Annotated in this window: 48 protein-coding genes; 23 read left to right on the top strand and 25 right to left on the bottom strand. The window is 52.9% G+C overall.

The features are described 5' to 3' along the window. Positions 1-147 precede the first annotated feature (147 nt). Both leuC and leuD read left to right on the top strand, forming a co-directional pair. Positions 148-1554 carry a 3-isopropylmalate dehydratase large subunit gene (gene leuC, locus ED901_RS02745; protein ID WP_122094673.1) on the top strand — a complete coding sequence of 469 codons (1407 nt, stop codon included), beginning with the start codon at positions 148-150 and terminating at the stop codon, positions 1552-1554. Between the two features lie 9 nt (positions 1555-1563). Then, on the top strand, positions 1564-2172 hold the full coding sequence (gene leuD, locus ED901_RS02740; RefSeq protein WP_122094671.1) for a 3-isopropylmalate dehydratase small subunit: 609 nt from the start codon (positions 1564-1566) through the stop codon (positions 2170-2172). A gap of 20 nt (positions 2173-2192) precedes the next feature. Here the strand turns inward: leuD and ED901_RS02735 are convergent, their stop codons facing one another. The 5 genes from ED901_RS02735 to ED901_RS02715 form a co-directional block, all read right to left on the bottom strand. Then, on the bottom strand, positions 2193-3107 hold the full coding sequence (locus tag ED901_RS02735) for a LysR substrate-binding domain-containing protein (protein WP_122094669.1): 915 nt from the start codon (positions 3105-3107) through the stop codon (positions 2193-2195). A 2-nt stretch (positions 3108-3109) separates the two neighbouring features. Beyond that, entirely contained in the window at positions 3110-4222 is a 1113-nt protein-coding gene (locus tag ED901_RS02730) for an endonuclease/exonuclease/phosphatase family protein (RefSeq protein ID WP_122094667.1), read from the bottom strand. A 145-nt stretch (positions 4223-4367) separates the two neighbouring features. Further along, positions 4368-6044: a kdo(2)-lipid A phosphoethanolamine 7''-transferase gene (gene eptB / locus ED901_RS02725; protein WP_122094665.1), complete on the bottom strand. Its 1677-nt coding sequence runs from the start codon at positions 6042-6044 to the stop codon at positions 4368-4370. 233 nt (positions 6045-6277) lie between these two features. Beyond that, entirely contained in the window at positions 6278-7714 is a 1437-nt protein-coding gene (locus tag ED901_RS02720; RefSeq protein ID WP_240993865.1) for a heavy metal sensor histidine kinase, read from the bottom strand. Further along, positions 7707-8381, bottom strand: a complete 675-nt coding sequence (locus tag ED901_RS02715) for a heavy metal response regulator transcription factor (protein ID WP_122094663.1) — start codon at positions 8379-8381, stop codon at positions 7707-7709. Before ED901_RS02715 ends, ED901_RS02720 begins: the two co-directional genes overlap by 8 nt. 212 nt (positions 8382-8593) lie before the next feature. Between ED901_RS02715 and ED901_RS02710 the strand changes: the two genes are divergently transcribed. From ED901_RS02710 to ED901_RS02700, 3 genes are all read left to right on the top strand, one after another. Next, positions 8594-9217 carry a hypothetical protein gene (locus tag ED901_RS02710; protein ID WP_056769125.1) on the top strand — a complete coding sequence of 208 codons (624 nt, stop codon included), beginning with the start codon at positions 8594-8596 and terminating at the stop codon, positions 9215-9217. Between the two features lie 188 nt (positions 9218-9405). After that, entirely contained in the window at positions 9406-10029 is a 624-nt protein-coding gene (locus ED901_RS02705) for a cytochrome b/b6 domain-containing protein (RefSeq protein WP_122095600.1), read from the top strand. Beyond that, on the top strand, positions 10022-10786 hold the full coding sequence (locus ED901_RS02700; protein WP_122094661.1) for a molybdopterin-dependent oxidoreductase: 765 nt from the start codon (positions 10022-10024) through the stop codon (positions 10784-10786). The genes ED901_RS02705 and ED901_RS02700 overlap by 8 nt, the downstream gene beginning before the upstream one ends. Positions 10787-10898: 112 nt before the next feature. Here the strand turns inward: ED901_RS02700 and ompX are convergent, their stop codons facing one another. Next, the gene (gene ompX / locus ED901_RS02695; RefSeq protein ID WP_056769121.1) at positions 10899-11432 is read right to left on the bottom strand and encodes an outer membrane protein OmpX; all 534 of its coding nucleotides are present in this window, start codon (positions 11430-11432) and stop codon (positions 10899-10901) included. Positions 11433-11918: 486 nt separating this feature from the next. Between ompX and rhtA the strand changes: the two genes are divergently transcribed. From rhtA to ED901_RS02655, 8 genes are all read left to right on the top strand, one after another. Next, positions 11919-12827, top strand: coding sequence for a threonine/homoserine exporter RhtA (gene rhtA / locus ED901_RS02690; RefSeq protein ID WP_205965079.1), 909 nt, complete (start codon positions 11919-11921; stop codon positions 12825-12827). Between the two features lie 188 nt (positions 12828-13015). Further along, positions 13016-13579, top strand: a complete 564-nt coding sequence (locus ED901_RS02685) for a fasciclin domain-containing protein (protein ID WP_056769118.1) — start codon at positions 13016-13018, stop codon at positions 13577-13579. 154 nt (positions 13580-13733) lie between these two features. Then, positions 13734-14315 carry an RNA polymerase sigma factor gene (locus tag ED901_RS02680; protein ID WP_056769116.1) on the top strand — a complete coding sequence of 194 codons (582 nt, stop codon included), beginning with the start codon at positions 13734-13736 and terminating at the stop codon, positions 14313-14315. Next, positions 14312-14989: an anti-sigma factor domain-containing protein gene (locus tag ED901_RS02675; RefSeq protein ID WP_122094657.1), complete on the top strand. Its 678-nt coding sequence runs from the start codon at positions 14312-14314 to the stop codon at positions 14987-14989. The genes ED901_RS02680 and ED901_RS02675 overlap by 4 nt, the downstream gene beginning before the upstream one ends. A gap of 412 nt (positions 14990-15401) precedes the next feature. After that, entirely contained in the window at positions 15402-15905 is a 504-nt protein-coding gene (gene dps, locus ED901_RS02670) for a DNA starvation/stationary phase protection protein Dps (RefSeq protein WP_056769114.1), read from the top strand. A 642-nt stretch (positions 15906-16547) separates the two neighbouring features. After that, the gene (locus ED901_RS02665) at positions 16548-17324 is read left to right on the top strand and encodes an ABC transporter permease (protein WP_122094655.1); all 777 of its coding nucleotides are present in this window, start codon (positions 16548-16550) and stop codon (positions 17322-17324) included. Continuing rightward, positions 17321-17986, top strand: coding sequence for an ABC transporter ATP-binding protein (locus tag ED901_RS02660; RefSeq protein ID WP_122094653.1), 666 nt, complete (start codon positions 17321-17323; stop codon positions 17984-17986). Before ED901_RS02665 ends, ED901_RS02660 begins: the two co-directional genes overlap by 4 nt. A 36-nt stretch (positions 17987-18022) precedes the next feature. After that, on the top strand, positions 18023-20221 hold the full coding sequence (locus tag ED901_RS02655) for a galactosyltransferase-related protein (RefSeq protein ID WP_122094651.1): 2199 nt from the start codon (positions 18023-18025) through the stop codon (positions 20219-20221). Between the two features lie 92 nt (positions 20222-20313). Here ED901_RS02655 and ED901_RS02650 read toward each other — a convergent pair whose 3' ends face one another. From ED901_RS02650 to ED901_RS02620, 7 genes are all read right to left on the bottom strand, one after another. Continuing rightward, a complete protein-coding gene (locus tag ED901_RS02650; protein WP_122095599.1) occupies positions 20314-21612 on the bottom strand; it encodes an antibiotic acetyltransferase in 1299 nt (432 codons plus the stop codon). Positions 21613-21620: 8 nt separating this feature from the next. Then, on the bottom strand, positions 21621-22586 hold the full coding sequence (locus ED901_RS02645) for a right-handed parallel beta-helix repeat-containing protein (RefSeq protein ID WP_240993864.1): 966 nt from the start codon (positions 22584-22586) through the stop codon (positions 21621-21623). A gap of 37 nt (positions 22587-22623) precedes the next feature. Beyond that, entirely contained in the window at positions 22624-23895 is a 1272-nt protein-coding gene (locus tag ED901_RS02640) for a capsule biosynthesis protein (protein WP_122094647.1), read from the bottom strand. A 37-nt stretch (positions 23896-23932) separates the two neighbouring features. After that, positions 23933-25972: a capsular polysaccharide biosynthesis protein gene (locus ED901_RS02635; protein ID WP_122094646.1), complete on the bottom strand. Its 2040-nt coding sequence runs from the start codon at positions 25970-25972 to the stop codon at positions 23933-23935. After that, the gene (locus ED901_RS02630) at positions 25972-27648 is read right to left on the bottom strand and encodes a polysaccharide biosynthesis/export family protein (protein WP_056782355.1); all 1677 of its coding nucleotides are present in this window, start codon (positions 27646-27648) and stop codon (positions 25972-25974) included. Before ED901_RS02630 ends, ED901_RS02635 begins: the two co-directional genes overlap by 1 nt. Positions 27649-27702: 54 nt before the next feature. Continuing rightward, positions 27703-28866, bottom strand: a complete 1164-nt coding sequence (locus ED901_RS02625) for a capsule biosynthesis protein (protein WP_122094644.1) — start codon at positions 28864-28866, stop codon at positions 27703-27705. Between the two features lie 106 nt (positions 28867-28972). Next, a complete protein-coding gene (locus tag ED901_RS02620) occupies positions 28973-29959 on the bottom strand; it encodes a KpsF/GutQ family sugar-phosphate isomerase (RefSeq protein WP_240993888.1) in 987 nt (328 codons plus the stop codon). Positions 29960-30448: 489 nt separating this feature from the next. Here ED901_RS02620 and ED901_RS02615 point away from each other — a divergent pair, with 489 nt between their 5' ends. The 5 genes from ED901_RS02615 (at position 30449) to ybiO (ending at position 35886) form a co-directional block, all read left to right on the top strand. Then, a complete protein-coding gene (locus ED901_RS02615; protein WP_056782354.1) occupies positions 30449-30715 on the top strand; it encodes a DksA/TraR family C4-type zinc finger protein in 267 nt (88 codons plus the stop codon). A gap of 419 nt (positions 30716-31134) precedes the next feature. Next, the gene (gene glnH, locus ED901_RS02605) at positions 31135-31878 is read left to right on the top strand and encodes a glutamine ABC transporter substrate-binding protein GlnH (RefSeq protein WP_056782352.1); all 744 of its coding nucleotides are present in this window, start codon (positions 31135-31137) and stop codon (positions 31876-31878) included. A 110-nt stretch (positions 31879-31988) separates the two neighbouring features. After that, positions 31989-32648: a glutamine ABC transporter permease GlnP gene (gene glnP, locus ED901_RS02600; RefSeq protein ID WP_013574682.1), complete on the top strand. Its 660-nt coding sequence runs from the start codon at positions 31989-31991 to the stop codon at positions 32646-32648. Continuing rightward, positions 32645-33367 (top strand): glutamine ABC transporter ATP-binding protein GlnQ, encoded by a 723-nt coding sequence (gene glnQ, locus ED901_RS02595; RefSeq protein ID WP_056782351.1) that lies wholly within the window; start codon positions 32645-32647, stop codon positions 33365-33367. Before glnP ends, glnQ begins: the two co-directional genes overlap by 4 nt. Before the next feature lie 320 nt (positions 33368-33687). Next, positions 33688-35886, top strand: coding sequence for a mechanosensitive channel protein (ybiO, locus tag ED901_RS02590; protein ID WP_240993863.1), 2199 nt, complete (start codon positions 33688-33690; stop codon positions 35884-35886). Positions 35887-36026: 140 nt separating this feature from the next. On the opposite strand, the gene ED901_RS25575 is transcribed toward ybiO, so the two are convergent. Beyond that, a complete protein-coding gene (locus ED901_RS25575; protein WP_122094638.1) occupies positions 36027-37331 on the bottom strand; it encodes a PAS domain-containing methyl-accepting chemotaxis protein in 1305 nt (434 codons plus the stop codon). 336 nt (positions 37332-37667) lie between these two features. Further along, positions 37668-38633 (bottom strand): 23S rRNA (adenine(1618)-N(6))-methyltransferase RlmF, encoded by a 966-nt coding sequence (gene rlmF / locus ED901_RS02580; RefSeq protein ID WP_122094636.1) that lies wholly within the window; start codon positions 38631-38633, stop codon positions 37668-37670. Between the two features lie 205 nt (positions 38634-38838). On the opposite strand from rlmF, the gene ED901_RS02575 reads away from it, so the two are divergent. Beyond that, positions 38839-39468: a flavin reductase family protein gene (locus tag ED901_RS02575; RefSeq protein ID WP_122094634.1), complete on the top strand. Its 630-nt coding sequence runs from the start codon at positions 38839-38841 to the stop codon at positions 39466-39468. A 73-nt stretch (positions 39469-39541) separates the two neighbouring features. Here ED901_RS02575 and ED901_RS02570 read toward each other — a convergent pair whose 3' ends face one another. From ED901_RS02570 to dinG, 4 genes are all read right to left on the bottom strand, one after another. Then, a complete protein-coding gene (locus ED901_RS02570; protein ID WP_122094632.1) occupies positions 39542-41404 on the bottom strand; it encodes a M3 family metallopeptidase in 1863 nt (620 codons plus the stop codon). 111 nt (positions 41405-41515) lie between these two features. After that, positions 41516-41857, bottom strand: a complete 342-nt coding sequence (locus ED901_RS02565) for a zinc ribbon domain-containing protein YjdM (protein ID WP_122094631.1) — start codon at positions 41855-41857, stop codon at positions 41516-41518. A gap of 284 nt (positions 41858-42141) precedes the next feature. After that, positions 42142-43104, bottom strand: a complete 963-nt coding sequence (gene ybiB, locus ED901_RS02560) for a DNA-binding protein YbiB (RefSeq protein WP_122094629.1) — start codon at positions 43102-43104, stop codon at positions 42142-42144. A gap of 44 nt (positions 43105-43148) precedes the next feature. After that, the gene (gene dinG / locus ED901_RS02555) at positions 43149-45323 is read right to left on the bottom strand and encodes an ATP-dependent DNA helicase DinG (protein WP_056782344.1); all 2175 of its coding nucleotides are present in this window, start codon (positions 45321-45323) and stop codon (positions 43149-43151) included. Positions 45324-45625: 302 nt separating this feature from the next. On the opposite strand from dinG, the gene ompC reads away from it, so the two are divergent. Together ompC and ED901_RS02545 are read left to right on the top strand one after the other, a co-directional pair. After that, complete coding sequence (gene ompC / locus ED901_RS02550) at positions 45626-46735, top strand: porin OmpC (protein WP_122094627.1); 1110 nt, start codon at positions 45626-45628, stop codon at positions 46733-46735. Positions 46736-46939: 204 nt separating this feature from the next. Further along, a complete protein-coding gene (locus ED901_RS02545) occupies positions 46940-47746 on the top strand; it encodes a 5'-nucleotidase, lipoprotein e(P4) family (protein ID WP_056782339.1) in 807 nt (268 codons plus the stop codon). Between the two features lie 165 nt (positions 47747-47911). Here ED901_RS02545 and cirA read toward each other — a convergent pair whose 3' ends face one another. The 6 genes from cirA to yieE form a co-directional block, all read right to left on the bottom strand. Continuing rightward, positions 47912-49885, bottom strand: a complete 1974-nt coding sequence (gene cirA, locus ED901_RS02540) for a catecholate siderophore receptor CirA (protein WP_122094625.1) — start codon at positions 49883-49885, stop codon at positions 47912-47914. A gap of 187 nt (positions 49886-50072) precedes the next feature. After that, positions 50073-50909 carry an ABC transporter ATP-binding protein gene (locus tag ED901_RS02535; RefSeq protein ID WP_122094623.1) on the bottom strand — a complete coding sequence of 279 codons (837 nt, stop codon included), beginning with the start codon at positions 50907-50909 and terminating at the stop codon, positions 50073-50075. Beyond that, on the bottom strand, positions 50909-51991 hold the full coding sequence (locus ED901_RS02530; RefSeq protein ID WP_122094621.1) for an iron ABC transporter permease: 1083 nt from the start codon (positions 51989-51991) through the stop codon (positions 50909-50911). The genes ED901_RS02535 and ED901_RS02530 overlap by 1 nt, the downstream gene beginning before the upstream one ends. Before the next feature lie 45 nt (positions 51992-52036). After that, entirely contained in the window at positions 52037-53200 is a 1164-nt protein-coding gene (locus ED901_RS02525) for an ABC transporter substrate-binding protein (protein ID WP_122094619.1), read from the bottom strand. Between the two features lie 229 nt (positions 53201-53429). After that, positions 53430-54923 carry an amino acid permease gene (locus ED901_RS02520; protein WP_056782328.1) on the bottom strand — a complete coding sequence of 498 codons (1494 nt, stop codon included), beginning with the start codon at positions 54921-54923 and terminating at the stop codon, positions 53430-53432. A gap of 131 nt (positions 54924-55054) precedes the next feature. Further along, entirely contained in the window at positions 55055-55927 is an 873-nt protein-coding gene (gene yieE / locus ED901_RS02515) for a DNA-binding transcriptional regulator YeiE (RefSeq protein ID WP_056782324.1), read from the bottom strand. A 190-nt stretch (positions 55928-56117) separates the two neighbouring features. Here yieE and ED901_RS02510 point away from each other — a divergent pair, with 190 nt between their 5' ends. Both ED901_RS02510 and ED901_RS25300 read left to right on the top strand, forming a co-directional pair. Continuing rightward, positions 56118-57221: a YeiH family protein gene (locus tag ED901_RS02510; RefSeq protein ID WP_162997806.1), complete on the top strand. Its 1104-nt coding sequence runs from the start codon at positions 56118-56120 to the stop codon at positions 57219-57221. A gap of 84 nt (positions 57222-57305) precedes the next feature. Continuing rightward, positions 57306-57671, top strand: a 366-nt coding sequence (locus ED901_RS25300; RefSeq protein WP_240993862.1) for a deoxyribonuclease IV, incomplete at its 3' end; no start/stop codon positions are given.

Raw genomic sequence — 57671 nt, 5'->3', positions numbered from 1 at the left:
CTTAGCCGCTGGCCGGTCAGCAACAAGGCCACAAATGAAGATCGTCGGTTTACGATCTGTGTTTTGACGCACCACACTCAGGCCGTTGCCCGATAACCGCGAAGTTGCGACGCTGGCATTATCCGTTACGTTTATCAGGGCAATAAAATGAAGCCAAAAACGCTGTATGAAAAACACATCGACAGCCACAGCGTCCGCGCGCTGGATGATAAAGGCCACGTGTTGCTTTACATCGACCGGCAGGTGATTAACGAATACACCAGCCCGCAGGCGTTCAGCGGTTTGCGCGAGGCGAACCGTCGCGTCTGGCGGCCTGAAACCTCGCTGGCGGTGGTCGATCACGTTAACCCGACGACGCCGTTACGCACCCGCCAGATGCCGGATGCCGGGGGGGCGCGTCAGGTGTCCTATCTGGCAGAAAACTGCGCCGAATTTGGCATTGAGCTGTTTGATATTCTCGATATGCGTCAGGGCATCGAACACGTGGTGGCACCGGAACAGGGCTTTATTTTGCCCGGCATGGTGATTGCCGCCGGAGACAGCCACACCACTACCTACGGCGCGTTAGGCGCGTTTGGTTTTGGTATCGGCACGTCCGAAATTGAGCACCTGCTGGCCACGCAGACGCTGGTCTATAAACGCCTGAAAACGATGCGTGTCACCGTCAGCGGTGAACTGAAAACCGGCATCACCGCCAAAGACGTGGTGATGGCGCTGGTGGCAAAAATCGGCGCGGCGGGCGCGACCGGTTATGCCATCGAATTCTGCGGTCAGGGCATCGACATGCTGAGCGTGGAAGGCCGCATGACGATATGCAATATGGCCGTTGAAGCCGGGGCGCGCGGGGCGTTTATGGCACCCGACGACAAAGTGTTTGATTACCTGAAAGACAAACCGCGTGCGCCGAAAGGCCAGCAATGGACGGATGCCGTGAATGTCTGGCGTGAACTGCACAGCGATGCGGACGCCGTGTTTGACCGCGAAGTTGAACTGAGCGCCGCAGAAATTGCGCCGATGGTCAGCTGGGGCACCAGCCCCGATCAGGCGCAGGCGATTCACGGCCAGGTACCGGATCCGCTGGCAGAATCAGATGCCTCACGCCGCAAGGATTTACAGCGTGCGTTGCAGTACATGGGGCTGCGCGCCGGTCAGGCGCTGAACAGCATCCGCATCAGCCATGCGTTTATCGGTTCCTGCACTAATGCGCGCATCGAGGATTTACGCGCTGCCGCCGAAGTGGTTCGCGGGAAAACTGTCGCACCGACCGTACGCGCAATGATCGTGCCCGGCTCCAGCCAGGTGCGCGCGCAGGCTGAGCAGGAAGGTCTGGCAGACATATTTATTCAGGCCGGTTTCGAATGGCGGCAATCGGGGTGCTCTATGTGTCTGGCGATGAACGACGACGTGCTCGCCCCCGGCGACCGCTGCGCATCCAGCACAAACCGTAATTTTGAAGGCCGTCAGGGCGCGGGCGCACGTACCCACCTGATGAGCCCGGCGATGGTGGCTGCGGCGGCCATTTGCGGCCATCTGACCGATGTCCGTGACCTGTAAGGAGAAATCATGGAAGCATTTAACGTACTGACCGGTATTGCCGCGCCGTTGCCTGCGGCGAACGTAGATACCGATGTGATCATGCCGAAACAGTTTCTCAAGGGCATCGACCGCAACGGGCTGGATCGCGGGGTATTTTTCGATTTGCGTTTCCTGGCGGACGGTTCGCCCGATCCGGCGTTTATCCTCAATCAGCCTGAGTGGCAGAATGCCAAATTCTTACTGGTCGGGCCGAATTTCGGCTGCGGCTCCAGCCGTGAACATGCGGTGTGGGGGCTGAAACAGCTCGGGATCCGGGCGCTGATCGGCACGACGTTTGCGGGGATTTTCTTCGATAACTGTCAGCGTAACGGCGTGCTGACGGTACAGCTGGATCCCAAGCAGTGGGCGCAGATTGCGCTGGAAGTGGTTCACGGCGACAAAAACAAAATTACCCTGGATCTGCCGGCGCAACGGATTGGCCTGCAAAACGGTGAAGTGATTGATTTTGCTATCGATGAGCTGAGTAAGGTTTCGCTGCTCAACGGGCTGGATGCTATCGGCACCACGCTGCAATATGGCGATGACATCCGTGAGTTTCAGCAAGGGCATTTGCAGCGCAATCCGTGGCTGGCTTAACGCTAACCAGGTAAACGGCTTCAGCTCAGTAACTGGCTGAAACGCTGATGCAGAAACTCAACGCACACCCGCAATTTTGCTGAGTCCGCCAGCCGCGTGGGGTACACCGCCCAGACGCTGGCGGGCTGGGAGAATTGCGGTAACACCTGTACCAGCTCGCCCCGCGCAATGTAAGGCTGCACGTCCCACTCCGAGCGCAAAATGATGCCGTGGTGGCGGAGCGCCCACTGCAACACCACTTCGCCACTGTTAGACGACAGCGCCCCTTTCACCCTGACCCGGTGCTCCTCGCCTTCTGCGGTCAGCGACCAGAGTCCGAAAGGATTGTCGCGCTCTTTGAGCACCAGACACTGATGCTGTGCGAGCGCTTCCGGCGAATCCGGCTCACCGTGGGCGGCCAGATACTCCGGGGATGCGCAGAGGATCCGCTGATGCTCGGCCAGTTTTTTACCGATGTGCTGCTCCGGAATGTCATCGCCCACCAGAATTTCCAGATCAATACCTTCTGCAACCAGGTCGACCACGCGGTCAAACAGATCAAGGCGGAGATTCAGTTGCGGATAACGCTCGGCCAGCTCGGCCACTGCCGGCGCCACATGACAGCGTCCGAAACCGAACGAGCTGCAGATATGCACGTTGCCGCGCGCTTCACTGCGCGAATCCGACAGGTCGCCGATGAAGTGATCAAACGTATCGAGGATTTGCAGTGCCCAGCGCTGCGTGCGTTCGCCGTCTTCGGTCAGCCGTACGCCGCGGGTCGAACGGTGCAGCAAACGGCAATTCAGCGTCTCTTCGAGGATCTGAATGCGTTTGCTGACATAGGCCGGAGACTGCCCGAGCTCCGTGGCGGCGGCAGCAAAACTCTGCTTATTCACGACCGCCAGAAAAACCCGTAAGTCTTCGGCCAGTGGCAAACGCGCACGTTCGCTGGTCATGATTACAGACCGAAGACCGGCTGGTTCAGTTTTTCCGCCCTGTGCACGTCGCTGGTTTTCACACCCGCGATCTGCATTTTTTCCTCGGCTTCTTCAATGTCTTCATTATCGATTTCCAGCGATTCCTGATCCTGCCCTTCCTGAGGCGTCAGCGCCAGTTCGACCATGATGGGAAAGTGATCCGAGCCCATGAATCCGAGGCGTTGCAGGCCGATGAGCGTGAAATGTTTACTGTGGAAAACGTGATCCAGCGGCCAGCGCAGGAACGGATAACTGGCGTGGAACGTGTTGTACATGCCACGGCCACGACGCGGATCGAGCAGACCGCTGACTTTCATGAACAGGCGCGTGGTACGCGACCATGCGACGTCGTTCAGGTCGCCGGTCACAATGGTCGGGTAGGTCGCTTTGGCCGCGGTGTGCCCGACGGCGATAAGCTCACCGTCGCGGTCAGTGGATTCATCGGCTTCGGTCGGGCTTGGCGGCATCGGATGCAGGCAGTGCAGCACGACCTGTTCCCCGGAGGCCAGTTCGGCGCGAAAATGCATCGACGGAATATCGTCGGCCACCAGATACTGAATCTGTGCATCGTGCAGCGGCAGGCGCGAGTAAACGTGCATGCCGTAGAGATTATCCAGCGGGCAGCGCAGGCTGTGCGGGTAATCCGGCTCAAGCGGTGCCATCTGATCTTCCCACCACTGATCCGTTTCCAGCAGGACCACGATATCGGGCTTATTTTGCTGGATAAGGCTCAGTAATTTACCGGCCTGACGGTTGGTGGTCAGCACGTTGCTGTTGATAATTTTGATGCGGGAATGCCCGTTCGGCGCGACTTTTTTGACCTGCACCGGATGCAGGCGCGTATAGGGCAAAATCCACCAGCTCTGATAGAGCATGCAGGCCACCGTCAGCACGATGGTGATGGTCGAGAGCACGCCGCCAAACGGCAGAATATACAGCTCAGTCAGCAGGAAAAGTAAACATAAAGACGCCATTTGCAGGCGGGGGAAATCCCATACCCGCACCCACCAGTGTTGATTGCGGGAGAGGGGCAGCAGCGTCAGAAGGGTCATTATGACCGTCAGTACGCAAACTGTAATTCGAAGTGCTTCCATCGGTCATCAGCCCTGATAAAAAAATAGCAGAAGAGAATACTCTCAATACCTTGTTAAGCGATTGTGACTTAAAAAACGAGGAACGACCAGAAGGATGTCGCCACCTTTTCTGGTTGAAGAAAAAGATGGCGACGTCGGGCGAGGGTTATTTTGCCGGTGCAGCCTGATCGGCTACGTGGCACCAGTTATGCTGCTGGACAATCCCGCCGTCCGGAGACGTGTAGCCGATACAGCCGAGCAGGGTGTCATACAGTTTTTCATGGAAAGCAGGCTTCTTCTGCGCAGCCATTTTTTGCAGCTGTTCGAAACCGGCTCTGTTCTGATCGTTGGCGAGGAATTTGTCCGACGCCCAGACCATAATCGGCACGGTACGCTGCTCAGGTGGCGCGTGATCACGCGGTGTGCCGTGGAAGTGCATACTTTTTGAAATCGACTCGCCGTGATCGGATGCGTAGAACACGATGGCGTTTTTATCGCGCAACTGGTCAAACACCTGCGACAGGAAATAATCGGTATACAGCAGTGAGTTGTCGTAGGCGTTGATCATCTCCTGGGTAGAACAGGAGTCATCAATGCCCATGCATTCCGGCTGATATTTGGCGAATGAACGCGGATAGCGGTCGGAATAGAGATAATGCGACCCTTTGGTGTGCAGGATGATCAGATGTTTACCGTTCGGATGGTTATTCAGCGAATCTTTCATTTCATCGATCAGCAACATGTCATCGACCGGCTTACCGGCGTTGCGCTTCTCAGAAGCAATGTTTTCACGCAGGGAATAATCGTCGGCGCGGGTTTTGTTGTAGAACCAGGCTTCACTTTGCATGGAATACAACTCCGAGCTCCAGCCTTTGCTTTTCAGCACGGAGAACACGTTAGCTTCCTTGAGCGTACGCTGCGGCGCTTCAGACGCCCCGCCCTCGCGCACAAACATACAGCGCAGGGAAAGCTTGGTGGCGGTGTCGCAGGAATAGCCCTGCAAGGCCACAAGATTCTTCTCTTTATCGAGATTCGGCGTGTTATCACGATCGTAGCCATACAGGCCCATGTGATCGCGACGTGCACTTTCACCAATCACAAACACCACGTACATGTCTTTGGCATCTGCCGGTTCGTTATAGGTGAAGTGTTTGGCCGGATCGAACAGGTTTTTGGTGTCTTCCGCCTGGCTGTAGCTGCTGTAGACATACAGCCCCAGCGCTGAAAGCCAGTTGGACGGCGAATAAGTGCCCGCCACCACGCCACCGTAGCTTGCCATCATGCGGTTATTCACCAGATCATGACGATCCTGCACTTTGCCCATCATTTGCAGCGGCAGGTAACAGAGCAAACCGGAGACGACCAGCAGAACGATTTTCACTGCCAGTTTTTTCAGGGTGGTTTCTCTGAATGCCGCGCCGGGCATGGTGCTCAGCCACAACAGCAGTACCGGGATCAGGCTGACCAGCACCGTCCAGGCGATGAAATGGGTACCGATGGATTCTTTCGATAAATCAATGGAGTCTGACGCCAGTGCCGCCGCCAAAATACCGTAACCGATATCGACGTTGAACAGGATCATGTAGTAGCTGGCTGCGGCGGAGGAGATCACCACCACGCTCATCAGAATGCGAAAGACCGTTTTCCCGGTAAACGACAGCAGCACACACAGGAAATAGACCAGCGCAAAGGCGGCCAGCATTTCAACGGCGATCGACAACGCATTGTCATAGTGCAACTGGGAGTAACGTCGGAAGAAAATCGGAAGGTTAAGCAGGATCCCAAGATAAAGCGCAATGAACAGAAAAATGCTCTGTTGCGAAAGTAATCGTAATTTTTGCATTGGTAATAAATGGCTCTTTGGTGAGTCTGTTTACGTCATGTTGACCGCTCGTACCGGAGGATTGAAAACACTCCTTAGGACTATTCAGACTCCGGGCCGCGTATTTTCGTTCAAATTCATTCGTTTCTTCCAATGTGATAATGTAACAGGATTAACGAAACCTTTATCTTTCAGTGAGATAATGCTGATAATTTTCTTACACCCGCTGCCCGTTTCTTACGTTTATTGAGAAACTACTGAGAAAGCTTGTGCTCTTCGCGCGGGAAAGTGAGCGTGAAGCGGGTTTCCCCCTGCGCGGAACTCACCACCCGGACGCTGCCCTGATGCAGCGCCATAATGGCCTGCACGATGGACAAACCCAGCCCGCTGGAGCTGCCGCCTTCGCTGCGCGAGGCATCGGCGCGATAGAAACGGTCAAACAGTTTGCCGAGTTTTTCAGGCGGGATCGGGTCACCCTGGCTTATCACATGGATATCCATGCCTTTCCCATGAGACTCAGCGCGCACGCAGATTGCCGTTCCCTGATGCGCATAGCGCACGGCATTGGCGACCAGATTACTGAGCGCACGCTGGAACAAAATGGCATCGGCGTAAACAATCCCCTCGCCTGCGCTGTGCAACGTCATCTCGCGCTCTTCCGCCAGTCCTTCGAAATACTCCTGAATACGGGTCATTTCCGCCGACACATCAATACTGGTGAGGGTCAACACCGAACGCGCATCGGTGGCGCGCGCCAGGAACAGAATGTTTTCCACCATGCGTGAAATACGCTCCAGCTCTTCCATGTTGTTCGCCAGCAGCGTTTCATATTCCTCGGTGCTGCGCGGCTGATACAGCGCCACCTGACAATGCCCCATCAGCGCGCCCACCGGCGTGCGGATCTCATGCGCCAGATCGGCGGAGAACTGCGTCAGGCGCTGATAACCTTCCGCCAGCCTCTCCAGCATGTCGTTAAAGGAAAAGATCAACTGCTGCAATTCCTGCGGCGCATTTTCACTGCTCAGACGGGTGGATAAACTGGCCGGATGAATTTTCGTTGCCTCCTGCGCCATATGCCGCAGCGGGCGCAGCCCCCGGCGGATGACGCCATAGCCCAGCGCGGCAATCAGAAAATAGGCAAACAGCACTGCGCCGGTTATCTGCCAGCGGAACGTTGACAGCATCCGCGCTTCGCCGGTCATGAAGTGCGCCGCGGTGATCTCCACCGTGCTGCCATCCTGCATTCTGACGGCGGCACGGGCGAAGCGCACCGGCGTGCCGTCGGGCGCAGAGAGGCTGTGCACGGTGCCAAGGGTTAACGGCTGGCCGTCCGGCACCGGTGCCACTACCGGTAACTGTAAACGCGAGGGATTGACGTTAATCAGCGCGGGCTGCCCGCTGAGGCGGAAGGTCAGAATATCGCGCTCGTTGCCGAGCATATTTTCGAACAGGCCGGGGTTGTGGCTGAGCTGTGACAGCGGAAATTCGCTCGCCAGCAAATGACGAAAATACTGCACGCGCCCGCTGACCTGATAATCGGCGCGGCGCACCAGCTCTTTTTCCAGCGAGTAATAGAGGTACACCCCGACGGCGCTCACCACCAGAGAGGCTAACAGCGCAAACAGCAGCGTGGCCCGCAGCGTCAGGGACATCGCGCGTTGTGGTGTTGATTTCGCAGCAAATTCAGTCATGGCGCACTTCGCAGACATAGCCGATGCCGCGCACGGTATGGATCAGTTTGACCTCAAAGGCGCGGTCGATTTTGGCGCGCAGGCGTTTGATGGCCACATCCACCACGTTGGTGTCGCTGTCAAAATTCATATCCCACACCTGAGAAGCGATCATGGTGCGCGACAGCACTTCGCCTTCGCGGCGCATCAGCAAATGCAGCAGCATAAATTCTTTGTTGGTCAGCGCGATGATCTGATCCTGACGGGTGACGCGGCGGCGAAGCAGATCGAGATTGAGATCGGCGACGCTGTAGATATCCGGCTCACGGGCGGCGGGACGGCGCAGCAGCGTGCGAATACGCAGCACCAGTTCGGTGAAGGAGAAAGGTTTGATGAGGTAATCGTCTGCGCCCAACTCCAGACCGTGAATGCGATCCTGCACTTCGTCGCGTGCGGTCAGGAACAGCACCGGCACGTCGCTTTTTTTACGCAGCACTTCCATCACCTGCCAGCCATCAAGCCCCGGCAGCATGACGTCAAGGATCACCGCGTCGTAACCGTCCTCGAGCGCCAGAAACAGCCCGTCTGCGCCGTTACGCGCCAGATCCACGCTGTAACCCGCTTCGGTCAGCCCTTTTTTCAGGTAATCGCCTGTGCTGACATCATCTTCTATCACCAGTATCCGCATTCAGGCCCTCAGCGCCGCATGACCATTCACCCAAAGAATGATTCCTGGGAAGTTTATCAGTTTCGTCAGACACCTTTGATGACAATTTTGTCATCAACTTGTCATCTGCCAATCCCGGTTTATCGTCCACTCTTAATGAAGTCATTCCTCACTGCCTCGTGCAGTGATACCTCTACCTGAATGAAAATACGTAAGAAACTGGAGAGTTAAACATGAACACACCAACACGTCTGGCCGGTCTGTTACTCGGTTCATTGCTGATGTGCAGCGGCATGACATCTGCCTTTGCTGCGGACAACGTCATCAAACCTACGCGCGGAACCATTGAATCCGTTAATGATTCCTCCATGCAGATCACCACCCGTCAGGGCGATAAGCTGGACGTTAAACTGACCGATCAGACCAAAATCAACGCGGTGACGAAAGGCCAGATCAGTGACATCAAAGCGGACAGCTTCATCGGTACCGCGGCCGTTCCACAGGCCAACGGCACCCTGAAAGCGCTGGAAGTGCACGTCTTCGCGCCAAGCCTGCGCGGCAGCGGCGAAGGGTTCAACCCGTTTGAATCCGCCGATGGCAAAATCAATACCATGACCAACGGTACCGTCGGCAAACTGGTGAACACCAATGGCCGCACGCTGACCGTGAAATATCATGACGCAGAAAAAACGGTTGTAGTGCCTGACGATGTGCCGGTGGTTCTGCTGGCGCCAGGCGACCGCAGCCTGCTGAAACCTGGGACAAAAATCGTGCTGTTTGCGATGAAAGACGATAAAGGCGCACTGGTTGCCCGTGGTATCGCCGCCGGTAAAGATGGCGTCGCACCGCCGATGTAACCCTTTAGCACGCTGCTCCGGCGGGCCGTGTCTGTCAGCCGCAAGCAGTGGTTCCTGAAGAACTGCGCAGGGTGAATCCTCCCTCATTCACGTTGCGCAGTTTCTCATTACGCAGGAGTTTATCCGTGAAATCTCAACCCTCCCCGCTGCGTACCTCCTCTGCACAAAGTGCCTCCACGCCGCCCTCTTTGCCGAAAAAAAAGCGTATTCATCCCTGGCCGGTTCGCCTGTGCCACTGGATTAATCTTTTCGCGATGATCGGCATGGTGATGAGCGGCTGGGGAATTTATAACGCCGACCCGATTTTTTCTTTTACCTTTCCGCAAAGCACCACCCTCGGCGGCTGGCTGGGTGGCAACATTGCCTGGCATCTGGCGGTGATGTGGCTGATGGCGGCCAACGCCCTGTTTTATGTGCTGTGGGGGCTGTTCAGCGGCCATTTCAGGCATGACTTTTTCCCGTTCAGCCCACGCTCTGTCTGGCGGGATACGGTCCGTGCCGTGACGTTCAGGCTGCCGCACAAACCCGGCCAGTACAACGCGGTGCAAAAGCTGATGTACGTCGGCGTGCTGCTGCTCGGCCTGCTGCTGGTGCTCTCAGGGTTATCTATCTGGAAACCGGTTCAGTTCAGCGGCCTGGTGTGGCTGTTTGGCGGTTTTGATATCGCCCGTTATGTCCATTTCTTTGCCATGAGCGGCGTGATGCTGTTCGTGGTGGTTCACGTGGTGATGGTGTTGCTGGTGCCGAAAACGTTCGTTGCCATGATCACCGGTGGCAAAAAAATCAGTACGCAGGAGAACACGGATGAGTGATAAATCAGACCGGCCAAAAATCATTGTTGAGCCCGACCAGCGCAAACAGCTGGTGAATATTCAGCGCCGTCTGTTGCTGCGTTCCGGCCTGACGCTGGGCGCGGTATCGATGCTGACCGGCTGTAATTTGCAGGACGGCGATCAGGTCGACAAAGTGCTGTGGGCGATGTCGCGCTGGAACGATCGGGTTCAGGGCTGGCTATTCAGCGGTCAGAAACTGGCGCAAACCTACCGCGAAGATCAGATAACCACGCCGTTCCGCTTCAATGCTTTTTATCCGGAATACAACGTTCCGGAGATAGACATCCCCAATTACCGGCTGGAAGTCTCCGGGCTGGTGCAGAAAAAAGCGCCGTGGACGCTGGAACAATTGCAGCGCCTGCCGCAGGAAAGCCAGATCACCCGTCTGATTTGCATTGAAGGCTGGAGCGCCATCGGCCAGTGGAAAGGCGTGCCGCTGAAAACCTTCCTGCAACATATCGGGGCGGATCTCACCGCCAAATATGTCGGGTTTAAATGCGATGACCGCTATTATTCCAGCATTGATATGGCGACGGCGCTGCATCCGCAGACCATTCTCGCTCTGGATTTTGGCGGTAAACCGCTGCCGCCGGATTTCGGTTACCCGTTACGCCTGCGCATGCCGACCAAACTGGGCTTTAAAAATGCCAAACACATCGGCGCGATTTTCGTCACCAATGAATATCCGGGCGGATACTGGGAAGATCAGGGGTATAACTGGTTTAGCGGGATTTAAGTATTAATAAACGCCCCATCCCGGCTGGAAAAAAGGGATAAAAAAACCGCTCAATGAGCGGTTTTTGTTTTCGCGGGAGGGTAACGTCAAAGCGTTACGCTGCGGCGAAGAATTAGAAGCTGTAACCTACGCCAGCGATCCAGGTGCCAACATCAACACTGCGGATACGGGACTGTTCGTAAGAAACGTCCAGAGCAACGTTCTGGATTGGGTTGAACTGCAGACCAGCGCCGTAAGATACGCCGTAGTCGCTGTTGTCAAATTTCTGACGGTTTGCAGTAGATGCTGCGTTGTCGTTCTGCTGGAATTTACCGTAGCCCACACCTACAACACCGTAGATGGAAACCCAGTCAGCCAGACGGTAAGCAGGACCCGCAGTCAGACCGTAGTATTGTGCTTTACGGTAGTCACCAGAAGACGGAGTGCTGTCGTCTTCAATGTAGGTGAAAGAACCGATAACGCCCAGTGGGTTGTTATCTTGTTCCCAACGGTATTTCAAGTTGAAGCCGTTTGCTTTGTTAGCAACGCCTTGCATATCACCCTGAGCGTAACCAGCGGTTACGGTGCTGGTGTCAGCGAATGCGCTTGTTGAAACGCCCAGTGCTACTACGCAAGCTAATGCGGAAAGACATGCAATTTTTTTCATAAACCACCTCAAAATGGGAAACCAAAGTAACCTTCACGTTTGAAAATATAACAAAAACCAGCGTGAAACTCTGCCTGAATATAGATGTCCAAAGCACTCTATCGTGTAACATAAAGTTTCCAACACGCTATATCTTATTAATTTTACTGTGATTTTCGTCACTAAAACTATAAGAAAAACTTATTGAACTTTTTAAGATTAGCAGATAATTCCTAAAGTTTTGGACGAAAAATCGACATTTTTTCGCAACATTTTCGGCTTTTTAAAATTTTTTTCGGAAAATCCGCTGCCGAAAAAAACTTTTTTCACTGATTTTTTCTTGCCCCATTTCCCTCTACACTGACGGTGCTTTACCTTTCTTTTCAAAACTATAAATCTCAAGATAATCGTTAAAACGGATCACCTCCTAAGGCGCTATGGATGACACAGTCAGGAAAAAAAATGCAGGCCGCCGTGCCCGCAGAAGAACACAACAACAGCCCGCCGGTGCCGGCATTACCTAAGAAAGCCTCACCTCTGGTCGCCATCCTGCTGCTGCTCATCGCCATGCTTTCCTTACAGGGTGGCGCGTCACTGGCGAAAACGCTGTTCCCGGTCGTCGGCCCGCAGGGCGTAACGGCGCTGCGTCTCGGGCTGGGTTCCATTCTGCTGCTGATCTATTTCCGACCGTGGCGCTTTAAAATGCGCGGCGGTAATTTTCGCGCACTGCTGATGTACGGGCTTGCGCTGGGTTGTATGAACTACAGCTTCTATCTGGCGCTGCGCACCGTGCCGCTCGGGATTGCCGTTGCGCTCGAGTTCACCGGGCCGCTGGCGGTGGCGATGTTCTCTTCCCGCCGCCCGGTGGATTTTGTCTGGGTGGCGCTGGCCGTGACCGGATTACTGTTTTTGCTGCCGCTCGGACAAAGTGCCGGTGGCGTTGATCTCAAGGGAGCGTGCTTTGCGCTGATCGCCGGTGCCTGCTGGGCGGTCTATATTCTTGCCGGGCAGCGTGCAGGCAGTAGCTACGGGCCAGGGACTGCCGCGATGGGCTCGGTTATCGCCGCCCTGATCTTCTTCCCGATTGGCATCGCGCAGGCGCACACCTCTATATTCAGCTGGGAAATCTTGCCGCTCGGCTTGCTGATCGCCCTGCTCACCTCTGCCATCCCTTATTCGCTGGAAATGATGGCGCTGACCAAGCTGCCCGCCAAAACCTTCGGCACGCTGATGAGTATGGAACCGGCCATGGCCGCGCTTTCCGGAATTATCTTCCTGGGCGAGTTCCTGACGGCGTCACAGTGGCTGGGGCTGGCGGCAATTATCGCGGCTTCTGCCGGTTCAACGCTGACGATCCAGCGTAAAATCAAAATCGAAACGGTGGAAGTGCCCGGAAATAATCCGTCGGGGAAATAATCTCTGCGTTATTCCAATAAAAAACCACGCCAATGCGCGTGGTTTTTTTATTGATAATCAATGTGTTGAAAATAACGTTGGTTTATTTCACTTTTTTTCATCTTTTCCTGCATCCAAAAGCGGGGTGTCGTTCGTATGTATAGATGTGAGGCAAGACCTTACCTACTCAACTTACGAAGGACTACATCATGAAAACATTAATCCGTACCGCTATCTGTGCTTCGCTGCTGCTGAGCACCGCGTCAATGGCTGCAATGATGTCTCAAAACACCACCATGGTGGGTGGCGCTGAAATGTATCCGTCCAAAAATATCGTAGAGAATGCCCTGAACTCCAAAGACCACACCACGCTGGTTGCCGCCGTGAAAGCTGCCGGTCTGGTGGACACGTTGCAGGGTAAAGGTCCGTTCACCGTGTTTGCCCCGACCAATGCCGCGTTTGCTAAATTGCCGGCGGGCACCGTCGAGAATCTGGTGAAACCTGAAAACAAAGCCACACTCACCAGCATCCTCACCTACCACGTGGTGGCCGGTAAATATGAAATGAAAGATCTGGAAAAACTGCTGAAAAAAGGGAACGGCACCGCGGAACTGAAAACCGTTAACGGCCAGCCACTGTGGATCCTCAACAACGGCCCGCACAATATTCAGCTGAAAGACGGCAAAGGGAATATCGCCAATATCAGTACCTATGACGTTCAACAGAAAAACGGTGTAATCGACGTGGTCGATACCGTACTGATGCCTAAATAATACCGGCTGCCCCTTCATACTTCGCGTTGCAGAGGCGTTCGCTGAAGGCTGTGATCAGCTTCTGCCCAGGCACTGCAACACGAATTATTTTGGGGACTATACTGAGAGCTGGATTTCCTTATGAAACAGTATCTCAGAAAGTCAGGATGGGCGAATGCATGACCCTTTATTGAAAAATACGACACCAGAGAAAGCGCTGGAAGTTCAGCGTGAACTGATGAGCGCCATGGCCAGTGGCGACCGTCAGGCATTCGAGCAACTCTACCGTCTGACTTCCCCGAGACTTTTTGCCGTGGCATTACGCATGTTGCGGCGACACGCCTGGGCAGAGGAAGTTTTGCACGACAGCTACATCACCGCGTGGAACCGGGCGGCGTCTTATAACCCCGCCCTCAGTTCCCCGATGACCTGGCTCACTCACATTGTCCGCAACCGCGCCATCGACTGGATGCGCGGCAGCGATAACCAGACAGACGAACTGGACGACAGCGTGGCGGACCGTTACGTCGAAGAAAGTGATGAACCCCTGCAAAGATTGCAACAAGACAGCGATGCCAAAGTGCTGGCGAACTGTCTGGCGCACCTTCCCGCCGAACAACGACAAAGCCTGATCCTTGCCTATTATCAGGGTCTGTCTCACGGCGAGGTTTCATCTCATCTACAACAACCTCTGGGGACGATAAAAAGCTGGATCCGTCGCGCCCTGGATCACTTAAAGAGCTGCGTGGGACTATGAAAAGCAGAAGCCATTATCATGCTGCCCTCGCCGCTGAATATGCGCTCGGCACGTTGCGCGGCGCAGCAAAAATTCAATTCGAGCAAAAAATGCAGGAAGACCCTGAGCTGGCGGCCGAAGTGGCGCGCTGGCAGGAAGCCTTCACACAACTGGATAACCAGATCATCCCGGTGATCCCACCCGCTTCGGTGTGGAAGCGCATTCAACATAACCTCGCGCTGCAACCTGCAAATCGTGCGGCCCCCGCCAAAACGCCGCTGCGCGGTTATCTTGGCTGGGCACTGGCCGCCGGGCTGGCGGCACTGCTGCTGATCCCGCGTCTGCTGGTACAACCGGGCGTGCCTATGCCGGTGGCGATCCTCGCCAGCAGTGAAGGCGCTCCCGGCGGGCAATGGGTGGTGAGCGCGGATGCCAGCACGCGCAGCCTGATGCTGACCCCGCTCAATGCGCAGCGCGTGGCGGATGACCGCAGCCTGGAACTCTGGGCCATCCCGCCGGGCGGCAAACCGCGTTCGCTGGGCTTACTCAATACCCGGCAACCCACTCAGCTGGCGCTGGCGGCAAAAATGCCGGATCCGGGTTACACGCTGGCGATCAGTGTTGAACCACGCGGCGGCTCTCCTACCGGGCAACCGACCGGTGCCGTGCTGTACAGCGGTGCGCTGACGCTGTGAAACCGGTATTCAGCAGGCAGTGAAACCTCTTAATAATCAACGGCGGGAAATATTTCCCCCGTTGATTATTTTCAGCAAAAAATAGTGTTAAATTGGCAATCATTCTCAGGCGAGAATATTTATCATTCTCTGTTTTTGCTGTCATAAATATAGACATAACATGTCATGTTACATTCAGGAATAATTCAACATCCCGGTTGACCCACTATTTACGTGAATTCAGGAACATTCCTATCCACCTTAAAAATCAACATGATAAATTAATAAACATCGTCTGGCAGGCAATATATGGCACACGCTATCGGAACGATAGGAACGACTTTCCTGCAAAACTGAAATTTATTGCTATACTGGATCCAGTTACGAGATATATGCATTAACTAATAAGTAAATCTAACAAGGAGATATAAATATGAGTACCGCTAAACTGGTCAAAACGAAATCTTCTGAACTTATCTATACACGCAACGATTTAGATGAAAACGTTAAACTGAGCACCATCAAAGTGCTGAACCGCCTGGTGGCGGAATACATCGATCTGTCGCTGATCATCAAGCAGGCACACTGGAACATGCGTGGCGCAAACTTCATCGCCGTGCACGAAATGCTTGATGGATTCCGTACCGCAGTTATCGATCATCAGGACACCATCGCAGAACGTGTGGTGCAGCTAGGTGGCGTTGCGCTGGGTACCGTGCAAGTGGTTAACGATAAAACCCCACTGAAAAGCTACCCGACTAACATCCATACCGTGCAAGAACACCTGAAAGCGCTGGCAGATCGTTTTGCCGTTGTCGCCAACGACACGCGTAAAGCCATTGGCGAAGTGGAAGACGAGGACACCGCAGATATCTTTACCGCCGCATCACGCGATTTGGATAAATTCCTGTGGTTCATCGAATCTAATATCGAGTAATCAGGACTCGGTAATCGCAGCCTGATCAAGGCTGCGGCTAATCATCGGATCAATGCAAAAAATAAGGCCAGTGGCGTAAGCGACTGGCCTTTTCTATTTTCATCCCCCTCCCCTCCCGATACCTCGTTTTGCGCTGAAATCCCTGACTCATAACGTTTTTTGTAAGAACTTTGAATAATAACTTATATGAATAGTTTCTATATAAACTAATTCAGAACTAATTAGTCCTGAAACCGGTACCACTAGCCGACTGATAAATAAGAGTTTTATTAGACGTGTCAGAAAGCTCTTAGATCAATAGGTGTGATGAATGTTTAAAGGCAAATTAATAGACCAAAGCAATTTTACATGAATGCGATATGACCTGTAACTTGCTGAAATATTTAGTCGTAACCTTTACTTTTTTGTGAATTTAGGCATTGAAATAAAACACTGAAAGTTAAGAGAATTCTTACAATGGACGTTCACTCCGGCATGGCCCCTCCAATAGTAACTTATGGAAAAGTGACACTCCTTCTGCGGCTACCTCACTGAGGTTAAATACCACGCCGTTTCCCACAATCTGACCCTGATTTCAGCACATTGGTAGCCATAAGCCAGGGGCGGTAGCGTGGAAAATCGAATAAAAACTGGACAAAACAGATGGCACGTAGTGGCTTGGAAGTACAAAAAGCGGCCGTAAAAGCGCTTTTTTTAAGAGAGATTAAGACCCGTTTTGGTAAGTACCGGTTGGGGTATCTGTGGGCAGCGCTGGAGCCAATGGCGCATATGCTAATTTTGTTAGGAATCTTCGGTTATATTATGCACCGAACTATGCCTGATATTTCTTTTCCAGTATTTTTGATTAACGGTATCATCCCTTTCTTTGTTTTCAGTAATATTACCAACCGCTCAATAGGCGCTATTGAAGCAAATCAAGGGTTATTTAATTATCGACCCGTGCGCCCTATTGATACCATTATTGCCAGGGCAATATTGGAAGCGCTAATTTATGCAGTCGTATATGTATTGCTCATGTCTATTATTGGTTTGCTTGGAGAGGAATTTAAAGTAACAGGGCTCATAACTATAGTTATGGTATGGGTATTAATTGTTTTATTATCCTGTGGTATAGGCCTAATTTTTATGGTGATCGGCAAAACCTTTCCAGAAACGGAAAAATTCTTACCTATTGTAGTTAAACCATTATATTTTGTTTCTTGTATTATGTTTTCATTGCATAGCATTCCAAAAGACTATTGGCCTTATTTGCTATGGAACCCTATTGTTCATGCTGTAGAACTATGTAGAGCTTCAGTAGTGCCTGGCTATTCTAGTGAAGGGGTAAGTATCAACTATTTGGCAGGATGTACTTTGGTTATATTGTTCATTGGTTTAGCCCTTTATCGTAATCGAGAGGCAGCAATGCTGACATCATGATAAAAATCGAAAATCTGACAAAATCCTACCGCACACCAAAAGGCCGCCATTACGTTTTTAAAGATCTCAACGTTGAACTGCCTTCCGGTAAAAGCGTAGCTTTAATTGGCCGAAACGGTGCGGGTAAATCAACGTTACTACGCGTCATCGGCGGCATTGACCGCCCTGATTCCGGTAACATTCAGACTGATAAAACGATTTCCTGGCCGGTCGGCTTAGCCGGCGGATTTCAGGGCAGCCTGACAGGTCGGGAAAATGTGAAATTCGTCGCACGCCTCTATTCCAAGCCAGACCAGTTACGCGAAAAAGTGGCTTTTGTGGAAGAGTTTGCCGAGCTGGGTAAATACTTTGATATGCCCATTAAAACCTATTCCTCCGGTATGAAATCCCGCCTGGGCTTTGGCCTGAGCATGGCATTTAAATTTGATTACTATCTTGTCGATGAAGTCACTGCCGTCGGCGATGCCAGATTTAAACAAAAATGTGCTGATTTGTTCAAAGCACGGCATAAAGAAGCGAGTTTTTTGATGGTGTCGCACAGTCTGGGATCACTTAAAGAATTCTGCGATGTAGCATTATTTATCGGGCGAGATAATAAAGTAAAATATTACGATTCAGTTTCAGACGCAATTGAATCGTACAAAATAGACGAAAACCTCTAATCTTGATTGTAATTAATAATTCCTAATGAGTTAAAAATGAAAAATAACAAATTTAATGTTAGCGTAATAATCCCTGTAAAATATAGAGACGAATATGATATTTGTCAGAGATTAATAATGAAGTCAAAGTTAGAAATCCCTGGGAACTTTAACTTCATTATTGTTGATTATGGTTCAGAATTAGCGCGCGCACAAGAGATTGAAAACACATGCGAAAATATTGGATTTGATTATGTATACGTTGATAAACCTAATGGTCTATGGAACGCATCTGCTGCAAGAAACGTAGGATTAAAAAAATCAAAATCTGAATATGTAATCTTCGAAGATGTAGATTTGTATCACTCTGTGGATTTTTATCAGAAAATTAATATTGAAATAGAAAATCTAATTGAAAGTGGTGACTGGCCATTCTTTGTTATCCCAGTTGTGTATTTGACAGAGAAAGGTTCAGAACTTATCTTGGAGGATTTGAATCCAGCCATTTATAGTAAAATGATTGGCGAAATTTATAAACCCACTTCTGAGTTAATTGTACATCATGCACCTGCTTCATCATTTTTAATTTGCAAACGCCAAGATGCAATTTTAATTGGCGGATACGATGAAAGCTTTGAAGGTTGGGGTTTTGAAGACTCTGACTTCTGGGTAAGACTTCTAAGAAAGTTTAAAATTGAACGCCCGCGCGATTTTTACCAACTAGACACACGTAATTATAGTAAACAAGTAAATTGGCGAGGATGGCGTTCGCTGTTTAGAATTTTTGCAGATTTAGTTTCAAATAAAGGAATTTATTCATTTCATATCCATCACCCTATTGCGGAACATCGTTCCACAGCAATTAGGGCAAAAAATCATAAGATTTTCTTAGAAAATTGCAAACGATATTCTAATGATAACTATATTACGACCCCTCTAATTAGAGAGGAATTAAAAAAACAACTTTTCTTATCAAAAAATCCACATTCATTTAATGAGCGAGTCTTCCAACATTTTGATAATCCAATATTAATAGAAGAGAAATATTTAAATATTTTCAACTTAGAAAAAAGCATTATTGACAACAATATTGAAAGTATTATTTTCAATAATCCATATGGTAACGAAAATAGGCTTTCTATATATAACAAAGCCAAGGAACTTGGTATAAAAACCTATGTTATCGAAAGAGGTGCATTACCGTGGTCTATTTATATTGATAGTAATGGTTTTTGCGCTGAAAGTACTTCATACTTGCCAGAAAACTGGGAACAACATGAACTATCGGCTGAAAAACTGTCGAACACATTAGAATTTATAAATGAAACTATACACTCAGGTGAATCTCTGGAACCTCAAGGTAATATTATTGGAGGAGATAATCTAAAAAGAAGAATTGCTGGAGATTCTGAGAATATAAAAATCCTGTTTATTGCCTTACAATCACCCAGCGATACTACAACTAGATATTTCTGCGGCGATGTTGGCAGCTATGATAATTACTTAAATGAACTAAGTATGCTTCCCTACCTTCTTCCTGAAAACTGGAAGATAGTGGTTAAGAATCATCCATTAAGTATTGAAAAGTTTTCTCATGAGAAAATGATCAATGTTGATGAATATCATATAGGCGACTTATTATCTTGCTGTGATGCTGTTGCATTACTTAATAGCGGGGTTGGGATAATGGCTCAACTATATCAAAAGCACGTTTTTGCGTTCGGTCAAGCACACTATATTTGCGATGGGATCAATTCGAACGTAAAAACAGCTACCGAAGTCGCGGGACTAATAACAAGCGATAATTTTAATTTTGATAAAAATAAATCTTTAAAATTCTTAAGTTATCTTGTTAATGATTTTTATTCTTTTGCATCTTGGATTAGAAGTGAAAGAAAACACACTGAAAAAGCAAATCTCTCTATATCTTTAAATATTGAATACAAGTCTGTTAGAGTGATTAATGAAGGTACGTATTTATTTGAAAAAGAAGAAGTGATTGATATAAGAGAAAGCATTCTTTTTGATCGATATAGATTAGATGAGTATATCTCGCGTAAACCGGCTACAATTCAACAACCAAAGCCAAAAATAGTTCCTGAAGTATCTGTGGCAACTCCTTCAAAAATTGACAACGTCGAAATAAAGATTGGAAATGGTGTTAAAAACAAAAGTAAGTTATCTCGGAAGTTTAAAAAACTAGCTACCAATCCAAGTTTATTTTTCCGTGATGCATTGAGAAATAGGGTTAATTAACCAACCCTTCACCCTTAGTTATCTATTTTAATCACTAGATAACTAAGGGTTATAATAAAATATTAGGCTTTTTAAAAAACTAACTTCCTGCATTACTTAACAGTTTCAAAAAGCTTTCTTATTAATTCGTAGCATTCATGTGTCGGATGTATACTTGAATCAACTATAAGTTCGCTTAGATTATTAAACCCATCCACATTATTCTCCATGTCTATCACCGCATTTTTATATATTTTTTTTAGTTTTGAATAATTCCAAATGGGATGATCATACTCTCCGTCCAAATTAATATACTTACCTTCTTTTTTATTCAAAAACTCCCTTCCAAACAAACACCAAAAAAATAACTTAACTTTACCCGTCTTTATCAACTTATCTAAAGATTCAAGGCCAAGTTCATAGCATTTTATAGAGTTTTCATCACCTGTAATATCCTGCCTAATGTACCTCCCGTCTTTCGTTTTTTTATCTGTTGCAACATTCCCTATACGAAAATCAGGCACAAACAAAATAACATCATCAAACCATTCCAACCACCACTTCACCAATGAATGTAACTGATCACTGAAGGAAGATAATGCCGGGATAGGAATGAGATGCGAATTTTTAGGGATGGGCGTTTGCCTTCTATTATATTTCGTAAACCATAAATCAACATGAGAAGGCCCCACGATCATGCGACTCGACTCATCAACTGCGAAAGTTTTCCTAACGGTATTTATATGGATTCTTTTCTTGGTAAGTTCTGGTAGTTTTCTATTATGCACATTATCTATTAAAGTGAAGTTATTCACATAATCAATGGTATTTGATTTTCCAACATTAGTTAATGAACTAATATCTTTCATCCACCACTTTGAACTTAGTAATTTTGAAATGTAAACTTCAGGAAATCTATATCCAACTATTACTGCTGGCGTTCCGGAAGCTATGGCATAGGGGGGGATGTTAGTATTAACGAATGAATTTGGCTCAATAATGACCCCATCAGAAATACAGCATCCTTCAGTGATTGTTGAGTTTCGACCTATAAGGACATCACTTCCAATAAAAGTGTATTTCCCTTGCTCATAATAGTATCTAGATTTTATTTTTTCATAATATTCATCTGAGGCTGAAAAGTCGGTGTCACGCGCAAATGAGTGAACTGAAAAGTTTGATATTTTCCTCTCCTCATAACCTAAAGTTACGCCATCTTCTATGGTTGAGAACCTACCAATAAAGCAGTTTAAACACTTTGCAGTTTCATTTATTTTTGAATAAGCCCCAACGTAGAACCGCCCTTTAAGTATGCCATAAATTACGCTCTCTTGCTCAAGCCAACCATCTCCTTCTATCGAAGAGTCTTCACTTACTACAATATTATTTAATTCAAAAAAATCATTATTCATTAACAACCTCAATTATTAAATCCGTTATTTATAATTCTCATCCTTACCCCCGCAAACCTATTCCCCTCCACCACATTGTTATCGGCATAATCGGCAAAATATTTACCCGATCCATCTCTCGGTTTATCCCCGCAGTCAAATCCTGATAAATCCCGGTTCTGCCGGGATGCCAGCCAGATGCCGACGGGTTCGTTGATGAAGGTGTTGTTACGGATGACGTTGTGGTCACTGTGCTGCCAGCGGATCACGGATTTGCCGGTGCTGAAATGTTCCCCGCAGTTCTTATACAGAAACACGCCCCCTGCCCCGTTCGATTCGAAACGGTTGCCTTCGATCAGGTTATAGGCCGATGAATCCACCGCTAATCCTTCACGCTTTCCCTTGCCGAAGCTCTCATGCCCATTGTTGATTATCTGGTTATTCACAATGTTGTTATTTCGCGATGAGTGTTCCAGATAAATGCCCGACATATACGAATCGCGAACCACGGAATTCTTCAGCGTTGAGTGGGTGACGTAATCATCAAAGTAGATCCCCACGCGACCGCTGCCGCTCACCTCGACGTTATCAAGCGTGATGCGCGTCGGTGTTCTGCGGTAATTCTCTTCATGGTCTGAGCTGAGTTTGTTTGCCGCTATGTCAGACGTGACCCGGATACCGCTGTGCGTGTAGTTTCGCACTTTGCAGTTTCTGATCGTCACATCAGACATGGGTTTGCCTTTGCTGTTGATGAATATCCCAAATGATTTCTCGTTATCGCCATCGAGCACCGCACCACGGCAATCGACCGTGGTGTGACTGGCGGTGATGACCATCTCCTGGTGATAAACGCAGGAAGGCACTAACGAGACGTTACCGCGCATGGCGGGTAACCGGCATTCGTGGGAAGCGGATGCTGAATCAGCAACCGCGCAGGCCGTCAGGGAAAGAGGCAGAAGGATGATGAAAGAGAAACAGGCACAGGGTGTAAACATCCGTTTTGCTGGCATCTGTGCATGGTCCTCAATTCATTCAGGAAGGCTGTCGTTTAGTGTAGTTCATCACCAGTTTTTGACTGATGAAGACCGGCTTGTACTGGGCATCGGCAATCGCGGCTTTGTCTTTTTTATGCCCGCCATAAAACACCGCATTAATCTGCGTATTCTGCAGCAAGTATAGCCGGAACTGTTTGAAAAGCTTCATATCGGGCTTAAATCCTGAGGTCCAAAACTGGTTCAGATGGCCCTGATAAGTAATGCCTTTAATGTCGTACAGCGCGTTGCCCATCACCTTCAGCGGCTTGTTATGGATCAGTGCGGATATCCCCGCCGTGCTGTTGATGGTCACTACCGCTTTGGCGTGGGTCAGCAATTCCGGCATCGGCAGGTCGTGGACGTAAATCACGCGATTATTGATGCGGTATTTTTTACCGAGCTGGCGGATAAGCGGCCCGTATAAACGGTGCCCCCGGTCCATCGGGTGATGTTTGATCACCAGAAACTCGGTCGGCGGCGCTTTCTTGGCGAAGGAATGCATCACTTCGTTGATGTAATCGCGCACGTCGTTATACGGGCTGTGGTTGCGGATCTGGCTGTCGTTGTAGACCTGCAAAATCGCCAGGAAGTAGCGCTGATCCAGATCCGTCTGAAGTTGCTGCAACACATTGCGCTGACGGAAGGCATACACCTTTTTGCGCCAGGCAGCACGGGTCCAGCAGCGCGCCTCATACCACGGCGAGAAGGATTTGTGATGGCGGTATTTCGGGAAATCATGGCGAGCGCCCCACCCGACCAGATAGTAGGTTATCGCATGACGGACGCGCTGCCAGGCCGAAGGTTTGATCTGCTCGATGTCCGGCATAGTCATTGGTGGCAGGTTGCGGTAAAACTCTGCCTCGCGCGGCACACTGGAATAGGCATTCACGCCGTTCTGTTCCAGCGTGATGTAGTGCGGGCGCAGATAGCCCTCCTCAAATGCGAGGAAGCGCACACCTTTGGCCTGTGCCCAGCGCTTAGCTGCCTGATGCAACGGACGACAATCCCCGAAACACACAATGGTGTCGAAGTCGTAATCCTGCCACGTCTCTTTCAGCCAGGTCGGAAACTCTTTTGGGGTCTGCTGAAACAAGCGGTATTCACGTTTACGCGAATATCGCCTGTCGCCGCCGTTGAAAACGACGTTCACCGCTTCCCGCCCCAGAGACTCAAGCCACTGTGCCAGATCGCTGAAGAAAGGCCCCATCGGCCCCTGCAACAGCAGATACTTTTTTCCAGAAAGTAATGTAGTAAGCGCCTTACTGTCCATTTTCGTCCACGCTACAAACTTTGAGTAATTATCTGATTCATCGGGAAAAGGTCACGCGAATCAGCATGAGCAATTTTCTGTAATACCGGACTATCCTGCCCGCTTTAACTCGTGTGAATTGCAACTCTGCCCTCGGCGTTGCAGCAAGAAGTTCAACCGCCTGCTCCGCTAAAATGGGCTCCCGACTGTGCGGGTGGATATACGACGGGTAGGCAATCAGCGCCTGATAAACCACATCGTCTAACGTGAGGCGGCGCGTACGGCGTGAACACCTGTGTTCATCCTGCGTCAGCCCCCATCCGGCATAAAAAGGCATGCCGTAACACACCACTTTTTTACCGTGCAATAAGGCTTCAAATCCCGACAACGAGGTCAGCGTATGCAGCTCGTCGGCGGCCTGAATGCATTGAATAATGTCGGCGTCTAATGCCTGACTGTCTGCCCAGCGGCTGACATCTTCGGCGGGGATCTGCCCCTGCCGGTTCCCCACCAGAACATCCGGGTGCGGTTTATAAATGATGTAGGCATCCGGATGGCGTTCGCGCACAGCCCGTAACAGCCCGCCGTTGGTGCAAACCGACAGCGTGCCGGTCAGGATCGAGGCGTCATCTTCCACCTGCCCCGGAACCAGAATCACCGTCTTTCCGGCGGCGTCGGCGGGCAGCGTGAACGCTGCGCCGAGGTTATATTTACTGACTTTGCTGGCAACCAGCCGGTGGCGCAGCGCCGCGGCGCGTTGTTGCTGATACGCCGTCAGGTGGCTTTGGCTGAGCAGATGCTCCAGATCGCTCGGGCGCGTGGCATCGTAGTAGATGCCCGTTTTATCCAGCACCAGCGAAAGCGGCGGATGCAGATCTGAGCCCAGCCCGGCGGAGCGCAGAAAACCGTCTTCCATACGCCACTGCGGCAGCTGATGTTGCGCAGCGGCACTTTGCCAGCGAGCCTCACCTTTAATGCCCCACACCACGCAGGCAGACTCACCGGCGAAGCGCTTACTGAAATTCACCTTGTTGCCGGTGGTGCGCAGAAACGGCGTCAAAATCGTGCGCTTCCACAGCGTCAGCCCCGGCGACCATAAACGTCCTGCGCGCTGCTGGTGATGCTGTCGTTGCATCATCAGCCAGCTGAGGACGTCAAACAATGTGCCGCGTTTGCCGTCTGCCGGATTGATATACCGCGTGTAGCGCAGGCAGGCCGCGCTGAACAAATCTTCCAGAGTGGCACTGCCGCGTCGCGCGCTGAGGGATGGCGACTGCGCGTGGCGGTCGTCGGTCAGCCCCCATCCTGCGTACCACGGTTGACCAAATACGCTGACCGGCTTACCGGCCATCAGCGCTTCAAAACCGTAATTCGACGTCACCACATAAACGCGGCTCACCCGGCGCAGCAGCGACTGCGGGCTGACATCCATCGCCAGCAGTCTGATACGCGGGTTCTGCTTCGCCAGTTGCGCTATCTGGCTGAAATAGCCTGATTTTTTTCCCTGAAGCACGTCGGGATGAATTTTCACCCAAATCTCCGCTTCCGGGTTCTCCGCCATTGCGGCCTGTAACATGCTGTCGAACTGTTCCGCCCCGGCGTTGCCGTACACCACGGCCATATCGCCAAAGGTCTGATCCACCACCAGCACCGCGCCCTGCGATGGTGACGTGAGCGTGCACGCCGGTGCCTGGTTGTATTTCGATAAATCCCCGCTGACGATCATCTGCATCGCCTGGCGCGCATCGTCATGCAGTAACTGATTGTCTTCGTGCTGATGAATCAGCCCTTCAAGCGAACTGGGGCGCGAAGCGTCGTAATACATGCCTTCGCTGTCCAGCACCATGGAGAGCGGCGGCGAACCGGTCACCCCTAACCCCAGCGAGCGGATAAAACCGTCTTCGAGGCGCAGCACCGGCAGGCCTTTTTTCTCTGCCAGCGCCACCGCTTTGGTGCCGCTCGGGCGATAGCCCCAGACCGCAATCCGCGTGATGTCATCCGGCAGCGGCCGCACCAGCGACACCTTGAAGCAAGGCTCGCCGAGAAACGCCGTCAGATGCGGGATCCGGTAGATACCGCCAGAAAAAATCCCCAGCATTACAGGGTCAGCACCACTTTCGCGGCCACGGCCAGCTGGTAAAGAATGGTCGAAATGCCACGGGTGACTTCGATGTTCTTCGACTCATACTTCGGCAGCACCATCAGCTCGTCGCCCGGTTGCAGCGTTTTGACGTCTTCGGCATTCACCGCTTCGCCGTTTTGTCTGATCAGGATGACTTTCGAATTGCCGGATTTTTGGGTAAAGCCCCCCACTTTCTCGATGTAATCTTCCGGGCTGAGGCCTTTCTGCCAGCTCACCGCATTCGGGAACAGCACTTCGCCGTGGATCATGACCAGCGAGGTTTTCTCCGGAATATTGATGACGTCGCCATCTTCCAGGATCACCTGATTAAGGTTGTCTTCGCTGAGCACCACTTCGCCTTTCGGCACCACCTGACGCGCTTTATTGACAAAGCGGCTGACCAGCTGGGCTTCCTGAGTACGCAAACGGGCCTCTTCCTGAGTCGAAGACTGCGCGGAAAGTGAAGCTTCTTCGAGTTTCTGCAATGTCAGATCCAGCATCTCTTTCTGACGCAGGGCGACAGAACGGCGGTACAGCTGGATGGCGTTAATCTGCGACATGCTGTTGGTACGAATTTTTGGCAACAGCTGGCTCATGGTTGCGCCGTAAGGCAGCACCACCGCGTGCTCGCCGGAATGCGCACCTTCGATGCGAACCTGAATCGTACCGGCGTAGCGGTCCGAACTGATGATCAGCTTGTCGCCGTCCTGCAATGACCGGCCCGGTGCCGAGCTCAGCGGGTAATACTCGCTGCGCTTCATGCTGCCCTGCTGGCGGATAATGGTCATGTGCGTCGCGCCCGGTTTCGGGCGAGCCCAGCTCAGGGCTTCGCTGACCGGGATCGTGCTGTCACGAAATTCAAAGTCATAGCTGTTGAAGACGTCGCCATCCACGCTGAAGGTATGCTGACGCGGCCCGACCACAATGGTGTCGCCATCAGAGAACTGCGAGAGGCGCAGATCGCCGTTGAGCAGGAAGTCATACAAATTGATGCGTGAACGCACGCGATCGTTGTGCTTAACCACGATGTCCACGTAGCTGCCGCGCTCGGTATCTACGCCACCGGCTTTGCTCAGGTACGAGAGCAGGGAGTCAGAGGCTACGCCGCCGTAAAGGCCGGGGTTGGTGACATAACCGGTCACAAACACTTTCACCGGCTGCGCCTGCAACAGCGAGGCGTACACATTCACGTTTGCCTGATAAACCTGTTTCACTTTGGTGGTGATCACGCTGTTCAGCTGGCTGTTCGAAATCCCTGCCACTTTCAGCGGGCCGACGTTAGGCAGGAAGATATTGCCTTTCGGATCGACGGTCAGTGCGCCATCAAAGTTGAACGCGCCCCACAGGCGGATCTGCACCTGATCGCCCAGCCCGATAATGTAGTTCGGGTTGAAACCGATGCTGGCGGCGTTGTCTGCCGCGGCGCCGCCGGTGAAGAGCTGTGCGCCAAACATACGGCTCATGACGGCCTGAACCGCCGGACGCGGAGTATCGTCGAAACCGCTGTCAGAACCGGTTTGCTGAGTCTGGCCGGACAAAAATGCAGGCAACGGCGCAGCGCCGGTCATCTCAGGATCGGCATTAATCCCGATGGCATGTGCCTGCGTAAACTGGCAGGCGAGCAAAATCAAAACGGACTTCAATAATTTCATAACAAGCTCTGTGTGCGATTCTTCAGGCTAAAAGGGATAGCGGAACAAACCGCGTTAATCTTTATGGTCATCAATGACCGCCAGCAATAATTTGACGGTGCCGAACAGCAGGCAGCAAATCAGCAGCCAGCTCGCGATCATGTAAGGCGTATTTGGGAATTTGGACTCTTGCGGCAGCTGCGGGGAACTGATCACCGACAGCACTTTGAGTTTTCTCGCCGCTTCGACGCGGGTCTTTTCGATAGAGGTCAGCGTGAGCTTGTAGAGATCGGTATCAAACTGAACTTTGGCTTTAATCTCTTCAAAATCCACCGCCATGCTGTTGAGCTTGTGGCCGTCCGGCGCGGTGATTTTGCTTTTTTCCTGATCAATCTGTTTGCCCAGCGAGGTAATGGCGTTCTGCGCGCTGATCACCTGCGGCGCGTCTTCACGCAGATAAGTCAGTAAGTTACGCAGCTCCGCTTCCATCTGGATTTTCTGACCGACCAGCGTGTTCACCAGCGTCGTGGCCGCGATGGCCTGCGCTTCCGGATCCAGAATGTTGTTCTGGTTCTGGTACGCGAGTAACTGAGTTTTGCTGGTGTTCAGGCGTGCCCGCGCCTGCAGCATTTCGTTTTCGGCGAACGCCTGCTGATCGCGCGCAATTTTGTGCGAGATTTCGTTGATGAAACGCTCGGATTCTTTCAGTACCGCTTTGTTGAACTGCTCGGCAAATTCAGGGGTAAAACCCTGCGTTCCGATGGTCAGCAGGCCGGTTTTATCGTCGTAGGTGACGGCGATACGGTCGCGGTAATAATTGAGGAATTGCTCACGCGTGGCATCTTTCGGCAGATGGTAGAAGAAATCCAGACCGCTCTGACCAAAGACTTCGTGGAAATTCAGTTGTTTATCGAGCACCGCGAGCATATCGGGGGAATTGATATACTCTTTCAGGTACATCGCGTCTTCTGCGGTGCTCGGATTGGCGGCACCCAGCAGCAGACCGACATTCAGGCTGCTGCCGCTGATGTCATTAGAACTTTTGATCGCAACCGTTGATTCGCTGAGATAGCGCGGATGGCTGAAAATAAGCAGATAGACGATCAGCAAGGCCATTGGCAGGCCGATGATGATTTTGCCCAGATTCTGATTGAGCGTTGCCATACTCAGAAAAGGTGATCGACGAACCCTGGCAATGTGTTCGCCGGGCCATGCAGACTTCAGTTTTTCAATAAACATTTCTTATCATCATGACAAATCGCACGTTTTTAACATCGTGCTTTATTAAAAGTACCGTGATCCTGCGTGTCTTTCCCCTGCAATCAGATCACGGTGCGCAATGTTTTCAGTCGAAAATACGAACCAGACCCGCCACGTTGTTTTCTTTATCTGTCACCAGCAGCACGGAAACGCGGTGCTTTTGCATCAGCGTTTCGGCATCGGTGATCATCATGTCCGCCGGTAACGTCAGCGGCGAACGGGTCATCATGTCGGCAGCACAGGCACTCTCGAGCTGGGTGCTTTTTTCCATATACCGGCGTAAATCCCCGTCAGTAATGATGCCCGTCAGTTGCTGTTGCTGATTGTTTACCGCCACCATGCCCTGACACCCGCAGGTGATGGCAGAAATCACCTGACGGAATCCGGTATCTTCACGGACGGTCGGCACAACCGGCAGCATCACATCTGACACGCGGGTGAGCAGACGGCGGCCGAGAGAACCTCCCGGATGGTAACGGGCGAAATCGGTAGGCAAGAATTTACGCTGACGGATCAAAGCCACAGCCAGCGCGTCGCCAATTGCCATAGTCAGCGTGGTCGAGGTGGTCGGTGCCAGATTGTTCGGGCAGCTTTCGCTTTCCATCATCAGTTCCAGCGTGGCGTCGGCATGTTTTGCCAGCGTCGACGCGTTGTGATTGGTGATCGCAATAATGCGATTACCGAACTGGCGCAGTGACGGAATTAATTTCAGGATTTCATCCGTTTCCCCGCTGGCTGAAATGAGGATCAGCAAGTCGTACGGGGTGATCATGCCGAGATCGCCATGAAAGGCTTCGGCGGGATGAATAAAGAAGCTTGGTGTACCGGTGGAAGCCAGCGTCGCGGAGATCTTTCTGCCCACGTGGCCGGATTTGCCCATACCGGACAAAATGACGTGACCCTGGCATTCAATGATAAGCCGGAGGGCTGTCTGATATTGCCCGCTGTCGAGATGCGAAGAAAGGTGATGCAGCGCATCAGCCTGTTCAGAAAGCGTACTGCGCACTGAGTCAATCAGACCGGGTTGTACAGACGCGCCCGTGGTGCCGCCAACTACCTGATTATCTGCCACATTAATGCCCTGATTGGGGTAAGACACACTCAGACGCCACGCCAAAGTGGTTACTCATTATGGTTAGCCGAGCAAGTAAAATGTGCCCTGAAGAAGTCCATTTCATGGTCTGGCCGGTCGCTACTGCGTCGCAGTATGAGAAATTGAATGAGGAGTGACCGGAAATCAGCGCCGGTAAAGTGAGTTTTCAGCTGGCTGAAAAAGTTACACATTAGCGAAAAAATATACAAATTCACGCGAACTATAAACAATCGAAACACATTCATTCAATTGATGCATTTTTTAACATACAGCACGATATAACACAAACTGTATCGGAGTTTTCTTATCAAAATCCCGACTATACTCAATGAAGGCTAAGACACATCGGGTTTTCAATAGATTGTTATATAACAAATAGTTATTTGTATATGACAAAGACAGAGGCGGCGAAGAATCAATCAACATGGATTATTCTTAATCATAAAGACAGACATATTGTGAGGTTTTATGGCAAGCGGATGGGCGCAAGATGGCGCAGTACAAGATCAGATAGATTCCACGGTGAATGATGCTGTTGATCGCGCACGTCAGTCACTCGGCCAGGGTGAAAGTGCGGAGTTCTGCCACGAATGTGGTGAGCCTATTCCACTGGCGCGCAGAAAGGCGCTTAAGGGCGTGCAATATTGTGTCACCTGCCAGGCCGCGCTGGATAAAAAACAGCAGGATCACGCCGGGTATAATCGTCGCGGCAGTAAAGACAGTCAGCTTCGTTAACGCCTCCTCCTCCCTCCTCTTTTATGCTTATGACCCATTGCACCATTATGGTTCAATAAAAGTCATTTCGCAGGTGAATATCCGGTTCCTCCTCTTTACATCTGCTTCAAAATTGAGCACAGGTTTTGTTTTCGTTCCGCAAAAGTTAGAGCGAGTTATCATTTGCGCGGCGTAGTTGTTAATTAATGATTGTTTAAAAGACAACATCTGGTTAATGATAAAGCGCTGCACCACGAGAGAACATTGCAAAGTGTAACAATGCACCATCACAGTGCGCCCCATGTTAAATTTTTTGCTTGAACGGTTCAGCACGCCGTTAAGCCATTGAATTTTAGCATGCATGAACTTTGGCATGAATATTGCAGTGAAGCGTCGTAACATAAGATCGTTCCCATAATATGTACAAAGGAAATTCACTGATGAAGTCACTCTTAAAAGTTTCCCTGGCCGCGTTGACTCTGGCCTTTGCCGTAAGCTCACACGCAGCAGACAAAAAACTGATCGTTGCTACTGACACAGCGTTTGTCCCGTTTGAATTCAAACAAGGTGACAAATACGTCGGCTTCGATATCGACCTGTGGGACGCGGTCGCCAAAGAGATGAAAGTCTCTTATGAACTGAAACCAATGGACTTCGGCGGCATCATCCCTGCCCTGCAAACACACAACATCGATCTGGCGCTGGCGGGTATCACCATCACGCCTGAGCGCAAGAAAGCCATCGACTTCTCTGACGGCTATTACAACAGCGGTCTGATGGTCATGGTCAAAAGCAACAACGACGCCATCAAAAGCGTGGCTGATCTGAAAGGCAAAACCGTGGCAGTGAAAAGCGGCACCAGCTCCGTGGATTACATGAAAGCCAACGTACAGACCAAAGATCTGCGTCAGTTCCCGAACATCGACAGCGCTTACATGGAACTGGGTACAGGCCGTGCGGATGCGGTGATGCATGACACCCCGAACATCCTGTACTTCATCAAAACGGCCGGTAAAGGTCAGTTCAAAGCGGTTGGCGATTCACTGGCTGGCCAGCAATACGGTATCGCTTTCCCTCAGGGCAGCGAACTGCGTGAGAAAGCCAACGCCGCGCTGAAAACCATCAAAGAGAATGGTACCTACGCCGCCATCTATAAAAAATGGTTCGATACCGAACCTAAATAAGCGTTGTTCATTTAAGTCGTTCCCTTTTAGAGAAAGCTGACTTGATATTATGCGCCTGCCGGGATTTATTCCGCGCAGGCGCAGTAAGTTGTTTGACCAGGAGATAATCCATGCAGTTTGACTGGAGCGTAATTTGGCCCGCTCTGCCTATCCTGCTCGAAGGCGCCAAGATGACATTGTGGATCTCGGTCCTCGGTCTGGTTGGCGGTCTGATTATTGGTGTGATTGCGGGTTTTGCCCGCGCGTTTGGTGGCTGGTTTAGCAGCAACGTCGCACTGGTATTTATCGAGCTCATTCGCGGTACGCCTATTGTCGTACAGGTAATGTTTATTTACTTCGCCCTGCCGATGATGGTTCCCGATCTGCGTATCGACCCGTTCAGCGCCGCGGTGGTGACCATCATCATTAACTCCGGTGCCTATATCGCTGAAATTACGCGTGGCGCGGTGTTGTCTATCCACAATGGTTTTCGCGAAGCCGGTCTGGCGCTGGGTCTGTCCCGTCGTGCGACCCTGCGTTACATCATCATGCCGCTGGCGCTGCGCCGCATGTTGCCACCGCTGGGTAACCAGTGGATTGTGAGTATCAAAGATACGTCACTGTTTATCGTCATCGGTGTCGCCGAGCTGACCCGTCAGGGCCAGGAAATCATCGCCGGTAACTTCCGCGCCATGGAAATCTGGAGTGCGGTTGCCGTTATCTATCTGATCATTACGCTGGCTCTGAGCTTTGTTCTGCGCCGCTTAGAACGCAAACTGAAAATTATATGATTGAATTCAAGAACGTCTCAAAACACTTTGGCAAAACCCAGGTGCTCCACGACATCGATCTGAACATTTCTCAGGGTGAAGTGGTGGTGATTATCGGGCCGTCCGGCTCCGGCAAATCTACCTTGCTGCGCTGCATCAATAAGCTGGAAGAGATCACCTCCGGCGATTTGATCGTTGATGGCCTGAAAGTGAATGATCCGAAAGTCGATGAACGCCTGATCCGTCAGGAAGCCGGCATGGTGTTCCAGCAGTTCTATCTGTTCCCGCACATGACCGCGCTGGAAAACGTGGCCTTCGGCCCGATCCGCGTACGTGGTGCGTCGAAAGAAGAAGCCAATAAACTGGCGAAAGAACTGCTGGCGAAAGTCGGTCTGTCCGAGCGCGCGCATCACTACCCTTCCGAGCTCTCCGGTGGTCAGCAACAGCGTGTGGCGATTGCCCGTGCGCTGGCGGTCAAACCTAAACTGATGCTGTTTGATGAGCCGACCTCTGCGCTCGATCCGGAACTGCGTCATGAAGTGCTGACCGTGATGAAGCAACTGGCTGACGAAGGCATGACGATGGTCATCGTGACTCACGAAGTCGGCTTCGCCGAAAAAGTGGCATCACGTCTGATCTTCATCGATAAAGGCCGTATTGCGGAAGACGGGAAACCCGCCGATCTGGTTAATAACCCGCCGAGCGAACGTCTGCGCGAGTTCCTGCAACACGTTTCCTGATGCCAAAGGCCGCGGCAAGCGCGGCTTTTAACGCTGACCGCAATGATGTCGGTTTCTCAGGTGCGCTGATCACTTAACGCGCTGCGCCGAACCGCCCGAAGGGGGAAAAGCTTTTCCCCTTTTGGATTCCCCCTCGCTTTTTACTCCGCGCTGTCGCTTGCTGGCTATGCTCCGGTTACCCGCCTATGGCACGTCACCCCACAACGTTTTGCCACAAATTATCTACAATACGGTCACTCTTGTTTTACCCTTAGGGCTGCCACACCCCCATTAACCGCCATTTTGAGAGAGGAACAATGCCGCATAACGACAGGACTCCGTTGGCTCACCGCATCCAGACACATCTATTTTCGGTTTTGCTGTTTATCACCCTCGCCATGTTCAGCGCTTTCAGCCACGCGGCTGAGGAGAAACCCGCTGCGGCAGATCAGCAAAAAGCCTCATACGCCGCACTGGCCGATATTCTTCAGGATGATAAAGCCCGCGCCGAACTGATTACCCATCTGCGTGACGCTGCCCGCACAGCCCCGCAGGCGGCTAAAACGGCCAGCGAAAATACGCCACCGCAGGCTGAACAGTTGTCGCTGATTGATCAGCTGGTCGATACCACCCAGCAGACAGCGTCCGGGATCATGAAGCGCGTTCAGACGCTGAAAGACACCATCAATTCAGGGCCGGAACGCCACTTTAACCCGGCCCGTTTCTTCCCGGCGGTCGGTTATTTTCTGCTGACCGTGGCAGTGACTTTTGCTTTCTTCCACCTGATCCGCCGGTTAATCGGGCCGCTCTATCTGCGCCTTGGCCGCTGGGGAAATCATGCGCGGATGCGGGAAACGCACTGGTACAAGTTGCCCGCCAGCATCCTGGGCGCGTTCGCCGTCGATCTGGGTATTTTGCTGCTGACCGTTGCTGCCGGTAACCTGTTTGCGCAATACGTCAACGGCGGCAGCCCGCTGATCGCCCGGTTGCAGGCACTATTTCTCAGCGCGTTCGCGGTAATAGAATTCTTTAAAGCGGTTTTGCGCCTGATTTTTTCCCCCGGTTTCAGCTACCTGCGCCCTTTCCCGCTGGCAGACGTTACCGCCCGTTACTGGAACACCCGTCTGGCGTGGGTCAGCGGCCTGATCGGGTATGCGCTGATGGTGGGCGTGCCGGTCGTCGCCACACAAATCAATTACACCACCGCCGCCGTGGTCAATTTTGTGGTGATGCTGGCGCTGACGGTTTACGCCAGCTGGCTGATCCTGCATAACCGCCGCACCATCCACCATGAATTTAATCAGCTGGCTGAGCGGTCAATGGCGTTCTTCAGCGTCATCCTGCGCGCGCTCGGCCATGTCTGGCATTTGCTGGCCGTCAGTTATTTCGTCGTGCTGTTCTTCCTCTCACAGTTTGATTTTGCCGGCAGCCTGCGGTTTATGATGGCAGCGACCATCAAAAGTCTGGTGATCATCGGCCTTGGCGCGCTGATCTCCGGCCTGCTCTCGCGCTGGATCAGCCGCCGGATCACCCTGCCTGATGACGTCAACCGCCGTTATCCGCTGCTGCAAAAGCGGATTAACTCTTACATTCCGGCAGGTCTGAAAATCATCCGCGTGCTGGTGGTCCTGAGCGTAACGCTCTCACTGCTTGATGCCTGGCAGATTTTCAATCTGAACAAATGGTTTATGACGGAAACTGGCGAGAAAGTGATAAGCGGGCTGGGCCACATGCTGTTTATTCTGTGCTTTGCCATTGTCGCCTGGACGCTGCTGGCGAGCGTGATTGAGCACCGACTGGCGCAGGAACTCAGCAACGGTGCGCGTCCCAGCGCCCGTGAGCGCACGCTGCTGACGCTGTTTCGCAACGTGCTGGCTATCGTGATTTGTACTATCACCATTATGATCATGCTGTCGCAGGTCGGGCTGAACATCGCGCCGTTGCTGGCCGGTGCGGGTGCGCTCGGTCTGGCGGTCAGCTTTGGTGCCCAGACGCTGGTTAAAGATGTGATCACCGGTATTTTCATCCAGTTCGAAAACGGCATGAATACCGGGGAATACGTCACGGTGATGGGCATCAGTGGCACCGTCGAGCGCATGACGATCCGCTCGATTGGCCTGCGCGATATTTACGGCGTCTATCACATCGTGCCCTATTCTTCGATCACCACGCTTTCAAATTATGAACGCGAGTTTGGGGTGTATCGCGCCAGCTATAATGTCAGCCGCGAGGAAGATGTGGATGCGGCCAACGCCGTGCTGCGCAAAGCGGTCGAAGCCCTGCAACAGGATGAAGCCATCAAACCGCTGCTGCTTGGCGAGCCAACCTATCAGGGCGTGGTGGGATTAGGAGATCAGTTCTTCACCCTGCGGGTGCTGGTGCGCACCAAAGCGCTGGAACAATGGACGGTGCAGTACGCGCTTGACCGGCTGGTGAAGAATCACTTTGCTGAGGCGGGGATCGAAATGCCCAAGCAGGCAGTACAGATTTATAATGGAGACGTACCGCAGCCTGGGATCAATGCGGGTATCGCGCCATAGTAGCTTGAATAATGACCGGGAGTATTTCGATTTTTAATTGCAGCGATCCCTGGCCATTCGCGCCGAAACGGGGAAAGGGATCGCTGTGACTCAGGAACCGGCATTTCCCAAAAATGGCAAAACCGGTCCGGCTCCCCGCTTTACTGTCTGGTCCGCTCGCCCGCGATCACCGAAAACTCCGCCATCATCCGCACCAGATCCTGCATCCCCAGATTGACCTGATTGATGACTTCCCCTGCGTTACGGCTGAGTGTGACGCCGCCGCCTGCGCGGTTGACGCAGTTACCCATGCCGTCAATGGCCGCCATGACGCCTTCGCGGATGTGTTGCGTCAGCTGGTCAATCTCAACCGCGGCTTTGCGGGACTGATCGGCAAGCGAGCGCACTTCACCGGCGACCACGGCGAATCCCCTGCCCTGTTCACCGGCGTGCGCGGCTTCGATGGTGGCGTTGATCGCCAGTAAATTTGTCTGGGAGGAGATACGGCGGATGGTATCGACCATTTCACCAATGCGTTCTGATGTCTGGCCGAGCTGGCCGATGATGTCTGAGGTCCGGCGCGCTAACGCCTCGACCTCCTGCATGTCTTCGACCGCCTGCTGGACGATAGTGACACCCTCGGCGGCGGTTTTATCGGTGGTCAGCGACAACGCGTGGACGTGCGTCATCATGCTTTCCTGCTGCCGCTGCTGGTCCATCTGGCAGGTAATATCCTGAGCGATTTTAACCACTTTAAGCACTTTGCCGTCGTCATCCATCACCGGGTTGTAACTCGCTTCCAGCCAGATACTCTGCCCCCGGCCATTCATGCGCTCAAAACGCCCCAGAATAAATTCGCCGTTTTTCAGGCGCTGCCAGTGATTACGGTATTCATGGGAATCACGATAGTGTGGTAAACAAAACATACCGTGGGAATGGCCCTGAATCTGCTGAAGGGAATACCCCATGACTTTCAGAAAGTTATTGTTTGCAGAAATGACGTGACCGTCAGGGGTAAAGGTGATGAGCGCCATCGAACGTTCGAGCGCCTGATAAATACCGTGATGTTCGTGAGATTCATTCACCCGTTCAGAGACGTCACTGGCAATTTTAATTATTTCAGTGACTTTACCTTGTTTATTTCTCACCGGTACATAGGTCGCTTCAAGCCAGAGAATGCTGCCATTCTTATGCACCCGTTTAATATTCCCGCTGATGGATTTCCCTTGCCGTAAACCTTCCCAGTGCAAACGATAGGCATCGCTGACGACAAACTCCGGCGTACAAAACATCCGGTGTGGCTGGCCTACGACTTCCTGTCTGCTGTAGCCCATTCCCTTAAGAAACAGATCGTTCACCTCAAGCACCACGCCGTCTGGCGTGAAAGCTATCATCGGAACCGCCTGCTGGATCGCAGAGAATTTTTCACGCCATGCCGTACTAAACTGATGAGAAAATAATTGCATAGGACAGACACCCTGTGGCTGATAACGTGAATTAATGCGTGACCGCAATTAATTGAAATAAACACGTGCTACATCCCGCGGGTTATTAGCGTTGAAACCAATAAACAGCGAAACCGTAGTCTGACCCCTGGGTGGGTTGCAGGCAGGAAAACACAATCAACAATGCTGTGATAAACAAATAAGGCAAATAATGATTACAGTGAAAACGAATAAGCTTTTTTTATAGTGAATTAAGCATAATTTAATCCACTCAAAAAGAAAGGGGACGACCGGACTATTTTTCCAGCGTACGCATCAACAGATGAACACGCTGGAATCATTCATTTCACGACGTGATCAGACTGACCAGCGTTTAATTGCCCAGCTTTTTTGCTGTGATGGCGTCAGGAAAGTCCAGGCCACGAAGCGGCTGATTTTGTTCCCGTGCACCATTTCGATGGTGCGAATGTCGGTTGCACCTTCTTCGTTTAACGCGTCATACAGCAACGGCAAGGTGGTTTTTTTGGACACCAGCACGGTGTACCAGAAACAGTTCTGCGCTTTGCCCGCACTCTCTTCGGCCATGTGAACCACAAAGGCTTCTTCGCCGCCTTCGCACCACAGTTCGTTGTGCTGACCACCAAAGTTCAGTTCGGTCGTGCCACGGCGATCTAACCCCAGATTCTGGCGTTTACGCTGGCTGCCCGAGGCCGCATCGGCCGCTGACGCATGGAAAGGCGGATTACACAGCACGGCGTCATAGCGTTCGTCGTGGCGGATAATGGTATCGAGAATACGCTGCGGTTTGGCCTGCAGACGGAAACGCACCTGATTGGTCAGTTGCGGGTTGGTGGCAACGATTTTCTTGGCTGCCGCCATGGAAACCGGGTCGATCTCACTGGCAGTAAAACGCCAGCCGTATTCGCGCAGGCCGATAATCGGGTAAATACAGTTCGCGCCAACGCCGATATCCAGCACGGAAATGTCTTTACCCTGCGGAATGTTGCCGTTGTTGCTGCTGGCCAGCAAATCCGCCAGATGGTGCACGTAATCCGCACGGCCAGGGATCGGCGGGCAGAGATAATCGGCCGGAATATCCCAGTTAGCAATCTGATAGCAGTCATGCAGCAAGGCACGGTTCAGCGCTTTTACCGCCTGAGCATTGGCGAAATCTACCGACAAATCGCCCCACTTGTTTTCCGTAACGAACGGCGCCAGTTCGGGGTTATTGGCAATCAGGGCCGGGAAATCATAGCGGCTGCGATGACGATTTCGCGGGTGAAGACCGCTTTTTTCCTGAGGGAAGACTTTCTTTTTTTCCACCTGAGTGACTCTCCGAAAAGGTGTGCGCGACGCATACAACATGCGCGGGGACGCTGGATGTTCATGAATTGGCGCACAAGATACCACAAACCGTCGCCGCCTGCCGGATGCTCACTGGCCGGGGCACATAAAAACCGTCACTTCCCGCCTAAAATGGGTAATCTGACATTCAAAATTGAAATCAATATGTTGACCGAGGAATACCATGAACGCTGATGATCGCTACTATTACGAACCCGCTGCCGGTCACGGCCTGCCGCACGACCCGCTGAATGCCATTGTCGGCCCGCGTCCGATTGGCTGGATTTCCTCACGCAATGCGGCGGGCCAGCGTAATCTCGCGCCCTACAGCTTCTTCAACTGTTTCAATTATCGTCCACCGATCATTGGTTTCGCCAGCAGCGGCTGGAAAGACAGCGTGGCAAACATTGTCGAAACCGGCGAATTTGTCTGGAACCTGACGACGCGCGCGCTGGCGGTGCAAATGAATGAAAGTTCGGCCTCGCTGGAACGCGGTAACGATGAGTTTACGTTTGCCGGTCTGACGCCGCAGCCGGGCAACATCGTCGCCGCCGATCGCGTGCTGGAAAGCCCGGTGAACTTTGAGTGCAAGCTGACGCAATGCATCCAGCTGAAAACGGCCACCGGCGGGGATATTGATACCTGGCTGGTGCTCGGTGAAGTGGTGGCTGTGCATATCGCCAAACATTTACTGGTGGAGGGCGTTTACCAGACCGCCCTCGCCGAGCCGGTGTTGCGTGCCGGGGGGCCTTCCGCCTATTACGGCATTTCTGAAGCGCTACGTTTCGATTTAACCCGCCCCGACGCCCGCTGACCGACACAAAAAAACCGCCGCCGGAATTCTGCTCGGCGGCGGTTTTTTTATGTCTGAAGCTGAACGGCCCGGATTATCTGACCGGGTAGTTCTGTTCCACGAAATCTGCAAAATCCTGACACATGGCATCATCACCGTCTGCGCTGTCGGCCAGAATGCGCTTGCCGTCGATCACCCGGATATGCACGTTGAGATCGAAATCCGCTTCCGGCTGTTCGCGTGTTGAGGCCAGTTCAATGGTGTGTTGCGCATCCTGCCACGCCGCATCGATGGTCTGATTACACGCCTGCGCCAGATACGCCGGATTGAATCCCTCACCGGTCAGGCTGCGTAACGTATCGTCATGGCTGACGCTGTTGCCCGGCGTCCAGTAATGCTTCGCCAGATCCGGGCCGATGGCCGGATTATCGGTGAGGTAGCCGTCGCGTTTAAGGAAGAACGCGCGCGTTTGCTCAACCGCCATCATCGCCAGCAGATATCCCTGATAAGAACAGGCTGATTCCATCGACAGCAGATGCGGGATAGCCAGCGTCGGACGCGGGCTGCCGGTCACGCCCAGAATGTGGGTTTCGATATCACGTGCCAGCGCGATCATCGCCTCCGGAGTACGTTTTTCATCAGGCCACTGATAGAGCTGCCATTCGAAATACGGAACCAGCAGGATATGGCGCTCATTGAACGAGCGCATCGGCTGACGGGCTTCGATGGTGGCGCGGATCAGTTCATCAGGAACGGATTCTCCAGCGGCGTTTTTCGCGTAGCGTTTCAGCCAGTCCGCGTCATCAAGCAGGCTGTCGCAAAACATTGACTGGGTTTCGGCATAGGCCATCGACGTCGGCGGGAATTCCTGCGAGAAGCACGGCGCATTCTGGCGGATGTTGGCGAAATGCGCTGCGTGGCCGCCTTCGTGGAACAGCGTATTCAGGCCACCTGCCCCGCTGCCGACCTGATCGGGTTTCGCCAGACTGGTGAAGTTGATCACCGCAGGCACCCATTGACCGTTGTCGTAAAATGGCGGAACCGGGCCATGCATAAAACCGTTTTCGTATTTGCCTTCGCGCACCAGCAGATCCAGCTGCATATCCGCGCCGTTAAAACCGATATTCAGACGCTTAAAGCTGTCGATCCAGCGGCGCAGGGAATCGGCAAATGGGAAGTAAGGGTCGAGCTGGCGGGTGACATCACCGGCGCTGGCAAAACGGATATTCCATGGCAGCAGTGCGGCATCGCCTTCACGCGCGACCAGCTCATTCAGGCTGCGCGTGTTGCTTTCACGGGTTTGTTCTTCGAAACGATCGAGGATGGCGAATAACTGTTCCGGCGTCATGCGCTCGGTTTTATTCACTTTATAATCGAAATAGTTGCGGTAACCGAGCTGGCGGGCGAAGCGGTTGCGCAGGCCAATCAGCTCCGGCAGGCCGTTGTGCAGCAGCCACTCTTCCAGTTCCCGCAGCGCATTTTGTGAACTGCGGCGATAGGTTTCGTTTTCGTTGTTCGCCTGATTGGTCAGCAGCTCACCCAGCGATGCACTGACGCGCTCGCCTTTGCTGTTGATGTGCGTCATCCGGTACTGCTTACGTTTACCAAACAGCACGGATTCAGCCTGAATGATCTCGTCGAGCAGCGCCTGCGCTTTGGGATCTTCAATCACGTTGCAGTCGAAGAAACTCAGCCATCCGCGCAGGCCGTGGAGCAGTGCTTCGCCGTCCTGATCGCGTTTTTGATTATCGAGCTGTGCGATTAACTCGCGTAATTCTGCCGGGCGGGAAGGTTCGGCGATAAAACGTTTGTAGGCGGTTTCAGCGGCGGAGAAAGCCGCGGAGACATGGTCATCACCGATGCCCATATAGTTTTGCCAGAACAAATTTTCTTTGTCCTGATGCACTTTAAGGTAATCGCGGTTGAGGGCGTTAAAGTAGTCCTGAGCCTGTTTCATGCAATCTTCTCTGCTGAAAGTTAACGAGATTATGCATTGAGTGTATGTTCAGACAGCGGTTCTGTCGATATGGCAAAACCGCTCATCACTGCCAGGCAACCAGGGAGGGGATCAGTTTTTCTTCACGAACTCGGATTTGAGTTTCATCTGACCAAAACCGTCAATTTTGCAGTCGATGTTGTGGTCGCCTTCAACCAGACGGATGCCTTTCACTTTGGTGCCGATCTTCAGCATGGAAGAGCTGCCCTTCACTTTCAGGTCTTTGATCACCGTAACAGAATCACCGTCTGCCAGCAGATTGCCGTTGGCATCGATCACTTTCAGGACGTCATCTTCCGCGGCTGCATCACCGCTCATGGACCACACATGGCCACATTCAGGGCAATTGAGCATTTCACCGTCCTGCCAGGTGAATTCAGAGTGACACGTCGGGCAAGCCGGTAAAGTTTCCATCGTTAAATCTCCATAAAAGTTTATAAAAAAACCAATAAAATCATGAAATAGATTTCGTAGTTCCTCTATTTTAGCCTTTAACCACACTATTGAACAGGGTAAGAGGGGTTTTGTGGCACTGAGATGAATATAAACGCAGGATTTACAGCGTGATGCGGGGTATTTTTTTAATGCCTCCCCTGCGAAGAGGGAGGCCGGGACGGGGGATATAAGACGAAATGAATGTTCAGGCAGGCTTTAACGCCTGATTTTGCGCTTAATCCCCCGCTTCACGGGGAAGGGCGTTAAAACACCTGTTCCACAATCATTCTGGCTTCGGCCATATCGGCACACACCCCTGCGGCCACCAGACAACATGCCATTTGGGTGAGGAGTGCCTGCGGGATAGCGCGTTCGCCCTTCAGGCATTGCTGAATGTAGTTCACGGTAGTGTCGACGTCTTTGGACGCGGGCAGATCCGCTGCAAAAATCTCTTCTTTTTCTGCCAGAACACTCAGCTCACCCCCGGCGATAAAGTGGGTCTGCGGGAACCGCTGCGGATTCGCATAGACTTCGCCTTCCGTGCCCTGGGTCAGCAAGGCGCGCCCGTCGATCTGGCGGAAGAAGGAAGAGACGCGCTGGATATATTCCGGGTGCGAAACGCTCGATAAGCGCAACGCATCCTGCCCGGTGAAGGGCGTAATTAACTTCGCCAGCGTGTGGCTGCTGTTACGCACGCCCATCTGCCAGCGCAGTGAAAGCTGTTTGTCGATGGGCGGGCACAGCACTGAAACCGGGATGAACACCGGAGCGGAACCGGCGTCGAGCTGCTGCTGTGCCTGCGCCTGCGTGTGTGCCGCCTCAATGCCCAGCGAACGGAAAACCTCAGCGCTGGTGATGCGGGTCGGATCTTCATCAACGCCGTGCACCACCACCGGCAAACCAAGACGGCTGAGTAACATCGCCAGCAACGGCGTGAGATTCGCCTGTTTGCGCGCGCCGTTATAGGTTGGGATCACCACCGGCAGAGGGCGATCAGCGGGCGCCTGAAGGCGCATCACGCACTCTTCCATAGCCTGATAAAAGCCGAGCATCTCTTCTTCCGCTTCGCCTTTAATACGAAACGCAATCAGCAGCGCACCGAGCTGTAAATCCGGCACGTCACCGGCCAGGATCTCGCGGTACAGCGCAAGCGACTGCTCACGGTCCAGATCGCGCGCGTGATTTTTTCCGCGCCCCACTTCTTTAATGAGTTTGGTGTAATCCATCGTAGCGTTACCTTCTCGGTGTAATGACTTTTCTTCAGGAATAATTATCGCCGGCGGGTGCGGCGGCGAACCGGATCTTTCTTTGCCGTTTTCAGAATATCAGGACGTTTCACTGATCCGGGCGCAGGCATTTCGCGGTGTTCAATCGGGAACACCGGCAACGCCGCCAGCAGGCGCGCACCGTAACTTTTGGTCAGCAGGCGCTGGTCATAAATGACGATTTCGCCGGTGCATTCATGGCTGCGGATCAGCCGTCCAACCTGTTGGATCAGGTTAAACGACGCGCTCGGCAGGCTTTGCACTTCGAACGGATAGCGCTTAAGCGTTTTCAGCCATTCGCCTTCGGTGAGGATCACCGGGCTGTCGACCGGCGGAAACGCAATTTTATGGATATGCACCTGTGTCAGCAGTTCACCTTTCAGATCCAGCCCTTCGGCGAACGATTGCAGACCAATCAGCACGCTGGTGGTGCCCGCTGAAACACGTTTACGGTGCTCTTCCACCAGCCGGTAGCGCGGCTGATCGCCCTGCACCAGCAGCATCAGACGCAAATCCGGTAGCAGCGAGACAAACTGTTGCATCGCGCGGTTGCTGGCGAACAGCACCAGCTGGCCGGTGTGTTGCCCTTTCGCCAGTTCGCTGCGGAAAAAATCGGCCATCTCCTGCAAATGTGCCGCTTCGTTCGCCATCAGAGGCTCGAGGGTCATCTGCGGGATCACCAGTTTGCCCTGCGAAACATGGTTAAACGGCGAATCCAGGCTGACGAAGCGGTCACCGGCTTTTTCGCTCAGGCCGCTCATCTCCTGCAAACGGGAGAAACTGTTCAGCGAACGCAGCGTGGCGGAGGTGATAACGACATGCGGCACTTTGCGCCACAGCATTTTTTCCAGCTGATCGCTCACGCGGATCCCCGCGCAGTGAAACACCAGATGCGTCTGGTTATCAAAATACGTCCGCGTCACCCATTTGCTGATTGGCGCGTTCGAGGCTTTATCCAGCGCCGCCAGCCGCCACAGCTTGCTCATGGTTTCCAGATAACTTTGCATCCGGCTCATGTGCAGGATCGCGCGGTGCAGACGCATAATGTCGTGCTTGCCGGTCTTCTCACTGAGATCGTTGACCATGTATTCCGCCAGACTGCGCAGCCCGTCGGTCAGTTTAAACAGGCGACTGCACTGTTCGGTCAGTTCCGGCGGCAAGGCGCCGAGTTCAAAACGGTGCTCCGCTTCCGGGGTGTCCGGCGGCAGATACTGACTGACCGATTGTTCGATAAGTAGCAGCAGCTCGCGCATCTCGGCGCAGTGATTGTGCAGGCGCTCGGCGTTGGTCAGCGGCGGCGGATTTTTCGGCGTAAACAGCGACAGACATTGCTCAATCTGGCGCACAAAATTGTCCAGTTGCAGGCTGTTCCACATGGCCGTGATTTCAGCATCAACTTCCAGCGCATCGCGTGCCACTTCCGGCAGGTGATGCCCTTCATCGAGCACCAGCAGCAGATCTTTCGCCGGTGGCAGCACCGATTCCGACTCCAGCGCAGCCATCACTAAAGCGTGGTTGGTGACCACCACATCGGCGCTTTCAATCTCTTTGCGCGCCACGAAATACGGGCATTCGCGAAAATAATGGCAGTTACGGCTCAGGCAGTTGGCTTTATCGGTACTGATTTTGATCCACAAAGGATCGTCGATGGTTTTCTTGTAGTGGTCGCGCAGTCCGTCCCACTCATAGCGCGAGAGCGCGGTTTCCAGCGTTTTCGCCAGTTTCTGCTCTTCGCCGCTGGAGGGCGCCAGTTCGTCACCCAAAAATAACCCGAGATCGCCCTGCGCGTTTTCGTTGCTCATCGCCGCCAGATTGCGCGGGCACACATAACGCCCGCGGCCAAATGCGCCGGTAAATTTGAGGTCAGGAATAATTTTTTTCAGCAGCGGTAAATCTTTGCTGTAAATCTGATCCTGCAACGCGACGTTGGCCGTGCTGACAATCAGCGGTTTTTCTTCTTCGCGGCTGACGGCAATACCGGGGATGAGATAGGACAGCGTTTTCCCGACGCCGGTCGGCGCCTCAATGGCCAGATGCCGCGCTGAGTCACCCGAGAACGCCTTCGCCACCTCTGCAATCATCTGACGTTGCGGGGCGCGGGGAATGAAATCCGGGATTTGCTCTTGCAGGGCTTTGTACCACTGGCTGATCTGATTTTTTACTGCGGGGGAAAGCGCCATGCATCTCTTTTTGTTGGGGGTCAGGACCGAAGTGTGGCGGCTATTGTCCCACAGACCGGCTGATGGCGCAGCCCGAAATCAGGGTGACTGCACAAATTTACGTCAGTCATTTATTAAATAAAGTAAAAGTTCATTTTCAATTGTCATAAATTGATCACATATCTAAGGTAAAAAACCCTCGCTGAGAAAATTCCGAGCACACACGGAATGCATAGCAAAAATGATGAATAGCGTCTTTCCACAAGACTTCATATAAAGCTTTCCAACCAAAGCTTTTAATAAAGAATGCAGGGTAAAAATTCATGAAACGTAATATTCTGGCACTTTTAATTCCTGGTTTATTGATTGCATCAGGCGCGCACGCAGCAGAAGTTTATAATAAAGACGGCAACAAACTTGACCTGTACGGTAAAGTAAAAGGTCTGCATTATTTCTCTGATGCTCCCGGCAATGACGGCGACCAGAGTTATGTGCGTTTCGGTTTTAAAGGTCAGACACAAATTAACGATCTGATCACCGGTTACGGCCAGTGGGAATATAACGTTCAGGCTAACCACGCCGAATCCGACAGCAAATCCCCAAGCACCACCGGCACCAAAACCCGTCTGGGCTTTGCCGGTCTGAAATTTGGTCAGTACGGTTCATTCGACTACGGTCGTAACTACGGCGCACTGTACGACGTCGAAGCCTGGACCGATATGTTCCCTGAGTTCGGTGGCGATGGTTACACCAAAGCAGACCGCTTCATGACGGGCCGTACCAACGGCGTGGCTACCTACCGTAACCGTGGCTTCTTCGGTCTGGTGGATGGCCTGAACGTGGCGTTACAGTACCAGGGCAAAAACGAAAATGACGGTCGCAGCAGCAGCACAGCAAACGGCGACGGTTATGCACTTTCTACCACTTACGCACTGGGTGATACCGGCGTGAGCTTCGGCGGTGCCTACGCGTCTTCTGACCGCACCATCGGCCAGAGCACCTCCGCTTACGGCAAAGGTGATAAAGCTGACGCATGGACCGGCGGCATGAAATATGACGCTAACGGGGTGTATTTAGCAGCGATGTATGCTGAAACCCGTAATATGATTGCCATTACCGTTCCGGCAGGTATTGCAAGCGCACCGGCTGGCAGCGGCTTTGCAAATAAAACACAAACTGTTGAAGCGGTCGCGCAATATCAGTTCGACTTCGGCCTGCGCCCTTCTCTGGGTTATGTGCAGACCAAAGGGAAAGATATTGAAGGCATCGGCGACGTTGACCTGGTTAAATATTTCGACGTGGGCGCCACCTATTATTTCAACAAAAACATGTCAGCCTATGTTGATTATAAAATCAACCAGCTGGATGACGATAATAAACTGGGTCTGAATAACGACGACGTTACTGCCGTTGGCCTGGTTTATCAGTTCTGATTTAAGTCAAATACCACCTCATTGTTATTATTCTCTGTCTTGATTTTTTTCGGCCGGACTCACCCTCCGGCCTTTTTTGTTTTTGTCCTTTTTCGTGCCATCTCGCGTAATTTGCCTTTTCCTCTTTCGCAGCCCGCTGAATCTGCTAAAGTTTCAGGGAATTTTACGAATGAGAACTTCTCTTAACAAAAACAGGGATACCCAATGAATAAAGTTTCGCTTTGTACCACCAGTGCATTGATTATGCTGGCCCTGAGCGGCTGTGCGCAGCAAAAGAACGATGCCCAGCAAACGCTGAACGATCAGTCCGTGATGGCGCTGAACTGGTTCCAGCAATCCGGTGAATATCAGGCACTGACCTATCAGGCATTCAACGCGGCTAAAATGGCCTTTGATCAAGCGCAGCCGCTGGCGGGTCAGAAGAAAGCCGTGGTGGTGGATCTGGATGAAACCATGCTTGATAACAGCGCTTACAGCGCGTGGCAGGTCAAAGCGAACAAGCCATTCGACAGCAAAACCTGGTCACAGTGGACCGCCGCACGTCAGGCGACCGCCATTCCGGGCGCAGTGGAATTTGCTAATTACGTCAATTCGCACGGCGGCACGATGTTCTATGTCTCCAACCGTAAAACCAGCGAATACGCTGCCACACTGGACAACATGAACCGTCTGGGCTTCTCCGGCGCGAATGATAAAACCATGTTGCTGAGCTCCGACACCTCAAACAAACAGGTGCGTTTCGATTCCATTAAAGCCGCGGGTTACCACATCGTCTTGTTCGTCGGTGACAACCTGAACGATTTCGGTGCCGCGACCTACCATAAAGGCAACGAACAGCGCCGCGCTTTTGTGAATCAGAACCATCAGCAGTTCGGCACCCAATACATCGTGCTGCCAAACCCGCTGTACGGCGACTGGGAAAGTGGGCTGGCGAAGGATTACAACAAGTTAACGCCGGAGCAGAAACTGTCCGTGCGTGATCAGAATTTGAAAGCGTGGAACGGTAAGTAACAGCGGGCAGAAAGCGGTGAAATTTTCAGTGACTCAATGGCTGTGATTTCCCGGCTTTCTGTACCCTGACCGGCCACGAGAGGGAACCTCTTCCCTCTCGTGGCACTCTCCTGCATGTCGGCTGCGCGGGTCAGTCGCCCTGCCTCACCCTCTCAGCACCGTCTGTCAGAAACTGTAGTCAACCGCCGCGAAATACCTTCTTCCGTCTTCGTTGTAGCTGTAATCATCGCGGTTCAAATCTTTATCCCCGAGGTTCAGCACACCTGCGCGCAGTTTCACGGCTTTATTGACCTGATAGGAACCGCCGGTGTTCCAGACGGTATATCCGCCCGGCGTGGCGTTTCCGTCGGTGACGGTGCGGCTTTTGCCTTTATAGTTGGCGGAAATATAGAAGCTCCAGTCCTCAAGCGGTTTCCAGTCCAGCGTCGCATTCGACGTGTGGAACGGTAACTCGGACAACGGTTTGTTGCCGCCGTTACTCAGATCACGGGCGTCGTTATAGGTGTAGTTCAGCTTCAGGTTCAGCACGTCAGTGACCGGTAAACTCAGCTCCGTTTCCAGGCCACGGATGCGCGCTTTATTGACGTTGTAGTAGCGGAAAATCGGGTTACCGCTGGCGTCGAAGCCGACGAAGTTCTGATACGTCTGTGCCAGATTGCGGTTCGCAGTGCGGATAACCGTGATCATGTCGTCGATGTCGTTCTGGAACACCGTCGCGCTGGCATTCACATCTTCCAGCCACCCTTCTTCACCGGCGTAGTACAGACCGAATTCGACGCTTTCGCTGGTTTCTGCTTTCAGATCTTTGCTGCCCACCACATTACAGCTGCCACGGCAGGACGCACTTTGCCAGTCCGGGCTGAGTTGCAACAACGAAGGCGCTTTGAAGGCCGATGCCCAGCCGCCTTTCACCGTCACGGTGTCGGTGGCGTTGTAGACCAGATACGCACGCGGGCTCCAGTTGACGCCGTAGTTCTGGTGATCATCCATGCGCACGCCGCCGGTCAGCGCCAGGTTTTCAAAAATACGCCACTCGTCCTCGAGGAACAGCGCATATTGATTGGCCTGCGTGCTGCCGCCGTTTTGCATGTTTACGCCGTCTTCGAGTTTGTCGTTGCGGTATTCACCGCCGAAGGTCAGCAACTGGTTGTAATCACCCAGCGGGATCACGACTTTGCCGTCGAGAGAGTTGTTTTTCGAGGTAATGGTTTCGGCGTTTTTATTCTCGATGTTTTCGCCGTAGAAACGCAGTTCGGTATTCGCCAGCCCCCAGCGGCCATTGTGGCCGAGCGAGTAGTTTTCACGTTCAATGCGGTTCTTATCCAGCGTGTCGGAATCGCGATCCTGACGATCGAGGCCGTAACCGAAAGTGATGTCCTGATCTTTGTCCGGGGTCAGGGAGAACTCGACGTTGGCGTTGCGCGAGGTATAGCCCTCAATGCGCGGCTGGCCGGTGCTGCCGCTGGAGGAACTGGCCTGATCTTTTTCACGTTTACCCAGCGCACCGTAAACTTTCACCCCTAACAGGTCATCAACCAGCGGGCCGCTGGCGAAGAAGTTGCCGTTGCCGCTGTCGCCGCGATCGCGATGTTCCTGCACGGTAGTATCGGCGCTCAGCGTCCCGTGCCAGGCTTTGCCGACTTTACGGGTGATGATGTTGACCACACCGCCCAGCGCGTCCGAACCGTAAAGCGAGGACATCGGGCCACGCACCACTTCGATACGCTCGATGGATTCTGCGGGGATCCAGCTCAAATCGAAATCGTTATGACGGAAGACGGCGTTGCGGGAGTTCACGCGTTTGCCGTCCACCAGAATCAGGGTATAACCGCTGCTCAGACCACGGATGCTGACGCCCTGACGGTTGTCGCTTTCGTTAGTGATCTGCACGCCCGGTACGTCTTTCAGCACGTCTTTGAGGTTTTGAACCGGTTTCTTTTGCAGGTCTTCGCGGGTGATCACGCTGATACTTGCCGGGGCGTCTTTGAGGTTTTGCTCGACGGCGGAGGCGGTCACCACCATCTGGTCTTCCCGTTCTTTTACGTCGGTCGTCTCTTCTGCCATCACCGGAAACGTGGCGGCAAACAGCTGTGCGAATAACCCGGCTTTCAGTGCCGGTGTAAATTTAACCTTAACCATTTCTTCTCTCCATGAGGATAAAACAACCCCGGCACTGCGGGACGTTGTATTTTTTTCCATCAAACCGTCAAAAAAAGTGCGAACGGAATCGCCCGGTTTATCAGGATTTTCTTTTAAGTTTCAGGCTCACAATGTGAAAGGCGGACGCCGCTACGTTGGCTGCGTCCGTTTTTACTACGTCATGTATTTAAATCGAGGGGTCGCCAACCAGTCCGTCGATGAGGATTTGCGGCGTTCCCTGCGAGCAGCGTTCAATACGTCCGCGCACGCCGTAAACGCGCGCCAGACTGTCAGCGGTGATCACCGCTTCGGGTTCACCATCGGCGATCAGATGCCCGTCTTTGAGCATCAGCACACGATCGCCGTGGCGCAGCGCGATGTTGATGTCATGCACCACCACCACGGTCACAATATTGCGTTTTTGCGTTTCCTTACGCACCAGATCCATAACGTGGAACTGATAATTAAGATCGAGCGCGCTGAGCGGTTCGTCGAGCAGTAACAAAGAGGGCTGACGAATCAGTGACTGCGCCAGACCCACCAGCTGTTTCTGACCACCGGAAAGCTGATCGAGATAGCTGAGCGCCAGATGTTCGATGCCCAGCTGACGCAGCAGCGCCATCACCTTATCAGTGCCATCGGTCACTTTGCTTTTGCCGCCGGACGCGCGCTGCGCCACGATAATCGACTCGAGCACATGCAGATGCACACCAGCAGGCAGGGTTTGCGGCAGATAGACCACCTGCTCGGCACGGCGCGCAAACGGCATCGGCATCAGATCGTGGCCGTCGAGCATCAGCTGCCCTTCCGCCCGGTTCAGCCCGGCCAGCGAGCGCAGCAGGGTCGATTTCCCGCTGCCGTTTGGCCCGAGCAACACGGTAATTTTCCCACGCGGCAGCATCGGCACGTTGAGATGGCGGATCACCGGGCGCTTCGGATACCCCGCGTTAAAATCGCGGATTTGCAGCCCCTGCGTGGCGGCATTCAGAAATTCTTCAGGACGCGTTTCCAGCATGGCAGACATCAGACGTTCCCCCGATGACGAAGAATAATGCTCAGGAAGAACGGCACGCCGACCAGCGAGGTCACGATACCCACAGGAATGATCACGCCCGGCACCAGATTTTTCGAGGCAACCGACGCCATCGACAGCACCAGCGCACCGATCAGCGCACTGGCCGGCAGGTAGAAGCGGTGATCTTCACCAAACATCAGACGGGCAATGTGCGGCGCAACCAGACCGATAAAGCCGATCGGGCCGACAAACGCCACCGCCAGCGCGGAAAGGATACTGATACGCAGCAGGGTGCCGAGGCGCAGACGGCGCACGTCGATACCAAAACTGACCGCACGATCTTCACCCAGACGCAGCGCCGTCAGCTTCCACGCACTCATCATTGACCACGGCAGCAGGATCAGAAACGCGAACATCATCACGCCGAGTTTCACCCAGGATGCCCGCGCCAGGCTGCCCATCGTCCAGAAAACCAGCCCCTGTAAGGTGTCTTCGGTCGCAATGAACTGCATCAGTGACACCAGTGCGTTAAAGGTAAAGACCAGCGCGATACCAAACAGCACCACGCCGGAGCTGGCGACGCGCGTCCAGCGGGTGATGCCGTCAAGCATCAGCGCAGCCAGCAGGGCAAAAATGAAGGCGTTGGCGGAGATAAACCACTGATCCGGCACCCCCGGAATACCGATGCCCAGCACAATCGCCAGCGCGGCACCGAAGGCCGCCGCAGACGACACGCCGAGCGTAAACGGGCTTGCCAGCGGATTATTAAGGATGGTCTGCATTTCCGCCCCGGCAAGGCCAAGAGACATGCCGACGGCGATCGCCATCAGCGCATACGGCAGGCGGATATCCCAGACGATCACCCGTGTACCGGGATCGGCAGCGGCCGCATCAAACAGCGTTTTCCACAGCGTGGAGAGTGACAACCCCGAAGGCCCCATAATGAAATCAATCACCAGTGAGACGAGGATCGCCAACACCAGGATCAGCATAATCAACAAACGGCGGCGTACAATATTTTGGTATTGTCCCATGACGCTTTGTCCGGCGGTGTTATCTGCCGTCAGCGCGGGTTCGGTAGTTGCACTCATGTTTCGCTTCAATCTCATTAACGTAAAAACTTACAGCAGGATAACTTACTTCCCGCTTTCCGGTTTAACTGCATCCGTCCAGTAGGTCCCCGTTGGCTCAACGGCGAGGAACTGCTTATAAAGCTGATTCTGCGTCTGCTGCGGATCGAGATCCGCAAATTTCTGCGGATAGAAGGCTTTGGCAAACACCTGTACCGCCAGCACGTTGTACGGCGAATTGTAATAGTTGTGCCAGATGCCGAAACTGCGCCCTTCTTCCACGGCTTTCAGCGTGCTGATGCCTTTACGCTGCAACAGCGGCGTCATGCTGGCGCGCGCCTGCTCCGGCGTGGTCTGCGCGCCGAGCACCAGACCGGTCGGTGCCGGATCGCCTGCTTTGGCCGGTTTGCCGCCGCCGCTTATCAGGTACACATCAGGCTGAGAGGCGATCACTTTTTCCAGATTCACCAGCCCCAGCGGCCCCGGCAGCAACGGTTTGGAAATGTTCACGCCACCCGCCTGATCGATAAAATCACCCATATTGCCCTTTCCGGCAGACCGGCAGCATTCATCGGCGGTAGACGCACGCAGTTCGATGAAGACTTTCGGTTTGTCCTGGTCAGGGATGTGTTGGGTGATGTCGGTAACGCGTTTAATGTTGTCCTGATAGAACCTGATGTAGTCCTGCGCCTGCTTTTCGCGGTTCAGCACTTTGCCCAGCAATTCCATGCTCGGCAGGGTATTTTTCAGCGGTGAGGTGCGAAAATCAACAAAGACCACCGGCACACCGGCTTTCTGTAACTGAGTCACCAGTGCGCTTTCTTTGCCCGGACCATGCCCCGACAAACCAAAGATCGCCACCTGCGGATTCAGCGTCAGCACTTTTTCCGGGCTGATGCTGTCGGCGCTGGTGTTACCAATCAGCGGGATGTTGTCGATTTGCGGGAATTTAGCCTGATAGGTGGCATAGGTTTGCGGATCCAGCTTACGGAAATCTCCCTGCCAGCCGACAATGCGGTCGAAAGGCTTCTGGCCTTCCAGCAGAGAAACGGCAAAGAACAACCGCCCTTCTCCGAGAACCACGCGCTGAACATCATCCGGCACGGTGACGGTTCGCCCGGCAATATCGGTGACGGTGACCGCCTGTGCGCCTGTGCTCATGACGCCCATCGCCAGTGCAAAAAGACCGCCTGCAACGCGGGCACTCACCCATTTCTGCTGATAATTCATCTTCTTCCGATTCCTTTACGTTTCCCTGAAGAGGCGCTAACAATAAAAGAAATGATAACGATTATCAATGCAGTTTACACAACCTATCAAGCCTACCTATAGTTGGTGCGAAACGAAACAATGCTGAGGTAACAAAGCATTACGCGATGTGGCGAGGGGGCCGCGATAAGCGGCATAAAAAAAGCGGAGCCTGAGCTCCGCTTCAATCACCGCAGGAAAGAGGTGGATATCACTTCGCGTCTTTGCGCGGTGGCTCGACGTATTTCGGGAATTCCATCTCGCTGTATTTCACCACTTTGGTGCCTTTGGTCAGCTTATAACCAAACCAGATGATGAGGAACAGCGGCAGCCCGATGTAGGTGGCGGCAACGCCGTACCAGTCGATGGTGTCTTTCAGGAATGCCTGATAGTTCTGGCCGAGAGTAATAATCAGACACAACACAAAGGCGAATACCGGTCCGAACGGGAAGAAGCCGGAGAGATACGGCAGATCTTTCAGATCACGTCCCTGCGACACATAACCACGACGGAAACGATAATGGCTGATGGCGATACCCAGCCAGGCAATAAAGCCGGTCATCCCCGAGGTATTCAGTAGCCACAGGTAAACGGTCTGATTACCAAACATCGAGCTGAGGAAGCACAACGCGGCCACGATGGTGGTGGCATACAGCGCGTTGCGCGGCACGCCGCCTTTGGACAATTTAGCAAATATGCGCGGCGCTTTGCCTTCGCTGGCCAGCGTGAACAGCATACGGGTTGACGCATACATGCCTGAGTTACCGGCGGAGAGCACGGCGGTCAGGATCACGGCGTTCATCACCGCCGCTGCCGACAGCAGACCGGCATTACGGAATACCAGCGTGAACGGGCTGACGGAAATATCGCCCACTTCATTGCGCAGCAGATTCGGGTCGGTGTAAGGAATGATCAGGCTGATCACCAGAATCGCCAGAATATAGAACAGCAGAATGCGCCAGAAGACCTGACGAACCGCGCGTGGAATATTCTTGGCAGGATTTTCAGACTCGCCCGCAGCCACGCCGATAAGCTCAGTTCCCTGGAAGGAGAAACCGACGATCATCGCCACGCCTATCATCGAGGCAAATCCACCGGCAAACGGCGCATCGCCGATGGCCCAGTTGTGCCAGCCCGCCGTTTCGCCACCGCGCATGATACCGGTGATCATCAACACGCCCACGGCGATAAAGATGATGACCGTGACCACTTTGATCAGCGAGAACCAGTATTCGGCTTCACCGAAACCGCGCACCGAGATGTAGTTCAGCAGGAAGATCAGGCTGAGGAACAAGGCGCTCCAGATCCAGCCCGGCGTGTCCGGGAACCAGTAGTTCATAACCAGCTGCGAGGCCACGAGGTCTACGGCGATGGTCACCGCCCAGTTGTACCAGTAGTTCCAGCCCAGTGCGAAACCGAACCCTTCTTCTACATAGCGGGAGCCGTAGGTGGAGAATGAGCCTGAAACGGGCATAAACGCCGCCAGCTCGCCGAGGCTGGTCATCAGGAAGTACACCATGATGCCGATTAACGCGTAGGAGAGCAGTGCGCCGCCTGGGCCTGCCTGCGAAACCGTCGCGCCGGAGGCAACGAATAACCCTGTACCAATCGAGCCGCCAATGGCGATCATCGTTAAGTGACGTGCCTTCAGCTCGCGACGCAGTGTAGGTGCTACCTGCGTAGTTTTTGTAGGTTGTTGAGCCATTTTTTCCCTATATCCGCTCGTCATTATAAAATTTAAGCGCGGATTGTAGCAAAACCTGCTGCTCTGAATAGCAGGAACGACCTGTTATAAGACACCTTCATAACTGGCCGCAGATCATTAGCGAAAGACCGTTATTGCGATTCCCGGCAATACGTTAAAAACCGCGATAACGCGCTGGAAATATGCTTCTGCCGGTGGTGGATCAGGTAGAGTTTGCGCACCAGCGGCCCGACCGGCAGCGGAATTTCCACCAGCGTCCCGCTGCTGAGTTGCTCTGCAATCACCCGCCGCGAGAGGCAACTGATGCCGATACCGTGGCGCACGGCATGTTTGATCGCTTCGGAATTGCCCAGTTCCATCACCAGATTAAAATCCGGCAGTTGCGGCAGCAGCAGGTGATCCAGCACTTCACGCGTACCGGAACCGCGTTCACGTAAAATCCACGGTTCACGCGCCAGCGCATCCAGCGTCACCGGATGCGTTGCCAGCGGATTCTCCGGCGCAACAAACACCACCAGTTCATCATCCAGCCACGGCTGGGTGATCAGTTCCGGCATCTGGCACGGGCCTTCGATAAGCCCCAGATCAACACGGAAATCCGCCACGGCGTTGATCACATCATTGGTATTGCCGACGTTGAGTTCGAGCGGCGTCGCCGGGAAGTCCAGACGATATTCCGCCAGCATCGCCGGCAGCATGTAGTTACCGATGGTGCTGCTGGCCCCGATGCGCAATGACCCGTTGTCATGGTTGAACAGACGCTCGATTTCGCCCGCCTGTTCCAGCAACGCCAGCGCCTTCGGATAGAGCAGGCGGCCATGTTCGTTAATCACCAGTCGCTTACCGACGCGGTCAAATAACTGTACGCCTAGCTGGTTTTCGATATCGGCCAGCGAGGCGCTGACGGCAGATTGTGAAAGTGAAAGCACAACCGATGCCTGTGTGGTCGAGCCGCTTTTCAGCACCTCGGCAAACACTTCAAGTTGTCGCAATGTAATGTGCATAAATGTCCCGCTCTTCTCACGCGCCTGACAACGCGCTTGCTTTATTCAGTATAGACCGTCGGTCAGCCCGCCCTGTTCGTCTGCCTTTCTTATACCAGTTTTAGCGATAGGTTATAAAGTTATAATCAATTTCATTTTTATATAAGGGCGGCGTAGCCTTGTCTCATCACGCCTCAACGAGGAAAGGACGATGAACAAAATCCACACGCTTACCCCCCATTTCCCGAAGCCCGGCATTGAGAAACACACCCGGCTTAACCGCCTGTTACCCGGCCTGGCGCTGACCGGCGCTATCACCGCGCTGTCGGTCTGGCTGAGCGATTTCCCCGCCCTGAGCCATCTTGGCCTGAGCGCGCTGACCCTGGCGATTGTCATTGGCATGGTGATTGGCAATACGCTGTACCCGGCGGCGAAACCCTGGTGTGAAGAGGGGGTGACGCTGGCGAAACAGCGCCTGCTGCGCCTCGGCATCATCCTCTACGGCCTGCGGCTGACCTTCGCGCAAATCGCCGACGTCGGGGCGACCGGGATTGTGATCGACGCCCTGATGCTGTGCTCCACTTTTGCCCTCGCCTGCTGGCTGGGACAGCGGGTGTTTAAATTAGACCGCGATACGTCGATGTTGATCGGCGCGGGCAGCAGTATTTGTGGTGCCGCCGCCGTGATGGCGACGGAGCCGGTGCTCAACGCCAAAGCGGAAAAAGTGACGGTCGCCGTCGCCACCGTAGTCATTTTCGGCACGGCGGCTATCTTTCTGTATCCGTGGTTGTGGCAGCTTAACGCGCACTATCACTGGCTGAATGTCACGGCATCGCAGTTTGGTATTTATACCGGTTCAACGGTGCATGAAGTGGCGCAGGTGGTCGCCGCCGGTCAGGGCGTCAGCCCGGAAGCTGAAAACGCCGCCGTGATCGCCAAAATGATCCGCGTGATGATGCTGGCCCCTTTCCTGCTGCTGCTCTCTGGCTGGAAATCCCGCAGTGCGGTGCAACAAGGCGGCCAGAACCCTGGCATGCGTAACATCACCATTCCGTGGTTCGCGCTGCTGTTTATTCTGGTGGCGGCGTTTAACTCACTGGATATATTGCCGCACAGCTGGATCCCGGCACTGATTACGCTCGACACGGTTTTACTGGCCATGGCGATGGCGGCACTCGGTCTGACCACGCACCTGAGCGCACTGCGTCAGGCGGGGCTGAAACCGATGCTGCTGGCCGCGATACTGTTCATCTGGCTGATTGTCGGTGGTGCGGGCATTAACCAGCTGGTGCATCATCTTTTTGTGCGGATGTGACGGCTTTTACACTTCAGTGCTGCGCCTCCTTCGCCAAGGCGCTATCATCCTTTCATTAACGCGATGAATAACTGAGGAGCAAAAATGAAGTTTGTGGGAGCACACGTAAGTGCGGCGGGCGGTGTTGATCAGGCCGTACTGAGGGCGCACGAGCTGGAAGCCACGGCTTTTGCGCTTTTCACCAAGAATCAGCGTCAGTGGAAAGCCGCACCATTGCCGGAAGACGTGATCGAAAAATTCAAAGCGGCCTGTCAGAAATACGGTTACCAGAGCAATCAGATTTTGCCGCACGACAGTTATCTGATTAATCTCGGCCATCCGGTGACCGACGCGCTGGAGAAATCCCGCGAGGCGTTCCTCGACGAACTGCAACGTTGTGAACAACTGGGGCTTTCGCTGCTGAACTTCCATCCGGGCAGCCACCTGATGCAAATCGACGAAGACAAATGC

It is taken from the genome of Rahnella sp. Larv3_ips, from assembly GCF_003697865.1.
Lineage (GTDB): Bacteria > Pseudomonadota > Gammaproteobacteria > Enterobacterales > Enterobacteriaceae > Rahnella > Rahnella rivi.
Note: the sequence above shows the minus strand (reverse complement) of the source record. Positions and strands in the feature narration are given on the sequence as shown.

What these genes read in the sequence shown, in the direction of transcription:
- ED901_RS02710 (WP_056769125.1), top strand. Translation starts at nt 8,594, where the DNA reads ATGAACACACCAACACGTCTGGCCGGTCTGTTACTCGGTTCATTGCTG.
- ED901_RS02665 (WP_122094655.1), top strand. Translation starts at nt 16,548, where the DNA reads ATGGCACGTAGTGGCTTGGAAGTACAAAAAGCGGCCGTAAAAGCGCTT.
- ED901_RS02685 (WP_056769118.1), top strand. Translation starts at nt 13,016, where the DNA reads ATGAAAACATTAATCCGTACCGCTATCTGTGCTTCGCTGCTGCTGAGC.
- glnH (WP_056782352.1), top strand. Translation starts at nt 31,135, where the DNA reads ATGAAGTCACTCTTAAAAGTTTCCCTGGCCGCGTTGACTCTGGCCTTT.
- ED901_RS02700 (WP_122094661.1), top strand. Translation starts at nt 10,022, where the DNA reads ATGAGTGATAAATCAGACCGGCCAAAAATCATTGTTGAGCCCGACCAG.
- ED901_RS02645 (WP_240993864.1), bottom strand. Translation starts at nt 22,586, where the DNA reads ATGTTTACACCCTGTGCCTGTTTCTCTTTCATCATCCTTCTGCCTCTT.
- ED901_RS02640 (WP_122094647.1), bottom strand. Translation starts at nt 23,895, where the DNA reads ATGGACAGTAAGGCGCTTACTACATTACTTTCTGGAAAAAAGTATCTG.
- ED901_RS02545 (WP_056782339.1), top strand. Translation starts at nt 46,940, where the DNA reads ATGAATAAAGTTTCGCTTTGTACCACCAGTGCATTGATTATGCTGGCC.
- ED901_RS02675 (WP_122094657.1), top strand. Translation starts at nt 14,312, where the DNA reads ATGAAAAGCAGAAGCCATTATCATGCTGCCCTCGCCGCTGAATATGCG.
- ED901_RS02625 (WP_122094644.1), bottom strand. Translation starts at nt 28,866, where the DNA reads ATGTTTATTGAAAAACTGAAGTCTGCATGGCCCGGCGAACACATTGCC.
- ED901_RS02720 (WP_240993865.1), bottom strand. Translation starts at nt 7,714, where the DNA reads ATGACTGAATTTGCTGCGAAATCAACACCACAACGCGCGATGTCCCTG.
- ED901_RS02635 (WP_122094646.1), bottom strand. Translation starts at nt 25,972, where the DNA reads ATGCTGGGGATTTTTTCTGGCGGTATCTACCGGATCCCGCATCTGACG.
- eptB (WP_122094665.1), bottom strand. Translation starts at nt 6,044, where the DNA reads ATGCAAAAATTACGATTACTTTCGCAACAGAGCATTTTTCTGTTCATT.
- ED901_RS02525 (WP_122094619.1), bottom strand. Translation starts at nt 53,200, where the DNA reads ATGAATTATCAGCAGAAATGGGTGAGTGCCCGCGTTGCAGGCGGTCTT.
- glnP (WP_013574682.1), top strand. Translation starts at nt 31,989, where the DNA reads ATGCAGTTTGACTGGAGCGTAATTTGGCCCGCTCTGCCTATCCTGCTC.
- ED901_RS02570 (WP_122094632.1), bottom strand. Translation starts at nt 41,404, where the DNA reads ATGAAACAGGCTCAGGACTACTTTAACGCCCTCAACCGCGATTACCTT.
- ED901_RS02535 (WP_122094623.1), bottom strand. Translation starts at nt 50,909, where the DNA reads ATGTCTGCCATGCTGGAAACGCGTCCTGAAGAATTTCTGAATGCCGCC.
- ompX (WP_056769121.1), bottom strand. Translation starts at nt 11,432, where the DNA reads ATGAAAAAAATTGCATGTCTTTCCGCATTAGCTTGCGTAGTAGCACTG.
- ED901_RS02510 (WP_162997806.1), top strand. Translation starts at nt 56,118, where the DNA reads ATGAACAAAATCCACACGCTTACCCCCCATTTCCCGAAGCCCGGCATT.
- ED901_RS02630 (WP_056782355.1), bottom strand. Translation starts at nt 27,648, where the DNA reads ATGAAATTATTGAAGTCCGTTTTGATTTTGCTCGCCTGCCAGTTTACG.
- ED901_RS02565 (WP_122094631.1), bottom strand. Translation starts at nt 41,857, where the DNA reads ATGGAAACTTTACCGGCTTGCCCGACGTGTCACTCTGAATTCACCTGG.
- ED901_RS02650 (WP_122095599.1), bottom strand. Translation starts at nt 21,612, where the DNA reads ATGAATAATGATTTTTTTGAATTAAATAATATTGTAGTAAGTGAAGAC.
- ompC (WP_122094627.1), top strand. Translation starts at nt 45,626, where the DNA reads ATGAAACGTAATATTCTGGCACTTTTAATTCCTGGTTTATTGATTGCA.
- ED901_RS25575 (WP_122094638.1), bottom strand. Translation starts at nt 37,331, where the DNA reads ATGCAATTATTTTCTCATCAGTTTAGTACGGCATGGCGTGAAAAATTC.
- yieE (WP_056782324.1), bottom strand. Translation starts at nt 55,927, where the DNA reads ATGCACATTACATTGCGACAACTTGAAGTGTTTGCCGAGGTGCTGAAA.
- dps (WP_056769114.1), top strand. Translation starts at nt 15,402, where the DNA reads ATGAGTACCGCTAAACTGGTCAAAACGAAATCTTCTGAACTTATCTAT.
- ED901_RS02575 (WP_122094634.1), top strand. Translation starts at nt 38,839, where the DNA reads ATGAACGCTGATGATCGCTACTATTACGAACCCGCTGCCGGTCACGGC.
- ED901_RS02715 (WP_122094663.1), bottom strand. Translation starts at nt 8,381, where the DNA reads ATGCGGATACTGGTGATAGAAGATGATGTCAGCACAGGCGATTACCTG.
- dinG (WP_056782344.1), bottom strand. Translation starts at nt 45,323, where the DNA reads ATGGCGCTTTCCCCCGCAGTAAAAAATCAGATCAGCCAGTGGTACAAA.
- ybiB (WP_122094629.1), bottom strand. Translation starts at nt 43,104, where the DNA reads ATGGATTACACCAAACTCATTAAAGAAGTGGGGCGCGGAAAAAATCAC.
- leuD (WP_122094671.1), top strand. Translation starts at nt 1,564, where the DNA reads ATGGAAGCATTTAACGTACTGACCGGTATTGCCGCGCCGTTGCCTGCG.
- leuC (WP_122094673.1), top strand. Translation starts at nt 148, where the DNA reads ATGAAGCCAAAAACGCTGTATGAAAAACACATCGACAGCCACAGCGTC.
- ED901_RS02530 (WP_122094621.1), bottom strand. Translation starts at nt 51,991, where the DNA reads ATGAGTGCAACTACCGAACCCGCGCTGACGGCAGATAACACCGCCGGA.
- ED901_RS02615 (WP_056782354.1), top strand. Translation starts at nt 30,449, where the DNA reads ATGGCAAGCGGATGGGCGCAAGATGGCGCAGTACAAGATCAGATAGAT.
- ED901_RS02655 (WP_122094651.1), top strand. Translation starts at nt 18,023, where the DNA reads ATGAAAAATAACAAATTTAATGTTAGCGTAATAATCCCTGTAAAATAT.
- ED901_RS02730 (WP_122094667.1), bottom strand. Translation starts at nt 4,222, where the DNA reads ATGGAAGCACTTCGAATTACAGTTTGCGTACTGACGGTCATAATGACC.
- ED901_RS02680 (WP_056769116.1), top strand. Translation starts at nt 13,734, where the DNA reads ATGCATGACCCTTTATTGAAAAATACGACACCAGAGAAAGCGCTGGAA.
- ED901_RS02520 (WP_056782328.1), bottom strand. Translation starts at nt 54,923, where the DNA reads ATGGCTCAACAACCTACAAAAACTACGCAGGTAGCACCTACACTGCGT.
- ED901_RS02735 (WP_122094669.1), bottom strand. Translation starts at nt 3,107, where the DNA reads ATGACCAGCGAACGTGCGCGTTTGCCACTGGCCGAAGACTTACGGGTT.
- cirA (WP_122094625.1), bottom strand. Translation starts at nt 49,885, where the DNA reads ATGGTTAAGGTTAAATTTACACCGGCACTGAAAGCCGGGTTATTCGCA.
- ED901_RS02660 (WP_122094653.1), top strand. Translation starts at nt 17,321, where the DNA reads ATGATAAAAATCGAAAATCTGACAAAATCCTACCGCACACCAAAAGGC.
- glnQ (WP_056782351.1), top strand. Translation starts at nt 32,645, where the DNA reads ATGATTGAATTCAAGAACGTCTCAAAACACTTTGGCAAAACCCAGGTG.